This is a genomic window from Streptomyces sp. NPDC012510, assembly GCF_042955065.1.
In the GTDB taxonomy this organism is placed as follows: Bacteria; Actinomycetota; Actinomycetes; order Streptomycetales; family Streptomycetaceae; genus Streptomyces.
The window spans coordinates 590,781-648,451 of record NZ_JBIBEN010000001.1 but is presented as its reverse complement, the minus strand read 5'-3'; the positions used below and the strand labels follow the sequence as shown (position 1 = coordinate 648,451).

Annotated in this window: 47 protein-coding genes and 2 pseudogenes (2 of these 49 cut by a window edge); 28 read left to right on the top strand and 21 right to left on the bottom strand. The window is 72.2% G+C overall.

What is annotated here, in order from left to right:
* Positions 1–188: the 3' end of a universal stress protein gene (locus ACFY9I_RS02825; RefSeq protein WP_390995611.1), read on the top strand. Its footprint begins 697 nt before the window's first position; the window shows 188 of its 885 coding nt (coding positions 698–885); the start codon falls outside the window, past its left edge; its stop codon occupies positions 186–188.
* 169 nt (positions 189–357) lie between these two features.
* Here ACFY9I_RS02825 and ACFY9I_RS02820 read toward each other — a convergent pair whose 3' ends face one another.
* Together ACFY9I_RS02820 and ACFY9I_RS02815 are read right to left on the bottom strand one after the other, a co-directional pair.
* Positions 358–1,620 carry a cation:proton antiporter gene (locus ACFY9I_RS02820; RefSeq protein WP_390995608.1) on the bottom strand — a complete coding sequence of 421 codons (1,263 nt, stop codon included), beginning with the start codon at positions 1,618–1,620 and terminating at the stop codon, positions 358–360.
* Positions 1,621–1,626: 6 nt separating this feature from the next.
* Complete coding sequence (locus ACFY9I_RS02815) at positions 1,627–2,097, bottom strand: TrkA C-terminal domain-containing protein (RefSeq protein WP_390995765.1); 471 nt, start codon at positions 2,095–2,097, stop codon at positions 1,627–1,629.
* A gap of 158 nt (positions 2,098–2,255) precedes the next feature.
* Here ACFY9I_RS02815 and ACFY9I_RS02810 point away from each other — a divergent pair, with 158 nt between their 5' ends.
* The 4 genes from ACFY9I_RS02810 (at position 2,256) to ACFY9I_RS02795 (ending at position 5,871) form a co-directional block, all read left to right on the top strand.
* Positions 2,256–2,501: a 3-methyl-2-oxobutanoate hydroxymethyltransferase gene (locus ACFY9I_RS02810; RefSeq protein WP_390995605.1), complete on the top strand. Its 246-nt coding sequence runs from the start codon at positions 2,256–2,258 to the stop codon at positions 2,499–2,501.
* A 202-nt stretch (positions 2,502–2,703) separates the two neighbouring features.
* Complete coding sequence (locus ACFY9I_RS02805) at positions 2,704–3,915, top strand: MFS transporter (RefSeq protein ID WP_390995602.1); 1,212 nt, start codon at positions 2,704–2,706, stop codon at positions 3,913–3,915.
* A gap of 384 nt (positions 3,916–4,299) precedes the next feature.
* Positions 4,300–4,737, top strand: coding sequence for an NfeD family protein (locus ACFY9I_RS02800; RefSeq protein ID WP_390995600.1), 438 nt, complete (start codon positions 4,300–4,302; stop codon positions 4,735–4,737).
* Between the two features lie 30 nt (positions 4,738–4,767).
* Positions 4,768–5,871 carry an SPFH domain-containing protein gene (locus ACFY9I_RS02795; RefSeq protein ID WP_390995597.1) on the top strand — a complete coding sequence of 368 codons (1,104 nt, stop codon included), beginning with the start codon at positions 4,768–4,770 and terminating at the stop codon, positions 5,869–5,871.
* Positions 5,872–5,919: 48 nt separating this feature from the next.
* Here ACFY9I_RS02795 and ACFY9I_RS02790 read toward each other — a convergent pair.
* Positions 5,920–6,315: pseudogene (locus ACFY9I_RS02790) on the bottom strand (transporter); the annotation flags it as partial.
* 34 nt (positions 6,316–6,349) lie between these two features.
* On the opposite strand from ACFY9I_RS02790, the gene ACFY9I_RS02785 reads away from it, so the two are divergent.
* Both ACFY9I_RS02785 and ACFY9I_RS02780 read left to right on the top strand, forming a co-directional pair.
* On the top strand, positions 6,350–7,003 hold the full coding sequence (locus ACFY9I_RS02785; protein ID WP_390995594.1) for a hypothetical protein: 654 nt from the start codon (positions 6,350–6,352) through the stop codon (positions 7,001–7,003).
* Between the two features lie 258 nt (positions 7,004–7,261).
* Complete coding sequence (locus ACFY9I_RS02780; protein ID WP_390995591.1) at positions 7,262–8,368, top strand: DNA glycosylase AlkZ-like family protein; 1,107 nt, start codon at positions 7,262–7,264, stop codon at positions 8,366–8,368.
* 105 nt (positions 8,369–8,473) lie between these two features.
* On the opposite strand, the gene ACFY9I_RS02775 is transcribed toward ACFY9I_RS02780, so the two are convergent.
* The 3 genes from ACFY9I_RS02775 to ACFY9I_RS02765 form a co-directional block, all read right to left on the bottom strand.
* Positions 8,474–9,271: a trypsin-like serine protease gene (locus tag ACFY9I_RS02775; RefSeq protein ID WP_390995589.1), complete on the bottom strand. Its 798-nt coding sequence runs from the start codon at positions 9,269–9,271 to the stop codon at positions 8,474–8,476.
* A gap of 304 nt (positions 9,272–9,575) precedes the next feature.
* Positions 9,576–12,434, bottom strand: coding sequence for an AAA family ATPase (locus tag ACFY9I_RS02770; protein ID WP_390995586.1), 2,859 nt, complete (start codon positions 12,432–12,434; stop codon positions 9,576–9,578).
* A 184-nt stretch (positions 12,435–12,618) separates the two neighbouring features.
* Positions 12,619–13,500 carry a LuxR C-terminal-related transcriptional regulator gene (locus ACFY9I_RS02765; protein WP_390995583.1) on the bottom strand — a complete coding sequence of 294 codons (882 nt, stop codon included), beginning with the start codon at positions 13,498–13,500 and terminating at the stop codon, positions 12,619–12,621.
* Between the two features lie 101 nt (positions 13,501–13,601).
* Here ACFY9I_RS02765 and ACFY9I_RS02760 point away from each other — a divergent pair, with 101 nt between their 5' ends.
* Both ACFY9I_RS02760 and ACFY9I_RS02755 read left to right on the top strand, forming a co-directional pair.
* Complete coding sequence (locus ACFY9I_RS02760; RefSeq protein WP_390995580.1) at positions 13,602–15,281, top strand: AMP-binding protein; 1,680 nt, start codon at positions 13,602–13,604, stop codon at positions 15,279–15,281.
* Positions 15,278–16,861 (top strand): annotated as a pseudogene (locus ACFY9I_RS02755) (AMP-binding protein). Before ACFY9I_RS02760 ends, ACFY9I_RS02755 begins: the two are co-directional and overlap by 4 nt.
* Positions 16,862–16,956: 95 nt before the next feature.
* On the opposite strand, the gene ACFY9I_RS02750 reads toward ACFY9I_RS02755, so the two are convergent.
* On the bottom strand, positions 16,957–17,661 hold the full coding sequence (locus tag ACFY9I_RS02750) for a hypothetical protein (protein ID WP_390995577.1): 705 nt from the start codon (positions 17,659–17,661) through the stop codon (positions 16,957–16,959).
* 224 nt (positions 17,662–17,885) lie between these two features.
* Between ACFY9I_RS02750 and gcl the strand changes: the two genes are divergently transcribed.
* Positions 17,886–19,670 (top strand): glyoxylate carboligase, encoded by a 1,785-nt coding sequence (gene gcl / locus ACFY9I_RS02745; protein ID WP_390995575.1) that lies wholly within the window; start codon positions 17,886–17,888, stop codon positions 19,668–19,670.
* A 730-nt stretch (positions 19,671–20,400) separates the two neighbouring features.
* Here gcl and ACFY9I_RS02740 read toward each other — a convergent pair.
* Together ACFY9I_RS02740 and ACFY9I_RS02735 are read right to left on the bottom strand one after the other, a co-directional pair.
* Positions 20,401–21,291 (bottom strand): 2-hydroxy-3-oxopropionate reductase, encoded by an 891-nt coding sequence (locus ACFY9I_RS02740; protein WP_390995572.1) that lies wholly within the window; start codon positions 21,289–21,291, stop codon positions 20,401–20,403.
* Positions 21,292–21,338: 47 nt separating this feature from the next.
* Entirely contained in the window at positions 21,339–22,178 is an 840-nt protein-coding gene (locus tag ACFY9I_RS02735; RefSeq protein WP_390995569.1) for a TIM barrel protein, read from the bottom strand.
* A 174-nt stretch (positions 22,179–22,352) separates the two neighbouring features.
* Between ACFY9I_RS02735 and ACFY9I_RS02730 the strand changes: the two genes are divergently transcribed.
* From ACFY9I_RS02730 to ACFY9I_RS02695, 8 genes are all read left to right on the top strand, one after another.
* Positions 22,353–23,339, top strand: coding sequence for a hypothetical protein (locus tag ACFY9I_RS02730; RefSeq protein ID WP_390995567.1), 987 nt, complete (start codon positions 22,353–22,355; stop codon positions 23,337–23,339).
* Positions 23,340–23,565: 226 nt separating this feature from the next.
* Positions 23,566–25,422, top strand: coding sequence for an HSP90 family protein (locus ACFY9I_RS02725; RefSeq protein ID WP_390995564.1), 1,857 nt, complete (start codon positions 23,566–23,568; stop codon positions 25,420–25,422).
* A 2-nt stretch (positions 25,423–25,424) separates the two neighbouring features.
* Complete coding sequence (locus ACFY9I_RS02720) at positions 25,425–28,382, top strand: hypothetical protein (protein ID WP_390995562.1); 2,958 nt, start codon at positions 25,425–25,427, stop codon at positions 28,380–28,382.
* Positions 28,383–28,504: 122 nt separating this feature from the next.
* Positions 28,505–28,756 carry a hypothetical protein gene (locus ACFY9I_RS02715; protein ID WP_390995559.1) on the top strand — a complete coding sequence of 84 codons (252 nt, stop codon included), beginning with the start codon at positions 28,505–28,507 and terminating at the stop codon, positions 28,754–28,756.
* On the top strand, positions 28,753–29,121 hold the full coding sequence (locus ACFY9I_RS02710; RefSeq protein ID WP_390995557.1) for a helix-turn-helix domain-containing protein: 369 nt from the start codon (positions 28,753–28,755) through the stop codon (positions 29,119–29,121). Before ACFY9I_RS02715 ends, ACFY9I_RS02710 begins: the two co-directional genes overlap by 4 nt.
* 144 nt (positions 29,122–29,265) lie before the next feature.
* Positions 29,266–30,183, top strand: coding sequence for a 2-oxo-4-hydroxy-4-carboxy-5-ureidoimidazoline decarboxylase (uraD, locus tag ACFY9I_RS02705; RefSeq protein WP_390995554.1), 918 nt, complete (start codon positions 29,266–29,268; stop codon positions 30,181–30,183).
* A 2-nt stretch (positions 30,184–30,185) separates the two neighbouring features.
* A complete protein-coding gene (pucL, locus tag ACFY9I_RS02700; protein ID WP_390995551.1) occupies positions 30,186–31,079 on the top strand; it encodes a factor-independent urate hydroxylase in 894 nt (297 codons plus the stop codon).
* 37 nt (positions 31,080–31,116) lie between these two features.
* Positions 31,117–32,490: an 8-oxoguanine deaminase gene (locus ACFY9I_RS02695; protein WP_390995548.1), complete on the top strand. Its 1,374-nt coding sequence runs from the start codon at positions 31,117–31,119 to the stop codon at positions 32,488–32,490.
* Positions 32,491–32,522: 32 nt separating this feature from the next.
* Here ACFY9I_RS02695 and ACFY9I_RS02690 read toward each other — a convergent pair whose 3' ends face one another.
* The 5 genes from ACFY9I_RS02690 to ACFY9I_RS02670 form a co-directional block, all read right to left on the bottom strand.
* Positions 32,523–34,736, bottom strand: coding sequence for an alpha-N-acetylglucosaminidase TIM-barrel domain-containing protein (locus ACFY9I_RS02690; RefSeq protein ID WP_390995545.1), 2,214 nt, complete (start codon positions 34,734–34,736; stop codon positions 32,523–32,525).
* A 186-nt stretch (positions 34,737–34,922) separates the two neighbouring features.
* Positions 34,923–35,633, bottom strand: coding sequence for a hypothetical protein (locus ACFY9I_RS02685; protein WP_390995542.1), 711 nt, complete (start codon positions 35,631–35,633; stop codon positions 34,923–34,925).
* 92 nt (positions 35,634–35,725) lie between these two features.
* Positions 35,726–36,325 carry a histidine phosphatase family protein gene (locus tag ACFY9I_RS02680; RefSeq protein WP_390995540.1) on the bottom strand — a complete coding sequence of 200 codons (600 nt, stop codon included), beginning with the start codon at positions 36,323–36,325 and terminating at the stop codon, positions 35,726–35,728.
* Between the two features lie 3 nt (positions 36,326–36,328).
* Positions 36,329–36,862: a hypothetical protein gene (locus ACFY9I_RS02675; protein ID WP_390995537.1), complete on the bottom strand. Its 534-nt coding sequence runs from the start codon at positions 36,860–36,862 to the stop codon at positions 36,329–36,331.
* Between the two features lie 127 nt (positions 36,863–36,989).
* Positions 36,990–38,198, bottom strand: coding sequence for an aminotransferase class I/II-fold pyridoxal phosphate-dependent enzyme (locus ACFY9I_RS02670; RefSeq protein WP_390995534.1), 1,209 nt, complete (start codon positions 38,196–38,198; stop codon positions 36,990–36,992).
* Between the two features lie 86 nt (positions 38,199–38,284).
* On the opposite strand from ACFY9I_RS02670, the gene ACFY9I_RS02665 reads away from it, so the two are divergent.
* The gene (locus tag ACFY9I_RS02665; protein WP_390995531.1) at positions 38,285–38,923 is read left to right on the top strand and encodes a winged helix-turn-helix transcriptional regulator; all 639 of its coding nucleotides are present in this window, start codon (positions 38,285–38,287) and stop codon (positions 38,921–38,923) included.
* A gap of 450 nt (positions 38,924–39,373) precedes the next feature.
* Here the strand turns inward: ACFY9I_RS02665 and ACFY9I_RS02660 are convergent, their stop codons facing one another.
* From ACFY9I_RS02660 to ACFY9I_RS02650, 3 genes are all read right to left on the bottom strand, one after another.
* The gene (locus ACFY9I_RS02660) at positions 39,374–40,183 is read right to left on the bottom strand and encodes a hypothetical protein (RefSeq protein ID WP_390995528.1); all 810 of its coding nucleotides are present in this window, start codon (positions 40,181–40,183) and stop codon (positions 39,374–39,376) included.
* Positions 40,183–41,460 carry a VWA domain-containing protein gene (locus ACFY9I_RS02655; RefSeq protein ID WP_390995525.1) on the bottom strand — a complete coding sequence of 426 codons (1,278 nt, stop codon included), beginning with the start codon at positions 41,458–41,460 and terminating at the stop codon, positions 40,183–40,185. Before ACFY9I_RS02655 ends, ACFY9I_RS02660 begins: the two co-directional genes overlap by 1 nt.
* 117 nt (positions 41,461–41,577) lie before the next feature.
* On the bottom strand, positions 41,578–43,080 hold the full coding sequence (locus ACFY9I_RS02650; RefSeq protein WP_390995522.1) for an IucA/IucC family protein: 1,503 nt from the start codon (positions 43,078–43,080) through the stop codon (positions 41,578–41,580).
* A gap of 376 nt (positions 43,081–43,456) precedes the next feature.
* Here ACFY9I_RS02650 and ACFY9I_RS02645 point away from each other — a divergent pair, with 376 nt between their 5' ends.
* A complete protein-coding gene (locus ACFY9I_RS02645) occupies positions 43,457–44,986 on the top strand; it encodes an IucA/IucC family protein (RefSeq protein ID WP_390995762.1) in 1,530 nt (509 codons plus the stop codon).
* 124 nt (positions 44,987–45,110) lie between these two features.
* On the opposite strand, the gene ACFY9I_RS02640 is transcribed toward ACFY9I_RS02645, so the two are convergent.
* The 4 genes from ACFY9I_RS02640 to ACFY9I_RS02625 all read right to left on the bottom strand — a co-directional run bounded on the left by ACFY9I_RS02640 (position 45,111) and on the right by ACFY9I_RS02625 (position 48,578).
* Positions 45,111–46,121, bottom strand: coding sequence for a glycosyltransferase family 9 protein (locus ACFY9I_RS02640; RefSeq protein WP_390995519.1), 1,011 nt, complete (start codon positions 46,119–46,121; stop codon positions 45,111–45,113).
* Positions 46,118–46,258, bottom strand: coding sequence for a hypothetical protein (locus tag ACFY9I_RS02635; RefSeq protein WP_390995516.1), 141 nt, complete (start codon positions 46,256–46,258; stop codon positions 46,118–46,120). Before ACFY9I_RS02635 ends, ACFY9I_RS02640 begins: the two co-directional genes overlap by 4 nt.
* A gap of 80 nt (positions 46,259–46,338) precedes the next feature.
* On the bottom strand, positions 46,339–47,046 hold the full coding sequence (locus ACFY9I_RS02630; RefSeq protein ID WP_390995513.1) for an HAD-IIIA family hydrolase: 708 nt from the start codon (positions 47,044–47,046) through the stop codon (positions 46,339–46,341).
* Between the two features lie 188 nt (positions 47,047–47,234).
* Positions 47,235–48,578, bottom strand: coding sequence for an MFS transporter (locus ACFY9I_RS02625; protein ID WP_390995759.1), 1,344 nt, complete (start codon positions 48,576–48,578; stop codon positions 47,235–47,237).
* 664 nt (positions 48,579–49,242) lie between these two features.
* Here ACFY9I_RS02625 and ACFY9I_RS02620 point away from each other — a divergent pair.
* The 8 genes from ACFY9I_RS02620 to rfaE2 form a co-directional block, all read left to right on the top strand.
* Positions 49,243–50,235, top strand: a complete 993-nt coding sequence (locus tag ACFY9I_RS02620) for an NAD-dependent epimerase/dehydratase family protein (protein ID WP_390995510.1) — start codon at positions 49,243–49,245, stop codon at positions 50,233–50,235.
* A gap of 43 nt (positions 50,236–50,278) precedes the next feature.
* Entirely contained in the window at positions 50,279–51,913 is a 1,635-nt protein-coding gene (locus ACFY9I_RS02615) for a carbamoyltransferase C-terminal domain-containing protein (RefSeq protein ID WP_390995507.1), read from the top strand.
* Positions 51,910–53,025 (top strand): glycosyltransferase, encoded by a 1,116-nt coding sequence (locus ACFY9I_RS02610; protein WP_390995505.1) that lies wholly within the window; start codon positions 51,910–51,912, stop codon positions 53,023–53,025. Before ACFY9I_RS02615 ends, ACFY9I_RS02610 begins: the two co-directional genes overlap by 4 nt.
* Before the next feature lie 348 nt (positions 53,026–53,373).
* Positions 53,374–54,381, top strand: a complete 1,008-nt coding sequence (locus tag ACFY9I_RS02605) for a glycosyltransferase family 9 protein (RefSeq protein WP_390995502.1) — start codon at positions 53,374–53,376, stop codon at positions 54,379–54,381.
* Positions 54,378–55,340 carry a glycosyltransferase gene (locus ACFY9I_RS02600; RefSeq protein ID WP_390995499.1) on the top strand — a complete coding sequence of 321 codons (963 nt, stop codon included), beginning with the start codon at positions 54,378–54,380 and terminating at the stop codon, positions 55,338–55,340. The genes ACFY9I_RS02605 and ACFY9I_RS02600 overlap by 4 nt, the downstream gene beginning before the upstream one ends.
* Entirely contained in the window at positions 55,337–56,572 is a 1,236-nt protein-coding gene (locus ACFY9I_RS02595; RefSeq protein ID WP_390995496.1) for a glycosyltransferase, read from the top strand. Before ACFY9I_RS02600 ends, ACFY9I_RS02595 begins: the two co-directional genes overlap by 4 nt.
* Positions 56,569–57,204 carry an SIS domain-containing protein gene (locus ACFY9I_RS02590; RefSeq protein WP_390995493.1) on the top strand — a complete coding sequence of 212 codons (636 nt, stop codon included), beginning with the start codon at positions 56,569–56,571 and terminating at the stop codon, positions 57,202–57,204. Before ACFY9I_RS02595 ends, ACFY9I_RS02590 begins: the two co-directional genes overlap by 4 nt.
* 2 nt (positions 57,205–57,206) lie before the next feature.
* Positions 57,207–57,671 carry the 5' portion of a D-glycero-beta-D-manno-heptose 1-phosphate adenylyltransferase gene (rfaE2, locus tag ACFY9I_RS02585; RefSeq protein ID WP_390995756.1) on the top strand. Its footprint extends 1,044 nt past the window's final position, so only the first 465 of its 1,509 coding nucleotides appear in the window; its start codon is at positions 57,207–57,209; its stop codon lies beyond the right edge, outside the window.

Genomic DNA, 57,671 nt, shown 5'->3' with positions numbered 1-57,671 from the left:
GCGACGTCGTCCACGGCGGGACACGTGAGACGCTGATCGAGGCAAGCCGTAGGGCCCAGTTGCTGGTGGTCGGTGCCCGGGGACACGGCGGGTTCACCGGCCTGCTGCTCGGCTCAGTCAGCCAGGCCATGCTGCATCACGCGCACTGCCCCGTAGCAGTGGTCCGGAGCGCCGACGACAGCCGCTGACCCGGTGCGGCCTCCGGCCTCGCGATCCCGACGCCATGGAGGCGGACAGCACCACGTCGTGGCTGCTCGGTGGCGCCGCCAGGCTGAAGGACGAAGCACCCGACCCCGTTGCGGAGTCGCGGGTTGCGGGAGTGGGCCCGCTGGTACGGCGCAGCCCAGCCGTCCTCTCTCATGACCGGCCGACCACGTCCTGATCGTCCACCGCCTCCTTCGCCGCCGCGGGCGACGTCACGTCCTCGGTCAGTACGTGGTGGCTCGTCGGTTCAGGCTTGCCCCGTCGGCCCGCCAGCCACAGGGCAACGGGCTCGGTGTAGCGGGCGGTGAGCGGGCCGAGGATCACCAGGATCAGCACGTACGCCGTGGCCAGCGGGCCCAGGGAGGGTTCGATCCCGGCGGTGACGGCAAGGCCGGCGATCACGATGGAGAACTCACCCCGCGCCACCAGCGTGCCACCCGCCCGCCACCTGCCCTTGGCCGAGACACCGGCCCGCTTGGCCGCCCAGTACCCGGTGGCGATCTTCGTGCCGGCGGTGATGACGGCCAGCACGAGCGCGGGCACGAGCACCGGCGGAATGCTGGACGGGTCGGTGTGCAGGCCGAAGAAGACGAAGAACACGGCGGCGAACAGGTCCCGCAGCGGAGCCAGCAGATTGTGCGCGCCCTCCGCCACCTCGCCGGACAGGGCGATCCCTACCAGGAACGCGCCCACGGCCGCTGACACCTGGAGCTGCTGCGCCAAGCCGGCGACCAGCAAGGTCAGGCCAAGCACCACCAGCAGCAGCTTCTCCGGGTCGTCGCTGGAGACGAACCGGGAGATGTGCCTGCCGTAACGCACCGCCAGCAGCAGTACCAGACCGGCCACACCGAGCGCGACGGCGAGGGTCATGCTGCCCGCCGCCAGACTCGTCCCCGCCAGCAACGCGGTGATGATGGGCAGGTACACGGCCATGGACAGGTCTTCCAGGACCAGGATGCTCAGGATCACCGGGGTTTCACGGTTGCCGAGCCGCCCCAGGTCGCCAAGCACCTTGGCGATGACACCGGATGAGGAGATCCAGGTCACTCCGGCCAGCACCACTGCCGCCACCGGGCCCCAGCCCAGCAACAACGCCATCGCGGCCCCGGGCAGGGCGTTGAGGGCCGCGTCGACAAGTCCGGCAGGATACTGGGTCTTGAGGTTGGAGACGAGGTCGCTGGCGGTGTACTCCAGGCCCAGCATGAGCAGCAGCAGGATGACGCCGATCTCGGCGCCGATCGCCACGAACTCCTCACTGGCCCCCAGCGGCAGCAGCCCGCCTTCGCCGAAGGCGAGTCCGGCCAGCAGATACAAGGGGATGGGCGAGAACTGGAAGCGCCCGGCGAACCGGCCGAGCAGCCCCAGACCGAGGATGATCGCGCCGAACTCGATCAGGAAGACCGCGGTGGAGTGCACGCAGACTCACTCCCGCCCGAGTATCGCCGCGGCGGCCTCGGCACCCTCACGGGTGCCGATCACGATCAGGGTGTCCCCGCCTGCCAGCCGGAAGTCCGGCCCTGGGGATGGAATCGCCTCCGCCCGGCGCAGCACCGCCACGATCGACACACCCGTCTCGGTACGCATCCGGGTGTCTCCCAGCAGCCGCCCGTTCCAGTGCGAGGTGGCGGACAATTCGATCCGCTCCGCCACCAGCCCGAGTTCCGTCGTCGACAGCAGACTCGGACTGTGGTGGGCGGGCATCAGGGCGTCGATGAGCGCCTCCGCCTCCCCCGAGGTCAACCGCACGGACAGCGCGCAGGCGTCCGGATCGTCCTTGCGGTACGCGCTCAGGGTCCGCGACCCGTCCCGGTGCGCGACCACGGACAGGGGACGCTGCTCCCGTGTGGTGAGGTCGTATCGGACCCCGATCCCCGGCAACGGCGTACTGCTCATGCGCGCAGCGCCCACGGCTGTCTCCCTGTCTGATTCGGGTGTTTCTTTAGCCGATCTTTGCTGACACCCTAGCGAGTGCCCCGAACTCGGCCTTCACCAGTCCCGTCCGCAGCCGACCGGCCGGGGGACGAGCCGGGAAGGAAACGCCGCATGATCGAGTGGGTGCCACTTCGGCGGGTATTGGCGCCGCCAACGGCTGTCACGCGCAGGTGCTGGTCTGGCAGGACATGGTCGGGCTGCGGACCGGGCGTCTGCCGCGGTTCGTGAAGCGGTATGCGGACGTGCACGGTGAGCTGCGCGACGTGCGGTCCGGGAGTCCGCGGCGGAGATGGCGGCGGGTGCGTTCCCGGGGCCTGAACACTCCTTCCAGGGGGTGCGAGCCGGCCCGGGGCGCTCTCGGCTGAGGTGGCCCGGGGTGCTCGGCTGAGCCGGCGACAGGTGCCATGGGCTCTGCCGGTCCTCCGGAGCTCCGGCGTCCGCCTGTTGCGGTGGGAGTGTCGCCCGCCTGGATGTTGGGCACTGCTGCCGGTGCGGCTGCGGGCTGGCTCAGCACGATCGCTCACCCCCTGGTATCCCATACATACGCGGCAAAGGAGCACGTTCTTCATGGATCTGGCCACGCGTCGGCGTCGGGCGGCGCTGTTTCTGTTCTTCCTCATCCCCGGTCTGTCGATCTCCTCATGGGTGACCCGGACGCCCGACATCCGAGACCAGCTCGGCGTCTCGACCGCGCAGATGGGAATGGTCCTGTTCGGGCTGTCCGTCGGCTCCATGGCCGGCATCCTCAGTTCCGGCACGCTGGTGGCCAGGTTCGGCACCCGGCCCGTCATGGGCGCCGGAACCGTGCTGGTCATCCTCAGCATGGCGGTCATCGGCGGTGGAACGCTGCTCTCCTCCGCCCCCGCAGCCGCAGCCGGTCTCTTCCTCTTCGGCGCCGGCATGGGCGGCGGTGAGGTCGCGATCAACATCGATGGCGCCGATGTCGAGCAGATCACTGGAGGGACGGTACTGCCCACCCTGCATGGCTTCTTCAGCCTGGGCACTGTCGTGGGAGCCGCGCTCGGCATCCTGTGCACCGCTGCCTCCATCCCGGTGCAGTGGCACCTGGCCGCCATGGCCCTGGTCACAGCAGCCATGCTTGCCCATGCCTTCCGTGCCATCCCAAAGTCCGTGGGGATACGCCGGAACAATGAGGTGCAGTCCGAGGCCGGCGCCTCGACGGCGCAGGTGAAGGTCTGGAAAGACCGCAGGCTGCTGCTGATCGGAGGCGTCATCCTGGCGATGGCGCTGGCCGAGGGCTCCGCCAACGACTGGCTGCCCCTACTCATGGTTGACGGCCACGGCATGGATCCCGCCATGGGATCGGCCGTCTACACAGGGTTCGCTGCGGCCATGACCGTCGGCCGCTTCGCCGGCGGATCCCTCATCAACCGCCTCGGCCGCCCCGTCGTTGTCCGGGGCAGCGCCATCTGCGCCAGCCTCGGCATCGCCTTTGTCGTCTTCGCCGACTCCGCCGTCCTGGCCGGCGTCGCCGTTCTCCTGTGGGGCCTGGGGGCCTCGCTCGGCTTCCCGCTCACCCTCTCGGCGGCCGGCGATTCCGGACCCGACCCGGCCGCACGCGTCAGCCTCGTGGCGATGATCGGCTACGTCGCGTTCCTCGTCGGCCCGCCCAGTCTCGGCTTTCTCGGCGATCACTACGGCCTGCGCCTCGCCATGATCGTCGTCCTCGCCTTCACCACCGCGGCCATCCTGCTCGCTCCCGCAGTCGGCACGCGCTCCGCGCCAGCCTCACCCGCCCCCGACCCGGCAGTCCGCTGAACCGGCACGCCTTCCCGGCCGCGATCAGTGCAGCCGGACGGAGGTGGCCGTTTCTCACCGAGCAAATACGCCTCGATCTCGGCGGCCGGGATCTCCCGTCGCGGATCATCAGGGCGAAGGTGAAGATGCCCGCGTCGGCCGCGGGAACACCGGCGGACGGCGTGGCCTGGCCTTGGCGCTGGTGGCCCTCTCTGTGGCGATGCGTCCCGTGGTCATCGTCCCCGCTCCCGTCCTGGACAGCGTCGCCTCTTACAGACGCGCACCGTTGCGGACCTACGGCGACCGCGCCGTGTCCTGACGTCCCCGGCGCCCGTGTCTGTTCTGCCCGGCGTTATGGCAGGTAGCTTGGTGGAGAAGGCCCGCCCCTGTAAGGAGGGCGCTCTGATGCCGTGGTTCGTATGGCTGCTCGCCGCCGGGGTGCTCGGTGCCGCGGAGTTCTTCACTTTGACTCTGGTCTTCGGGTTGCTGGCGGGTGCCGCGTTGGTCGCCGCCGTGGTCGCGGGTGTGGGCATCGGCGTCCTCGGCCAGCTCGTCGCGTTCGGGACAGCAGCGGCAGCGGGTCTCGTCATCGTCCGTCCTGTCGCGCTGCGGCACATGGCACAGCAGCCCCTCACCCGCGAGGGCAGTGACGCGCTGATCGGCAAGCGGGCCGAGGTCATGCAGGAGGTCACCGCAAGCCGCGGCCTGATCAAACTCTCCGGCGAGGAGTGGTCCGCCCGCGCCCTCGACGAGAGCCTGGTGATACCCGTCGGAGCGCTGGTGGATGTCATGGAGATCGAAGGCGCCACGGCCATCGTCTACCCCCGCGAGCTCCTTCCGTGAACGGCTGAACACACAGCTACGGAGGCCACTGTGGAACCCGTTGTCATCCTGACTCTCGTGGCGGCCATCGTCGTCGTCTTCCTCGTGGCCTCCACGGTGCGGATCGTCCCGCAGGCGCGCCGCTACAACATCGAGCGGTTCGGTCGATATCGCCGGACGCTGCAACCCGGCCTGAACTTCGTCGTGCCGGTGGCGGACCGCATCAACACCAAACTAGACGTACGCGAACAGGTGTACTCCTCCGATCCCAGGCCGGTGATCACCGAGGACAACCTCGTGGTGAACATCGACACCGTGCTCTACTACCAGATCACGGACCCGAGGGCGGCGGCCTACGAGGTCGCCGACTACCTGCAGGCGATCGATCAGCTCACCGTGACCACTCTGCGCAACGTCATCGGCAGCATGGACCTGGAGGAGACGCTCACCTCGCGTGAGGAGATCAACTCCCGGCTCCGTGCAGTTCTCGACGACGCGACCGGCAAGTGGGGCATCCGGGTCAACCGGGTGGAGATCAAGGCCATCGATCCACCGCACACCATCAAGGAGGCGATGGAGAAGCAGATGCGGGCCGAGCGTGACAAGCGCGCGGCCATCCTGCACGCCGAAGGGGAACGGCAAGCCAAGATCCTGACCGCGGAAGGAACGAAACAGAAGGACATCCTGGAGGCCCAGGGCACGCAGCAAGCGATGATCCTTCGGGCGGACGGCGAGGCCAAGGCGGTGGAGCTCGTCTTCCAGGCCGTCCATCGCAACAACGCCGACCCGAAGGTCCTGGCCTACAAGTACCTGGAGACACTCCCGCACCTGGCGAGCAGCGACAACAACACGTTCTGGGTGATCCCGGGAGAGCTGACCGAGGCGGTGCGGACGGTCACCCGTGCGTTCGGTGACCAGCCGATGGCGGGTCCGCACACACCCGCGCGGCCCGAGGAAGCAGCCACCGCCGGCGACACGTCGCACGAGAGCCGGGTTCCGGAGCTGGATGCGGGCTCGGTGGTCTCGCTCGATGCCGCGGCGGCTGCTGACGAGGCCGAGAAGCAGGCCGCCGCCGCGGTCAGCGACGCCAAGGCGGAGGCGGCGGCCGCGATGGCACCCCAGGTGCCGCGCCGGGGGCAGACTTCCGGGGACTGAGCCCAGCTCCGGCATGTCCGTCACGCGGCCGCCCGGGTGCGGGAGGCAAGCTCGGGGAAGCTCCTCGACGCCAAGGGGGTGCAGGTCGAACTCGGCTGCCAGGGAGAGGAGTTCACCTTCGGTCGGGCGGGCCGGCCCGATTCACGCCATCCCGGACGGCGCCTCCCGCAACTCACGGTAGGTCTCCGCGAGCGTGTCGGGGGAGGAGACGCGTACGCCGTCCTGGTACAGGGCCGCCTCGACGACGCCGGCCGCCCGCTCGGCCGCTGCCGGGGCCGCCGGGCCCGGGTTGCGCGGTGCGGGATAGCCGGGCGGCGTCGACGGAGAGGTCGGGGCACGGCGCCAGACGGACTTCCGGCTGCCCTTCGGGACGGGGCCGGTACCCTTCGAAGCCGGGCGGGCGCGTCGATCGGCCGTCGCGGATGCCTCCCGAGTTGCCCGCACGACGTTGTCAGTGGCTGTTGGCAGGATGGCCACCATGAGCCGGATCATCTCGTACAACACCGCTGACAAAGCCGACGTCCTGGCCTTCCTCGGAGCGGGTGGGAACCTCACGCCCGACCAGCGACGCGTCCTCGGCTCGATACGTGGGATGGCGGAGCGGAGCCAAGCCTCCCTCGACCACCAGGGCATCGACTGGGGCCTGTCCGTCCCCGACGCGCTGGACCACCTCGTGGCCGGTCACGCGAGTTCGGACGCCGAGTACGCGGCGGGTGCCTACTACCGCGCCCTGCAGCACATCATCGACTGCAACGGCTCCGACCCTTCCGACCTGGGCGTGTACTCCAAGCCCTCCACCTTCTTCGGCGTGGTGGACGAGGAGCTGCGCCGCCTGGGTGTGAGCACCGAACTGCTCCTGCACGACCACCTGTTCTCCGGCCCACCGGACGAGATCCCCTTCTTCATCCCCTATCCCGTGGACGGCCCGCACATCGGCATGTTCCCGCTGGCCAAGGCCAAGCCCGCAGCCGACGCCTACCGCGCCGTGCTCGACCGGATGGATCCTGACCTGCGGTACGACATCGAGCAGATCATCGACAAGCTCGAGTTCGAGCACACCGAATGGGAGTACGCCACGAAGAACATCGACTGGTACGAGCAGGACACGATCTTCTTCGCCATCAACGGCTGACACGAAAGCGACGGCGGCGAAACCTGTCGCACGTCCGGACCCGGGTTCGGGCTGACGCCGCAGCCGGAAGCTCTCGCCGAACGCGGGCTCAGCCTCCGTCGGCGAGGCCGGTGAAGGTGCTGTCGCTGTCGGGTCGACCGGTGGCGACGGCGCTGCCGTCGTACCCGTCAACGGACCCCGCCGCCGGCGCCGCCTTCGGACGGGTACGACATGAGTTGAGGACAGGATCTGTCCTCTTTCCTCGCTAGCGTGCACCGTATGACGAACAAGGCGACCCAGACCGCACCCCGGCTCGGCACCGACGCCCTCAACCGCGCGACTTTGGCCCGCCAGCTCCTGCTGCGCCGGGCGTCCGTCTCCGCCCACGACGCCGTCGAGCACCTTCTGGGGTTGCAGGCGCAGAACGTCCAGCCGCCCTACTACGCGCTCGCGGCCCGGCTGGAGGGCTTCGCGCCCGAGCGGTTGTCGACGCTCATGGCCGACCGTGCCGTCGTACGCATCGTCACCATGCGGTCCACGATCCACACGCACACCGCCCAGGACTGCCTCACCCTGCGGCCGTTGGTGCAACCGGCCCGGGAGCGGGAGCTGAACCTTTTCCGCAAGGGACTGGCCGGGGTCGACCTCGACCGGCTCGCGGCCGTCTCCCGGGAACTCGTCGAGGCCGAGCCGCGCACCCTCAAGCAGCTTCGCGAGGCCCTGCTCGTCGAGTGGCCCGACGCCGACCCTTTCGCTCTCGGTCTCGCCGCGCGCTGCCGGCTGCCGCTCGTCCAGGTCACCCCGCGCGGCCTGTGGGGGAGGAGTGGGCAGGTCGCCCTGACCACCGCCGAGCACTGGCTCGGCCGCCCCGCCGAACCGGCCCCGGCCCCCGAGACCGTCGTCCGGCGCTATCTCGCCGCCTTCGGGCCCGCCTCCGTGAAGGACATGCAGACCTGGGCCGGGCTGACCCGGCTGCGCGAGGTGTTCGAGCGGCTGCGCCCGGAACTCCTGACCTTCCGCGACGACAACGGCACCGAGCTCTTCGACCTCCCCGACGCACCACGCCCCGACCCGAAGACCCCCGCCCCGCCTCGTCTGCTCCCCGAGTTCGACAATCTGCTCCTCTCCCACGCCGACCGTTCCCGGGTGGTGCCTCCCGACCTCAAGGGCCGTTCCTGGCAAGGGAACCAGGCGTATCGCACCTTCCTCGTCGACGGTTTCCTGGCCGGCATCTGGAAGCTCGACGCCGATGTCCTGACCCTCGAACCCTTCGACCGTCTCACCGAGCGACAGCGGGACGACCTGGTGGAAGAGGCCGGGCGCACGCTCAGGACCTTGCACGGCGAGGGCTCGTACGACATCCGGTTCGCCGCCGTGGCCGCCTGACCACATGGAGAGGGGGTACTGCGAACCGCTCGTGGCAGGTTCGCAGCACCCCCTGTCAGTCCCTGGGGGAGTGCCCCAGGAGCCCGTATGCGCGCGGCGCCTCGACTACGAGGCGATCTGCGCGGCCACCGTGTTGGAGAAGGTGGTCAACCGGGTGTAGATACCGGGGTACTGCGCGTCGGCGCAGCCGTAACCCCAGGAAACGATGCCTGCCAGGACGCCCCCGATCATCAGGGGACCGCCGCTGTCGCCCTGGCAGGTGTCCACGCCGCCGGACGCGTAGCCGGCGCACACCATGGAGCTCGCGATGAACTCGGAGCCGTAGGAGCTGGAGCTGCCGCAGACCGAGTTGGCCACGACCGGCACGGTCGCGGTGCGCAGCTGGTTGGAGGAGGCGCCGCCCGAGGAGGTGGTGCCCCAGCCGACGATGCGGGCGGTGGTGCCGGCCGCGTAGACGCCGGTCTGGGAGGCGCTGACGTACGGCACCGTGGAGTACGGCATCGCCGTCGACAGGGTCAGCACGGCCACGTCGCTGGCCATGGTGGAGCTGTTGTAGCTCGGGTGGATCCAGATCTTGCTGAGCTGGGCGACGGTGCCGTTGGTGCCGTTGCGGTAGGTGCGGCCGCCGACGACGCGGGTGTTGGAGGTCGTTCTGCCGACCATGCAGTGGGCGGCGGTGACCACCTTGGTGGGCGACACGAGGGTGCCACCGCAGAACTGGGTCTGCGAGGCGTTGGTGATCTGCATGACGTACGGGTACGCGCTCGCGGTGGTGGTGGTACCGCCGACGATGGGCTGGGGAGCGGCGACGGCGCCGGGGGCGGCCAGGAGCGCGGCGGCGGAGGCGGCGGCGGTCGCGGCGGCGGCGACGAGCGTCTTCTTGGCGCGGTTGAACCCGAACATGGTTCTCCTCATGGGGGGTTGCCGGTGGGGGACGCGCGGGTGGGGAGAGTGGTGCACAGATCCCGCGGTGCCGCCCCGCTCGGGGGAGCCGAGCGGGGCGGCGGGCCGGTCTGTGTGCCCTGGCGTGGGCACGTCACAAAAGCTAAGAGTCGGAGTGATCCGCTCCCAAGGGGGGATCCCCCTAGGGGAGTTGGGGAGGGAAAACCCTCGATGACCCGGACCCGTGTTTGAGCCTAGGCTGGAGCCGCAAGGTCGCTGCGCGCACCGGCCCCCGGGAGGGGCTCGTCAGCCGGTCCCGGGGAGGTCAGTTCGTACGGTGTCCCGCCGCCAGACGCACGATGTCCACACGCGATCGGATGCCCAGCTTCCGGTAGACGCGGGTGAGCGTCGCCTCCACCGTCTTCACGCTGATGTAGAGCCGACCGGCGATCTCCCGGTTGGTCGCACCCTCCATGACCAGCTCGGCCACCTGGCGTTCCGTGGCGGCGAGCACGGCGAGGGCATCCAGGGCCGACGGCGCGATCACCGGCTGAGGCGGAGGCGCCGGGGCGACGGTGGCCTGCTCCACCTGACGCAGCCAGGGCAGCGCACGGCAACGCCGGAAGAGCCGGGCCGCCTCGTCGTACGCGGCCGGCCCGGGCGCGGACGTCCCCCCTGGCCGGGCGACGCCGTGGGCCTGTGGGTGGGCGCGCAGCCCGGCCAGCGCGAACGCGGCCCGCGCCTCCTCCAGGCCGTAGCCCAGCCTGGCCAACCGGTCCTGAGCCGAGGTCAACTGCCGTACGGCGGCGTCTTGTTCGCCCCGTGCCGCGCGCACCAGCGCCTCGGCCCGGTCGAGGACGGCCAGCACGCTCTCACGGCCGAGCCGCAACGCCTGCCGTCGGGTCACATCGATGACGTCCTGCGCCTCGGCCGACTCACCCACCCGCACCAAGGCCTCGGCGAGATCGCCGTGCCAGCGGCCCCGCGCGGGGTCGGTCACCCCCAGACCGTCCTCCAACTCCCGTACGCGGCGCAGCGATCCGACCGCCCCTGCCGCGTCCCCCGCCACCAACTGGGCGTGCCCCAGGGCGCCCAGGGCACGGGAGAGGTACATCAGGTCGCCGTCCTGCTCCGCGTGCTCGGCGGCCTCCCGGGCGAGGGCCTGGGCTCGCTCCACATCCCCGCCGGCGGCTTCCGCGAACGAGGTGAGCATGGCGGAGGCACCCTCGCCGATGCCGGAGTCCCGTGCGAGACCGTAGCCCTCGCGGGCGAGGTCGAGGGCCCGGCCGCAGTGCCCGGTGCGCAGTTCGATCTCGGCGAGGAAGCGCACATAGTGCACCTCGCTCTCGACCATGCCGCGGCGCCGCACCTCCCGCAGCAGCGAGATGGCCGTGGCGCGGGCCTCGGCGAACTGGTCGCTCATCAGCAGCCAGCGGAAGCGGGTGGCACCCGCCCCGTTGTGGTGGCAGGCAAGCTGCGGATCCTGCGGCTCTTTCAGCGCACGTTTGATGGTCACGGGCGCGTCCGGGTGCCCCATCAAGGTCTCGACCTGTGCCTGGAACGCGAGGGCGAGCAGTTCGGTGCGCCGGTCGCCGGCCTTCGCCGCCAGCACCGCCGCGTGCGCGGCCTCCTCACGGCCCTCCGCGAAGTCGCCGTCGATGACCAGCGCGCGCCAGGCGAGCTGATAGCGGACCAGGGCGAGCAGCCGGGGGTCGTCGCCCGCGTCGGCGAGGGCCTGCGGGTAGGCGGCGTCGACCTCGGCGATGGACTGCCCGGCCGCCTCGATCACCACCATCCAGGCCCGCACCCGCTCGGCGGGCTCGGTGGCACGGTCGAGCACCTCACGGGCGATGTCGCGGGCGAGGTCGTTCTCCCCGGCGGTCAGCGCGTCCTCGGCCGCCTGCAGCCGCCGCTCGTCCGGGCCGGGCGTCGCGTCCCCCGGCGTGTGCCGGGCCGCGAGCAGGCCCAGCTCGGCGGCGACCGACGGCGCGCCCCGGTCCCGGGCCACGGCCGCGGCTTCCCCGAGCCGCCCGGCGACCTCGGGGTCGGTGCCCGTGGTGGCCAGCGCCAGGTGCCGGGCCCGCTCGATGGGGTCGACGGCGGAGGTGGACAGCGCGGCGTGGGCGGCCCGCCGCTCCTGGGCGGTCGCCTCGGCGTACAGCGCGGCGGACACCAGCGGGTGCGCGAACCGCACACCCGGCCCCTCCCGCTCCGGCGCGAGCAGCCCCAGCTCCACGGCCTGCGCGGTCTCCGCCTCCGCGTTCTCCCGCCCGGCGGCGCGCAGCAGGGCCAGTGTGGGCCGGGCGCCGGCGCTGGCGACGAGCAGGGTGTGCCGTGCCTCCGTGGGGAGCATGTCCAGCCGGTTCAGGACCAGGGTCCGCAACGAGGTCGGCACGGGCAGCGGCTCACCCGGACGCGGCGGCGTCGCACTGTCGGCGAGCGCGCGGCCCAGCTCCAGCGCGAACAGCGGGTTGCCACCGCTGGTGTGGTGGATGTCGCGCACCGTGGAGCGCGGCAGGCCGGTGTAGCCCCGGTTCTCCAGCAGCTCGGCGACATGCGCCCGGGACAGCGGGTCGACCCTGAGGGCGAGGGTGCCCGGCGGGGACGCGCGTAGATACCTGTCCTGCTCGTGATCATGGGGGTCCGTCGAGGTGCGGACGGCGCAGAGCATGCGCACCGGCATCTCGCCGAGCCGCCGCGCGGCGAACCCGAGCAGCTCGACACTGGCCGGATCCAGCCACTGGAGGTCGTCCGCGACGATCAGCACCGGGCCCTTGGCGGCCAGTGCGCGCAGGGTGGACAGGACGGCCAGCCGCAGGGCGAGCCCGTCACGCTGGAGCGTGGACTCGCCCCGGCCGGTGAGCGCGGACTCCAGGGCGGTGCGCTGCGGGGCGGGGAGCTGGTCGGACACCTCGTCCACGACCAGGCCGAGCAGGTCGGTCAGCGCGAGGAACGGCAGATGCGACTCGGACTCGGTCGCCGAGCAGCGCAGCACCGTCCGTGCCGATTCGTCGTATTCCGCGGCCAGTGCGCGCAGGACGGTCGATTTGCCGATGCCCGCGGAGCCGTGCACCAGCACACTGCCGCCCCGCACGAGCTGCTCGCGCGCTCGCGCGAACAGCTCCTCCCTGCCTATGACCAGGTCGGGGCGCGGTCTCCCAGGCTCCTTGAACTCCCGTCGCACGGGCCACCGCTCCCCTCGAGTGTCGTGTCCGAGCCAATATTAGGCGTCCGGTCCTCGAATTTCGGAACGTAACCCCGGTGAGGGAAATAACAGGAAGGGTACGGCACAGGAAAATTCACACGCCGGTTATGTGAATGGCGCCGCGGGCCCGGCGGCGAGCACGGCCTGCGGACCAGGAGACGGGCTACGGCAGCAGCCCGGCACGGCGGGCCGCCACCACCGCTTCCAGCCGCGTGCGAGCCCCCAGCTTCCGCATCGCCGAGCGCAGATACGCCTTCACCGTCTCAGGGCGGAGCCCTAGCCGCTCGGCGGCGACCGCGTTGGTCGCCCCCATCCCCACACAGGCCAGCACATCCACCTCACGTGGCGTGAGAGCGACCTTCTCGCCGGCGTCCCCGGCGGGCGTGGCCGACCGGGCGCCCGCGCCGGCCAGGCGCCCGCACACCCGCAGCAGCTCCGCCCGTAACTCCGGGTCGTCGATGCGGGGGGCCAGCGCGCGCAGTGCCCCGTGCGCCTCCCGGACCTCCTCCCACGCCCCGGGCGAGCCCTCGTGCTCCAAGGGCGCCCGCGTGGCGGCCAGCAGGGTCCGCGCCTCGTCCCGCACCACCAGCGACTGCTCCATGTCCCGCGCCGCCTCCAGCGCCGCCCCCACGACACGCTCGCCCAGCGGCTGGGCCGCGCGCAGGGCGCCGTAGAGCACACCGCGCACCTGCCGCCGTACGACGACGGGGACCGCCAGGACCGAGCGGATGCCCTCGGCCGCGACCGCCGCGTCGTACTCGTGGCTGATCTGGCGCGACACGGAGTAGTCGGTCACCCAGCACGGACGGGCCAGCGCCACCGTCTTGCCGCCGAGGCCGTTCCCGGAGCGCACGGCAAGGCCCTGGAGCGCGGTCGTCCGGTTGCCCTGCAGTTCACTGATGCGCAGTCGCCCGGGTTCCGGCTCGACCAGCCCCGCGAAGGCGAGCGGAAGACCGGTGGCCTGTCGGAGCCGGTGCAGCGCGCCGTGCAGATCGGTCCGGCCAGACAGAGCCGGACCGACGGAATCCGAGGGATCCAGTGCCACGAACTCGCCCCTTCCGCGCGGCGCACCCCCGTTCGGGGGTGGTGAGACGTGTATCACGCATTACACGATGTCAGGCAACGGTCCGGCAATGAGGAGGACACATGTCGGCGAGGACGAGCGCCACGGACGAGTTCCGGGCGGCCCGGGACTTCCTGCTGGCCCATCGCGAGGACTACGCAACAGCCTACGAGGGCTTCACCTGGCCGCGTCCCGAATACTTCAACTGGGCGCTCGACTGGTTCGACGTGATCGCACGCGGGAACGACCGCACGGCCCTGCACATCGTCGAGGAGGACGGCACCGAGGCCCGGATCTCCTTCGCCGAGATGTCCGAGCGCTCCTCCCGGGTCGCCAACTGGCTGCGGGACCGGGGCGTCCGTGCCGACGACCGCGTCCTCGTCATGCTCGGCAACCAGGCGGAGCTGTGGGAGACCGCGCTCGCCGCGATGAAGCTGCGTGCCGTCGTCATCCCCGCCACTCCGTTGCTCGGCCCCGCCGACCTGCGCGACCGCGTCAGCCGGGGGCGGGTCAGGCATGTGATCGTCCGGGCCGAGGACGCCTCCAAGTTCGACGACGTACCCGGCCGCTACACCCGGACCACGGTCGGCGGCACGGTGGAGGGCTGGCGGTCGTACGCGGACGCCTACGCGACCCCCGCCCGCTTCGAGCCCAACGGCGCCACCAACGCCACCGACCCGCTGATGCTGTACTTCACCTCGGGCACCACAGCCCAGCCCAAGCTGGTCGAGCAGACCCATGTGTCGTACCCCGTCGGCCACTTGGCGACGATGTACTGGATCGGCCTGAAACCCGGCGACGTCCACCTCAACATCTCCTCGCCCGGCTGGGCCAAGCACGCCTGGTCCAACCTCTTCGCCCCGTGGAACGCGGAGGCGACCGTCTTCCTCCACAACTACACCCGCTTCGACGCCCGCCGGCTGCTCGCGGAGATGGAACGGGCGGGCGTCACCACCTTCTGCGCGCCACCGACCGTGTGGCGCATGCTCATCCAGGCCGACCTCGGTCAGCTTCGCACCCCGCCCCGTGAGGTCGTCGCCGCCGGGGAGCCCCTCAACCCCGAGGTCATCGAGCAGGTGCGGCGAGCCTGGGGCGTCACCGTCCGCGACGGCTTCGGCCAGACCGAGACCGCCGTCCAGGTCTCCAACAGCCCCGGTCAGCTGCTGAAGACGGGCTCGATGGGCCGACCCAGCCCCGGCTACAAGGTCGTCCTCCTCGACCCCGTCTCGGGCGCGCCCCACGCCGACGAGGGCGAGATCGCGCTCGACCTGACCAACCGCCCCGTGGGGGTGATGACCGGCTACCACGGCGACCCCGACCGTACGGCGGAGGTCATGGCCGGCGGCTACTACCGCACCGGTGACATCGGTGCGCGGGACGCCGACGGCTACATCACCTACGTGGGCCGCGCGGACGACGTGTTCAAGGCGAGCGATTACAAGATCAGCCCGTTCGAGCTGGAGAGCGCGCTGCTGGAGCACGAGGCGGTCGCCGAGGCGGCCGTCGTGCCCGCGCCGGACGAGACACGGCTCGCCGTGCCGAAGGCGTACATCGTGCCGGCGGCCGGCTGGGAGCCGGGACCGGACACCGCGAAGGTGCTCTTCGAGCACTCGTGGACCGTGCTCGCGCCCTACAAGCGCGTCCGCCGCCTGGAGTTCGCCGAGCTGCCCAAGACGGTGTCGGGCAAAATCCGGCGTATCGAGCTGCGCGAGGCCACGGCCAAGGGATCGGACGCGGAGTACCGCGAGGAGGACTTCCGGTGAGTGCCCTCTCCTATGCGCACGGCACCGGCGACACACCGCTGCTCGGCGACACCGTCGGCGCCGGCCTCGACCGGGCGGTCGCCGCCTGGCCGGACCGCGAGGTCCTCGTCGACGTGCCGTCCGGGCGGCGCTGGACGTACGCCGAGTTCGCCGTCGACGTCGACCGGCTGGCGTACGCGCTGGTCGCGAGCGGTGTCGCCAAGGGGGACCGGGTCGGTATCTGGGCGATCAACTGCCCCTGGGGGCACCTCCCACGCCCTTAAGGCAGTGGGGGAGGGCGCTCGTTCAGTACGCCACCGCCCGCATAGGCGCGATCATGGTCGACATCAACCCGGCCTACCGCGCCCACGGGTCGAGTACGTCCTCCACCAGTCCGGGGTCCGCCTGCTGTTCGCCTTGCTCCGCCACAAGGGGAGCGACTACCGGGCGATGGTCGAGGAAGTTCGGGGCGGATGACCGGAGTTACATGAAGCATGATGATAAAGTTCCCTTTGCTCCTCAAGGGGCGTCGCGGCAGGGTATGCCGGAGGGGTGACACCGCGTCAGCGGTCGAGCGTCCGTGAACCTCGACCCCTCAGGGTCGGAATCCCTTTCGTTCGCGGGAGGGAGGATGCCAAAACATCCTCAACAACGGTCGTTTGTTGCTGTTGGGTGAGCCGTACGGACGGCTCACCAAGCAGGACCGGGCTTCCATCCCCGCGCCTGACCATTACTGCTTCGGCATGATCGTCCCGGCCCCGTCCTTCGAGCCCAAGGCCACCCTGGAGGCGGTCCAGCAGGAGCGCTGCACCTCGCTGTACGGCGTACCGACCATGTTCATCGCGGAGTTGAACCTCCCCGACTTCGCCGCCTACGACCTCTCCTCCCTGCGCACCGGCATCATGGCGGGCTCGCCCTGCCCGGTGGAGGTGATGAAACGGGTGGTCGCCGAGATGCACATGGGCGAGGTCTCCATCTGTTACGGCATGACGGAGACCTCGCCCGTCTCCACGCAGACCCGGCGCGACGGCGACCTGGAGCACCGCACCGGCACCGTGGGCCGTGTCCTCCCGCACATCGAGGTGAAGATCGTCGACCCGGCCACCGGGGTCACCCGGCCCCGTGGCACGGCGGGCGAGTTGTGCACCCGCGGCTACAGCGTGATGCTCGGCTACTGGGAGGAGCCCGAGAAGACCGCCGAGGCCGTCGACGCCGGCCGGTGGATGCACACCGGCGACCTGGCGATGATGCGCGAGGACGGATACGTCGAGATCGTCGGGCGGATCAAGGACATGATCATCCGGGGCGGCGAGAACATCTACCCGCGGGAGATCGAGGAGTTCCTGTACGGACACCCGAAGATCGCCGACGTCCAGGTGGTGGGCGTACCGCACGAGCGCTACGGCGAGGAGGTCCTCGCCTGCGTCATCCCGCTCGATGCCGCCGACCCGCTCACTCTCGAGGAGCTACGGGCCTTCTGCGACGGACAGTTGGCGCACTACAAGATCCCGAGCGCACTGCGGATCCTGGACGCCTTCCCGATGACGGTGTCGGGAAAGGTACGGAAGATCGAGCTGCGGGAGCGCTACGCGACCGGGTAGTGGGGTCGACGACGGCCACGGCGACGACGGCGACCGTGACGGCGAGGCGACCGTTACGACGGCGACCGCGTCGGCACACGCCGGCCGGGGAAGCCTCAGGCCCGTGCGCCGGTGGCGACCAGTGCCGTCGCCGCGCCGTTCACCGGCTGCGGGGTGCCGGTGAGGTCCAGGACGAACAGGGAGACGCCCAGGCCGTCGGCGCGGTCGCGGGCGTCTTCCGCGTACCCGGCGAGCGAGAAGTAGACGCAGTCGGTGGCCTCCGTCATGGCGGTCAGCCACAGGCACTCGACATCGCGCGACGAGGCCGGGCGCACCGAGGGGTCCACCTGGGCGAGGACTCCCCGCGCGGCCAGACCGGTCCCGGAGGGCTGGCGCTGGTCGGCGTGGCGGATGTCCCGGTAGCCGAGCCAGCGCAGATACGACGCGACGGCGGTGACCGCGTCGCGGGCCGTGCGGATGGTGACCGGCCGGAAGCCGGCGCGGGCGTCGGCGGGCGGCTCGGCCGTGCCGGTGCCGCCGCCAGGGCCCAGCGGCCGTGACACACCGGCCACGGGTACGCGCAGCACGGTCCCGCAGGAGCAGCCCAGCTCCGGGTGGGGCCACTGCTCGGCGCGTCCACAGCTCCCGCAGCGGACGGTGACCCAGTCCTCGTCCCAGGTGCGGTGGGTGACGGGAGTGGGGGCGGCTCCGCTGTTCAGAGGCGGGGCGACCGGGGCGCCGCATGCGCAGGGGTAGGCCGGGGCGGCGTACCGATGTTCGTGCCCGCAGTCCGGGCACCGCACCGCCATGCTCTCGCTCATGCTCCACCCCACCCGTCGAGTCACCTGGGAAACGCCCCTCATCGTCTCAGCGGCCCGCACCCTTGACGCCCCTTTTCCCGATGCCTACATTGCTTCCAGATAGTAGAAAATACTTTCCGCAATATGGAAGTAAGGCTGCGGAAATCCACTGTCGAAATCACGGATGTGCTCACCGCGGGGCGCGACGGGAGGGCGAGTCCGGCAGACCGAAGCAGGAGTACGCGATGGCTCGTATGACCGCTGCCCGCGCGGCAGTCGAGATCCTCAAGCGTGAGGGTGTCCGGGACGCGTTCGGTGTCCCCGGCGCGGCGATCAACCCCTTCTACGCGGCCCTGAAGGCCTCCGGCGGCATCCAGCACACCCTCGCCCGCCATGTCGAGGGCGCCTCGCACATGGCCGAGGGCTACACCCGTGCCCACCCCGGCAACATCGGTGTCTGCGTCGGCACCTCGGGGCCCGCCGGGACCGACATGATCACTGGGCTCTACTCGGCCATCGGTGACTCCGTTCCGATCCTGTGCGTCACGGGCCAGGCGCCCACCGCCGTGATCCACAAGGAGGACTTCCAGGCGGTCGACATCGCCTCCATCGCGGGGCCGGTCACCAAGATGGCCGTCACCGTCCTGCAGGCCGCCCAGGTCCCCGGCGTCTTCCAGCAGGCCTTCCACCTGATGCGCTCGGGCCGTCCCGGACCGGTCCTCATCGACCTGCCGATCGACGTCCAGCTCACCGAGATCGAGTTCGACCCGGACACCTACGAGCCGCTCCCGGTCTACAGACCGGCCGCCAGCCGCGCCCAGATCGAGAAGGCGATCGGTCTGCTGAACGAGTCGCGGCGGCCGCTGATCGTCGCGGGCGGCGGGATCATCAACGCCGACGCCGCCGAACTCCTCGTGGAGTTCGCCGAGTTGACCGGAGTCCCGGTCGTACCCACGCTCATGGGCTGGGGCGTCCTGCCCGACGACCACGAACTGAACGCCGGCATGGTCGGACTGCAGACCTCGCACCGCTACGGCAACGCGACCTTCCTGGAGTCCGACTTCGTCCTCGGCATCGGCAATCGCTGGGCCAACCGCCACACCGGGAAACTGGACGTCTACACGGCCGGGCGGAAGTTCGTCCACGTCGACGTCGAGCCCACCCAGATCGGCCGGATCTTCGCCCCCGACTACGGCATCGCCTCGGATGCCGGGGCCGCGTTGGAGCTGTTCGTGGCGGTGGCGAGGGAGTCGAAGGCGGCGGGCGGGCTGCCGGACCGCTCCGCATGGGCGGCCGCCGCCCAGGACCGCAAGGCCCGTCTCCAGCGCCGTACGCACTTCGACGACGTACCCATCAAGCCGCAGCGCGTCTACGAGGAGATGAACAAGGCCTTCGGCCCCGAGACCCGGTACGTCTCCACCATCGGCCTCTCCCAGATCGCCGGCGCCCAGATGCTGCACGTCTACCGCCCGCGCCACTGGATCAACTGCGGCCAGGCGGGCCCGCTGGGTTGGACCGTCCCGGCCGCGCTCGGCGTCGCGAAGGCCGACCCGGAGGCGTGCGTCGTCGCCCTCTCCGGCGACTACGACTTCCAGTTCATGATCGAGGAACTGGCGGTCGGCGCCCAGCACCGCATTCCCTACGTCCATGTCTTGGTCAACAACTCCTACCTCGGCCTGATCCGCCAGGCGCAACGCGCCTTCGACATCGACTTCCAGGTCAACCTGGAGTTCGAGAACGTCAACTCGCCCGAGCTGGGCGTCTACGGAGTCGACCACGTCAAGGTCGCCGAAGGGCTGGGGTGCAAGGCGATCCGGGTGACCGACCCGGCCGAGCTGGGCGCCGCGTTCGAACAGGCGAAGAAGCTGACGGCGGAGTACCGGGTGCCGGTGGTCGTCGAGGCGATCCTGGAGCGGATCACCAACATCTCGATGTCCACGACCAACGACATCAGCGATGTGGTGGAGTTCGAGGAGGTGGCCACGGAGCAGTGGCAGGCGCCGACATCGATCAGGGCGTTGCCTGAGTGACGCCGACGCGGCCGGGGCGTCTCGGCCGGCGGCCGCCGCGGCGTCCCGCATGGACGAGAAGCCCAGCGCCCACGGACGACCCCCGACGTCCACGGGCGCTGGGCCCACCCCGCGGCAGTGCGACCCCGTACGGGACGGGCCGCTTCGTCGCACTGCCGCTCAGGCCCCCGTTCTCCCCCGTTCCCCCGTTCCCCCCGTGCCCCCCGTGCCCCCGATACGGCGTTCCCCCGCATGCTCGGTGGCGTCCCCCGTGGAGGCCCGCCGCCCCCGTGCCGGCGGGCCTCCTGTGATGAGAATGTGCCCGACCATGGGGGGAGTTGAAGCCCCAGGGCATGGGTTCAGAGGTTGATTTGAGGGTTCCGTAGACGGCCTACGCCCCCTTGCGTAGGCATGCCCCGCCCGCGCAACGGGGGTTGTTTCGTCGGGAGGGCCGCGCACCGCAGGCTCGTGCCCGGTGAGGAGGTCGTCCTGCCCTGCACCCGGAGATGCCGGAGGAGGCGGCGCCGACGCACCCGCCGCGGTCCGGCCGGGGTGGGTCGTCGACCGTCGCGGGCGTTGCGTCCGGTGGCTGACGGGTGTCATCAGGGACCGGACGCGGTCCGGGGTCAGAGGGTGAAGGCACAGGGTTCCGGCCCGCGGCGGCGCCTGGGCGCGACAGGACGGATGTCGGCGCCGCCACGGACCGGAGGTTCGAAGGGCCGCCGGACCGGAGTTCCAAGGGCCGCCGGCCTCAGACCCGGGCGCCGGAGAGGCGCTCCACGGCCCGCAGCAGGGCGGAGTGGTCCAGGCCGCCGTCGCCCTGGGCGCGCAGCGAGGCCACCAGCTGGGCCACCACGGCGCCCACGGGCAGCGCGGCGCCCACGGCGCGGGCCGCGTCGGTGACGATGCCCATGTCCTTGTGGTGCAGATCGATGCGGAAGCCCGGCTTGAAGTCCCGGTCGAGGAAGTTGTCCCTCTTGCGGGTCAGCACGGTGGAGCCCGCGAGACCTCCGGCCAGGACGTCGAGCGCCGCCCCCAGCTCCACGCCGGACTTCTCCAGGAAGACCACGGCCTCGGCGCACGCCTGGATGTTCACGGCGACGATCAGTTGGTTCGCGGCCTTCACCGTCTGCCCCGAGCCGTGCGGACCGCACAGCACGACGGTCCTGCCGAGCGCCTCGAAGACGGGCCGGGCCTCGTCGAAGTCGGACTGCTCGCCGCCGACCATGATGGACAGCGCGGCCTCGACGGCGCCCGCCTCACCACCGGAGACCGGGGCGTCGAGCACCCGGATGCCCTTCTGCTTCGCTGCCTTCGCCAGGTCGACGGAGGTCTGCGGGGTGATGGACGACATGTCGATCAGCAGGGCGCCGGGCCGGGCGTGGGCGAGGATGCCGTCGGGGCCGTACGCGACGGCCTCGACCTGAGGGGAGGCGGGCACCATCGTGATGACGACGTCGGCGTCGCGCACGGCCTCGGCGACGGAGGTCGCCGCGGTCCCGCCGGCGGCGGTCAGCCGGTCCAGCTTGTCCCGCTCCAGAGTGTGGCCCGTGACCTCGTAACCCGCCTTGATCAGGTTCTCGGACATGGGGGAGCCCATGATGCCGAGGCCTATCCACGCGACCTTGGGGAGACTGCTCATGGTGAGGGTGCCTCTCTGACGGCTCTGCTACGACTGGGGGTGTGCGCTCAGCGCGCGGCGCGGGCCTCCCGGGGAAGCCACTCGAAGGCCTCGGCGCTCGGCCGGTCGCCGGGCTTGTACTCCAGTCCGACCCTGCCCTCGTAGCCGGCCTTGCCCAACTGGCCGAGGAGGTCCTCCAGGGGCAGGGTGCCGGTGCCGGGGGCGCCGCGGCCGGGGCTGTCGGCGATCTGCACATGACCGGTCCGGTCGGTGTACTCGGCGATCACCCGCGGCAGGTCCTCGCCGTTCATGGACAGGTGGTAGAGGTCCATCAGGAAGCGTGCGTTGCCAAGGCCCGACGCCTGGTTGACCTTGTCGACGACGTCGACGGCGGCCCGGGCGGACACCAGCGGATAGAGCGGTGACTCGACCCTGTTCAGGGCCTCGATCAGCAAAATCGCGCCGATCCGGTCGGCCGCCCGTGCCGCCAGGACCAGGCTGTGCAGGGCCAGCGCGTCCTGTTCGGCCGGGGCCACGCCGGCGACGCGGTTGCCGTAGAGGGCGTTGAGCGCCTCGCAGCCCACGGACTCGGCGAAGTCGGCGACCACGTCGATGTTGGCGCGGAACCTCTCCGCCTCCTCACCCGGGATCGACAGCGCGCCCCGGTCGGGGCCCGGCAGTTGCCCGGAGTAGAAGTTCAGCCCGGTCAGCCGGACGCCCGCCTCCTCCAACGCGCGCCGCAGGGCGTCGAGTTCCGAGGGGGCGGGGGTGGGGGAGTCGAGCCAGGGCCACCACAGCTCGACCGCCGTGAAGCCGGCTGCGGCGGCGGCCGCGGGGCGCTCCAGGAGCGGGAGTTCCGTGAAGAGGATCGACAGGTTGACGTTGTAGCGCTGCTCTGCGAGTCCCATGAGGCTTCAGGCGCTCCCCTCTGCGATTGTTGTCCATATCTATACTTCCGCAATGTGGAAGTTATTTTCTGCTCAATGGAAGATTGCCGTCGACTGTCGAAACTGTCAAGAGGTCGTCGGAGGGGCCGCTTATGCTGCACCGGACGATCACGCGGGACCAGGGGAGGGCGCGGCATGTTCGGCAAGCTGTTCGGCAGGGGTGCGGAGAGACCGGTGGCGGATCCGCACGCCCTTCCCGTTCCGCGTAGACAGAAGAACGGGATGTACACGCTCCGGGCGCTCGGGGACGCGCGGGTGCTCGCGCTGGTGGAAGCGGCCGACGCGGGTGACTGGGAGGCGGTGAAGGCGGCGCTGGCCCCCTTCGACCTCGGCCGTGACCACCAGGTCCTGGGTGAACTCGCCGAACTTGACGGTGTGCAGGACTGGATCGGCCGGGCCGTCGAGGAGGACAAGGAGCACCGGGCGACGGCCCTGCTGATATCCGGAGCGCGCCACATCGACTGGGGCTGGGAGGCGCGCACCGCCGAGCGTGCCGTGAACGTCACGCAGGAGCAGTGGCGGATCTTCCACGAGCGGCTCCGGATCGCCGAGGAACAGCTTCTGGAGGCCGCCGAGCTGCGGCCGGAGTGGATCACGCCGTGGCGCCACCTCCTCACCTCCGGTCGCGGTATGTCGCTGGGCCCCGCCGTCAATGAGACCCGTCGCGACGCGGCCCTGCGCCGCGACCCGCTGGACCTGGAGACCCACCTCGCGTGGCTGTCCCAGATGCAGCCCCGCTGGGGCGGCGAGCCGAAGCAAGCCCTGGCGTTCGCCCAGGAAGCCGCCGCCCGCGCCCCGCACGGGCACCGCCTCGGCTGCGTGATCGCCATGGCGTACATCGAGGAGTGGGTCGAGTCGGACCGGGGGGACTGTCTCCACACCGAGGAGATCCAGGCGCAGTTGCGGGAGGCGGCCGACCACAGCATCCTCCACCCGGCCTACGCCTGGCCCCTCGGCTGGCAGCACGACTTCAACATGTTCGCCATGGCCCTGTCGCTGGCCGGCGAGCGCCATACGGTCCGGCGGGTCTTCCAGGCGCTGGACGGCGCGTACACCCCGTGGCCGTGGACCTACTTCGGTGAGCCGGAGAAGCAGTTCGCCCGCCACCACCGCCGTGCCTGAGCGCCTGCCGGCCTCCGGACCCGATGACCGCCGTGCCTGAGCGCCCGCCGGACTCCGGGTCCCACCGTCAGCGCCGTGCCTGAGCGCCCGCCGGACCCCGGGTCCCACCGTCAGCGCCGTGCCTGAGCGCTCGCCGGCCTCCGGACCCGATCACCGCCGTACCTGAGCGCCCGCCGGCCTCCGGTCCCGCACGCCTCCCGTCGCCCCTCCCACCCCGGACTGCCCGATGACTCTGCCCGACACCGCCGCGAACCCGGCCGGCGCCGACCGCACCTTCCAGGTGGATCTGCGCGGCCTCGTCGACCTCCTCTCCCACCACCTCTACTCCAGCCCCCGCGTCTATCTGCGCGAACTCATGCAGAACGCCGTGGACGCCCTGACCGCCCGGCACGCCCTCGAACCGGCCGCCCCCGCGGACGCCTTCGGTGTCCGTCTGTACGCCGACGGTTCCGTCGTCCGCGTCGAGGACGACGGCGTCGGTCTCACCGAGGCCGATGTGCACACCTTCCTCGCCACCATCGGCCGCAGCAGCAAGCGCGCGGAACAGATCGCCGACCAACGCGCCGACTTCATCGGCCAGTTCGGCATCGGCCTGCTCTCCTGCTTCCTGGTCGCCGACGAGATCCACGTCCTCAGCCGCTCCGCCCGCACCCCCGACACACCCACCGTCGAGTGGCGCGGACGTGGCGACGGCAGCTACACCGTCCGTACCCTGCCGGCCGCGGCCCGCCCCCGGCCGGGCACCACCATCACGCTGACGCCGCGCGCCGACGCGGGGGAGTGGACCCGCCCGGCACAGGTGCACGCGCTGGCCCGCCACTTCGGCTCGCTGCTGCGTCACCCGGTGACCTTCGACGACGGCGAGGGCGGCGCTCACGGCACGGCCGTGTCCGTCAATCCCGAGCCCGCCCCCTGGACGCGTACGTATCCGACGCCGGGAGCCCGTTCCCGCGCCCTGGCCGCGTACGGCGAGGAGGTCTTCGGGTTCACACCGCTGGACACCATCGAACTGGACCTGCCGGCCGTCGGCCTCAAGGGCATCGCCTGCGTACTGCCCGAGACGGTGCCGGCCGGGCGCCGCCACGGCCACCGCGTGCACGTCAAGGGCATGCTGCTGTCCGAGCAGGCCGAGGAGATCCTGCCCGAGTGGGCGTTCTTCGTCCGCTGTGTCGTCGACGCCGAGAGCCTGCGCCCCACGGCGTCCCGGGAGTCCCTGTACGAGGACGACACCCTCGCCGCCGTCCGTGACGCCCTCGCCGAGCGGTTGCGCGCCTGGATCGCCCGGGCCGCCGCCAGCGACCCGGACCTGCTCCACCGCTTCCTCCAGGCCCACCACCTGGCGGTGAAGTCGCTCGCGGTGCACGACGACGAGATCCTGCGGATGCTCTTGCCCTGGCTGCCGTTCGAGACCACCGACGGGCACACCACCCTCGACGAGTTCGCGCGCACCCACCGCACCGTGCTGGTGACGTCGAGCGTGGAGGAGTTCCGCCAGGTCGCCGCGATCGCCTCGGCCGCCGGACTCGGCGTCGTCAACGGCGGCTACACCTACGACCGCGAACTGGTTCACCGGCTCCCCGAGATCAGGCCCGAGGCCACCGTCGCCGACCTCGATCCGGAGACGCTCACCGCCCACCTCGACCCCGTCGACCGGGAGACGGAACTCGCCGCCGCGGCCTACCTCGCACAGGCCCGCGACGCCCTCGCCGTCTTCGACTGCGACGTCGCGCTGCGCACCTTCCAGCCCGCCTCCGCCCCCGCCCTCCTCGTCGACAGCCGCGAGGCCCGGCACGAGCGCACCCGCTCCCAGCTCGCCCGCGAGCAGGAGGGCGGCCTGTGGGGCGACATCCTCGGTGCCCTGCGCCAGGAAGCCCCGAAGGCCCAGCTCATCCTCAACCAGCTCAACCCGCTGGTCCGCACCGCCGTCACCATCGAGGAGCCCGAGCTGGCCCGCACCAGCGCCGAAGCCCTCTACGGGCAGGCCGCGATGCTGTCCCGACGCCCGCTCAGGCCCGCCGAGTCGAGCCTCATCAACCGCTCCTTCCTCGACCTTCTCGCCCACGCCCTCCGCAAGGACAGCTGACGATGCCCACCGCACCCCATCCCCAGAACACGGACGAGCTGTACCAGGCGCTCCAGGAGAACGACCGGCGCCCCTACGGCCGTACCCGCACCGTCACGGCCGAGGAACTCGTCGACGCCGCCGAGCAGTTCGCGGAGCCCGTCCCGCTCGTCCACGCCCTCCTCGAACTCCAGGAGGCGTACACCTACGGCTCCGAACCCCGGAAGTCGCCCGTCGTCTTCGCCCGCCTGCTCACCCTCTTCGACGAGCAGCCCGACGTCTTCGACGACCGGCTGCGGCACATGCTGTTCTGGCGGTTCAAGTGGGTGGCCCACGCCCTGATCCAGCTTCCCGAGGTACCGCTGGCGAGCCTGCGCCAGTGGCTGACGGAGATGCGCGACCGGTACGAGAAGGCCGGCCTCGGCCTCCAGCCCTACTACGGCGAGGCCTACCAGCTCGCCGCCCACGTAGGCGAGGACACCACCCTCGCCTACGAGCTGTGGGCGGGCCGCACCCGCACCCGCCTCAGCGACTGCGAGGCCTGTGAGATCTGCGAGCGCGCCCTGTACCACCTCGTCGCGGGCGACGACGAGCGGGCGCTGCGCGCCTGGGAGCCCGTCCTGACCGGGAAGGCGTCCTGCCAGGAGGAGCCGGCCCGCTCCCTGTCGTACGCGCTGCTGCCCCTGCTGCGCACCGGTCACCCCGACCGGGCCCGCGAGCTGCACCTCGCCGGCTACCGGGGCTGCCGCCGCAACCCGTCGATGTCCGGGGAGGTGGGCCGCCACCTGGAGTTCTGCGCGCTGACCGGCAACGAGGCGCGCGGCCTGGAACTGCTCGCGGAGAACCGGAACCTGTTCGACGAGGTCGACTCGCCGCTGGACCAACTCGACTTCCTCACCGGCGTCGAGGTCCTCCTCCAGCGGGTCGAGCTGCTCGGCCACGGCGAACTGCCCGCCGCCGGATACGCGGGCCGCACCTGGACGGCGGCCGGGCTGCGCGCCGAGGTGCGGGACCGCGCCGACGACCTCGCCGCCCGCTTCGACGCCCGCAACGGCACCACGGCCCACGCCGACCGCCGCCGGGCCCGCCTCGACCGCGCCCCGCTCCTGGACGCGCTGGAGCTGACCCTGCGCACCCGCGTCCTCGACGACGTGGCCCCGGCCGGCCCCGTCGCCACGACCGCCGCCCGAACGGCCGCCGACGTTCCCGACGGGCTTGCCGAACTCATCCTCCGGGCAAGGGAGTCGGAGGAGCAGGGGCATCCGGACGCACACGCCTGCTGGGCGCGGCTGCGCACCCTCGTCGCCGCCCGCGACTACACCCACCCCGACGACCCGGCCGTGGGCACGCTCCTGCTGCTGCGCGCGGACCTGCTGGCCGAGGAGGCGGGCCGGGCGGGCGAGCGGGACGAGTTCGCCGACTGCGCCGCCCTCCACGAGGAGGCCGCGGCCCTCTACGACGACGCCGGAGCGCCGGCGCACGCGGCGCTCGCCCGTGCCTGTGCCCTGCTCGCCACCGCCGAACTCCCCGCGCAGAACGCGGCCGAGGACACGGCCGAGGACACGGCCGAGGCCAGGGCGGCCGCGCTGACCGCCGCCCACGCGTCCCTCGTCCGTCTGCACGAGGAGACCTCCGGCCTCGCCCCGTACCAGGAGGCCCGCCTGCTGCGGATGAGGGCGACCGCGCTCGCCCTGCGCCTGCAGACCTCGGGCAGCGAGGAGCATGTCGCCCCGGTCTTCGACGAGGTGGAGCGGCTGCTCGCGTTCGCCACCCGGCACGACCTCGCCGGGGCGGTCTCCGGCGCCCTGCTGCTGCGGGCCGGCACCCACGCCATCTCCGGCGACCTGCCCGCCGCCCTCACCGAGATCGACGCCCTCCTCGACCGGCTGAGGACGCTGGGGCCCGCCTGGCACCTGCCCCGCACACTCGGCCTGCGCGGCCGGTTCCAGCTCGGCCTGGGGGACGCGCCGGCCGCCCACGCGGACCTCACCGAGGGCCTGCGCCTGGCCGCCGACTGGCCGGCCGACGGAGTCGACACCACCCGCCTCCACGGTGATCTGGCCCAGGCCTGCCTGCGTCTGGGCCGCCACGACGAGGCGCTGCGGCACCTGACGCGCTCGGCGGAGCTGGACCTGCGCCGCGGCAGCCGTACGGACGCGTTCTGCACCTACAGCAACGCGGCGCAGCTCAGCCTCGACCTGGGCCGCGTCGAGGACTGCATCGCGCTGCTCGACTCCCTGCTGACCGAACCGGACATCGCCGCCGGCGAGCAGGACGACCGGCTCGTCGCCCAACTGCGCCTGACCCGCGCCCGCGCGCTGCACGCGGGGGAGGACCTCAAGGCCGCCACAACCGAGTTCGTCGCCCTCGCGGCCGAGTCGGCAGGCTGGGACGACGATCCGGGCAGCCACGCCATGATCGCGGCGGAGACGGCCGTACTCCTCGGCGAGTCCGGGGACTTCGGTCGGGCCCGCGAGGCCGCCGACCAGGCACTCGCCGCCCACGCCCGGGCCCCGCGCCACGAGCAGCTCAGCAACTGCCTGCGCGAACTCGCCCGCCTCCAGGCCAGGCAGCAGGGCCCCGACGGACTGGCCGACGCCCGCGCCTTCCTGGACGACGCCGGCCGGATCGCCGACGAGGCCCGCGCCGCCGGGTACGAGGCCCACGGACGCTCCCTGGACACGGCCCTGGCCTACGAACACGGGCGGGTCAACGCCTATGTGGGCGAGAACGAGGACGCCCTGGCCGCCCTGGACAAGGCACTCGCCCTGCTCGGCGAGCCGGGGCCGGACGCGGACCGCGCCGGTGAGTGGGCCGAGTGCGTCCGTCTCGCGAGTGCCGTCGAGGGCCTCTCCCTGGAACGCCCCGGCCCCGCCCTCACCCGTCTCGACGCGGCGATCTCCCGCCTGACCGCCCTCGGCCACACCGAGGAGGCCGAGCCACTGACCTCCCTGGCGGCCCAACTGCGCGACGAGGGGTGACGGCGGTACGGCCGGGGTGCCCAGGTGCGGGGCGGAGGGACGCCCCGGTCGGCTAGGGTCACGTCGTGGCGGACGAACCGCTCCGTCGTGGCGAGATCGATGGCCCGTGTCCGGGGAGCACAGTGCGACTGAGAGTGGAGTTCACGACCGAGCCCTTCGACCTCGACGAGGCCCCGCCGCACGCGCTCGCCGCCCGCGAGGTCGTCGAGGAGGCCGAGCTGGACGCGGTGGACGTCGGCCCCTTCGGCAACACGGTGGAGGGGGCCGCCGGCACCGTGCTCACCGCCGTGGACACCTTGCTGCGCAGGTCCCTGGAGTCCGGCGCCACCCGGATCTCGCTCCAGGTCAATGTGATCGCGGAGGACGGCGAGTGACCGGCACCGGCGGCGAGCCCTTCGTCGCGGCGGTCAAGCCGCTGGTCGACGCGATGGGCGGCGTCATGCTGCCGCCCGCCGAGGCCGGTCCCGACGACGTCGTCCTCTCCTGGGAGGGGATCGACGTCGTCGCCGTACGTCTGCCCCAGCTCGCCGAGTCGCTGGACCACATCCTGGCCGCGATGGAGCGCCAGAAGGGCAAGCCGCTGGCCGACCTCGACCGCAAGGCCAAGCAGGAAGTCGTACGGGCGCTGGAGGCGCGTGGCGCCTTCTCGGTGCGCCACGGTGTGGAGACCGTCGCGAGCGCCCTCGGAGTCAGCCGCTTCACTGTTTACAACTACCTCAACCGCGAGAAAGAGGCCTGAGGGCGGCTGCCCGCGCCCCTCCCGCTCGCGCCCCTCCCGCCGGGTCCCTCTCCCGGATTTTTCAACAAACTGTTGACGTGATGTCGTCGCAGGGCGTTAGCTTGCGGTAGCCAGTCCAGCACCACGGCCACGGAGGAGGCTCCCGTGACTTCGCGTCCTTCGACACCCGGCCTCGCCCGGTTCAACGCCCTGGAGGAGCACGCGGCCACCGCCGCGCTCCACGAGGTGTGCGCCTCGGCCGCATGGGGGCGCAGACTCCTCGCCGGCCGCCCCTACGCCACCGACGAGGACCTGTTCGCCGCCGGTGACGCCGCCACGGCCGGGCTGACCGACGCGGACCTCGCGGAGGCGATGGCCGGACACCCGCCGATCGGCCGCCCCAGGCCCGGCGACGCGACCTCGGCCCGTGAACAGCGCGGGATGGCCGGCGCCTCCGAGGAACTCAGGGCGGAGATGCTCGAACTGAACCTTGCCTACCAGGAGAAGTTCGGCCATGTCTTCCTGATCTGCGCCACCGGCCTCACCGGCGAGCGGATGCGCGACGCGGTCAAGGAGCGGATCGACAACGCGCCGGAGCGGGAACGCGAGATCGTCCGCACCGAACTGGGCAAGATCAACCGCATCCGCCTGGCCCGGCTCGTCCAAGAGGGAAGCCCGCTCATGAGCACCAGCACGACCGCCTCGGTGTCCACCCACATCCTGGACACCTCCGTCGGCCGCCCCGCCGAGGGTGTCGCCGTCCACCTCGCCGCCCGCTCGGGGCGCTCGGCCGACTGGCGGGCGCTCGGCGGCTCGGCGACCGACACCGACGGGCGCTGCAAGAACCTTCCGGCGCTGCCGGAGGGGACGACCCACGTACGGCTCGACTTCGAGGTCGAGCCCTACCTCGAAAAAGCCGTGAAGAAGCAAGCCGATGCGCAGCAGGACGCCCCCGCGAACCGGGACAGCGGTGCCGTGTTCTTCCCGGAGGTGGTGATCACCTTCGCGGTGAACCCCGGCGAGCACTACCACGTACCGCTGCTGCTCAACCCGTTCGGCTACTCCGTTTACCGAGGGAGCTAGCTGTGCCCATCCTTGGACAGAACCAGTACGGCAAGGCCGAGAACCGGGTCGTACGCATCACACGGGACGGCGCCACCCACCACATCAAGGACCTCAACGTCTCAGTGTCGCTGAGCGGCGACATGGACGAGGTCCACCTCTCCGGCTCGAACGCGCACGTCCTGCCCACGGACACCACCAAGAACACGGTGTACGCCTTCGCCAAGGAGCACGGCATCGAGTCCGCCGAGCGGTTCGGCATCCACCTCGCCCGCCACTTCGTGACCTCCCAGCCGGCCATCCACCGGGCCCGCGTCCGTATCGAGGAGTACGCCTGGGAGCGCATCGAGCACTCCGGCGAGCACGACCACTCCTTCGTCCGCAAGGGTCAGGAGACCCGGCTGGCCCAGATCACGTACGACGGCTCGTCGTGGGAGGTGATCTCCGGCCTCAAGGACCTCACGGTCATGAACTCCACCGACTCGGAGTTCTGGGGTTACGTCAAGGACAGGTACACGACCCTCCCCGAGGCGTACGACCGCATCCTCGCCACCGAGGTCTCCGGCCGCTGGCGCTTCAACTGGACCGACGACGAGCAGGAGACGCCCGACTGGGAGGCGTCCTACGCGCAGGTGAAGCGGCACATGCTCGGCGCGTTCGCGGAGACGTACTCGCTTTCGCTCCAGCAGACCCTCTACGCCATGGGCGCGCGGATCATCGACCACCGCGACGAGATCGACGAGGTCCGCTTCTCCCTGCCGAACAAGCACCACTTCCTGGTGGATCTGACCCCGTTCGACCTCGAGAACGACCATGAGGTGTACGTCGCCGCCGACCGCCCCTACGGCCTGATCGAGGCCACGATCCTGCGGGACGGCGTCGAGGCGAGGATCCCCGTCGACCTCACCAACCTCTGACGCGCCCCCGGAAGACCACGACAGCAAAGGACGAACGATGGCTCAGCGCATCGTCATCGAGAACGCGGCGATCGCGACCGTGGACGCGAAGGACACCGAGTACACCTCGGGCCACGTGGTCGTGGCGGACGACATCGTCGAGTCGGTCGGCGAGGGCAGGGCCCCCGAGGACCTGACGGACGTCGTACGCCGGATCGACGCGACCGGCCACCTGGTCACCCCCGGACTGGTCAACACCCACCACCACTTCTACCAGTGGATCACCCGGGGCCTCGCCACCGACCACAACCTCTTCGACTGGCTCGTGGCGCTCTACCCGACCTGGGCGCGCATCGACGAGCGCATGACGTACGTGGCGGCCCAGGGCTCGCTGGCCATGATGGCCCGTGGCGGTGTGACGACCGCGATGGACCACCACTACGTCTTCCCCGAGGGCTCCGGCGATCTGTCGGGCTCCATCATCCGGGCGGCGCGCGAGACGGGCGTGCGCTTCACGCTCGCCCGTGGCTCCATGGACCGCGGCGAGAAGGACGGCGGTCTGCCACCGGACTTCGCCGTCGAGACCCTCGAAGGCGCCCTCGCCGCCACCGAGGCGACCGTCGCCGAGCACCACGACGCCTCCTTCGGGGCGATGACGCAGGTGGCCGTGGCCCCCTGCTCCCCGTTCTCCGTCTCCACCGAACTCATGCGGGAAGGCGCTGAGTTGGCGCGCCGGCTCGGTGTGCGGCTGCACACCCACGGCTCGGAGACGGTCGAGGAGGAGAAGTTCTGCCATGAGCTGTTCGGCATGGGCCCGACCGACTACTTCGAGTCGACGGGCTGGCTCGGCGAGGACGTGTGGATGGCCCACTGCGTCCATATGAACGACTCCGACATCGAGGCCTTCGCCCGTACGAGGACGGGCGTCGCCCACTGCCCCTCCTCCAACGCCCGGCTGGCGGCGGGTATCGCCCGGGTCCCGGACATGCTGGCGGCCGGCGTCCCGGTCGGCCTCGGTGTCGACGGCACCGCGTCGAACGAGTCCGGCGAGCTCCACACCGAACTGCGCAACGCGCTCCTCGTCAACCGTCTCGGCCCCCACCGCGAGGCCGCCCTCGACGCCCGCCGGGCACTCCGCCTCGGCACCTTCGGCGGCGCCCAGGTCCTGGGCCGGGCGAGCGAGACCGGCTCACTGGAACCGGGCAAGCTCGCCGACCTGGTCCTCTGGAAACTCGACACCCTCGCCCACGCCTCCATCGCCGACCCGGTGGCCGCCCTGGTCCTCGGCGCGGCAGCTCCGGTGACGGCGTCCTTCGTGGGCGGCCGGCAGATCGTGGAGAACGGCCGGCTGCTGCATGTCGACGAGGACGCGATCGCACGCTCGACGAGGGACGAGGCCCGGCGGCTGGCACGGATCGCCGCCGGGAGCTGATCCGCGCGACTCTCCGATCGCGCAGGGCACTCTCAGGAGAGCGCTGCGAGCCGGTCCCGGACCTGCGCGGCGATCGTGTACGTGTCCCCGGTCGGCTCGGTCGCGAGCTGCCCGGGGGCACGCGTCCAGCGGTCCTCCAGGGCGAACCAGTCGATCGCCTTCGGCGCCCGGCCCTCCCTCAGCGCGGTCCTCAGCTCCTCGAAGTACGTCGACCAGCGCAGCCGGTACAGCCCGCCGACCAGACCCGCCCACTCCCGGTTGGCGTAGTCCCGCAGCCCCGCGTCCGCGCCCTCGCGCGTCCCCCAGACGGTGAGCAGCGACAGATTGTCGTACGCGAGCTGGTCCCGCTCGGCGGCGTCCGCGCCCCACGAGCGGGCGTCCGCGACCCAACGGCCCAGCAGATGACGGGAGTCGGTGGCCACCAGTTTGTCCAGCAGGTCCATGAGCGACAGCCAGACGCCGGTCGCCGTGTCGAAACGGGCGGTGTCACCGGCGTCGTAGGCCGCCTTGATCCCTGGCAGCATGATCCGGCTGCGGTTGGAGAGGGCCTGACGGGCCACATCGAGAAGGTCGCGACGGTAGGCCGACGACACGCGCAACTCGGCCCGCACGGAAAGCAGTTCACCGAGAGCCGGTTCGAAGTCGGCCGCCGGGTAACGGAGCTGCTTCGGCGACCAGCGGCCCGCACGTACGGCGTTCAGCGCGGGCCGGGCGCCGAAGAGGCCGTCGGCACCCTCGCTCCACTGGTCGGCGCGGGTGGTGCCGTACGCGGTGCGGCGCAGGATGTCCCAGGCGGCCTCGGCGTGCGGATCACGGGCGCCGTACCGGGCGTGCGCCCACTCGGCGAACCATGACTTGAGGTCCAACGCGCCCTCACGCCAGGCCAGTTCGGAGAACAGGGCGAACGCGGCCGGATTGTTGTCCGCAGCCTCCGGCATGAGGGCGATCCCGCGCAGTCCGCTGCCGGCCTTCGTGCGCCACTTCTCGTACAGCTCGGCCCAGTCGGGGGTGTTCGCGCCGAGCACGGTGTGGCCGCCGAAGTTCCAGATCGAGCCGAAGGCGTACGGTGTGTCGCCCCAGTCGGCCTCGCGGTCGGTGACCGTGGTGAAGCGGTCGGAGAGGCCGTCGACGACGAGCATGTGCTGCTTGTCGACGGCGTCCACGATCGCGCGCGGAGGGTTGTGCTGCCAGCCGAGGATCACCCAGGTGGCCTCCGGGTGGGCCCGCCGCAGCGCCCGCTCCACCCCCTTCGCCGCGTCGGCCACCGGCACGTCGCCCGGGTCGCCGCCCTCATGGAGCAGGTCCATCTTGTACAGCGTCGAGGCGCCGCCGAACATCTCGTCCTGCACCCGGTAGAAGGCCGCCGCCACCCGCGCGAACTCGTCCGTGCGCGGATCCAGCCAGTCGGGGCGCGCGAAGCCCATCCACTTACCCTGCGGAACGGTCCGCGCCCCCGGGACACGCACCGCGAAACCGGCCGGTACCGTCCCGAAGTAGCCGGGGAACACCGGCGTCATCCCCAGCTCACGGGCGCGGTCGGCGATCCGGCGGCCGAGGACGGCCCGGGCGTCCAGGAGCTGACGGGAGACGGGTGAGGGGAAGGCGGACAGGTTCTGCAGCAGCCACCACGGCTGGTGGGCCGGACCCGGGATCCACTTCCGCAGCTCCTCCTCCCCGTACCCGAACTCCTGGAACACCCGGTGGTACAGCGCGTCGGCCCCCACGTAGACGAGGACCTCGTTGTAGCCGTGCAGCGCCAGCACGTCCAGCTCGCGCTCCCAGTACCGCCAGTCCAGGTACGCACCCGTGTAGCCGTCGTTGGTGTCGTTGAGGGCGAAGCGGTGGGGGACGTTCGCCCGGCGGGTGACCGTGCCGTCGAGGCCCGGCAACTCGCCCGGCAGGAGGTTCGTCTGCTCGCCCGCCCAGTTGATCTCGGCGTAGGCGATGTGCCGCAAGTACCAGTTGAGACCGGTGAGTTGGGTGCCCGGGGTGTCGCCGGTGACGGTGATGTGCCCGGTGCTCCCCGAGACACGGAAGGTGTCCCGTTCCATGCCTTCCGTGAACGTGATCTGCCGCCAGTGGTCCGGCAGCAACCGCCGGGCCGCCACCGAGGCCGTGCGCAGCGCCTTGTCGGTGCGGGGCGCGTCGTCCGAGGGGGTCGCGCGGGCCGAGCTGCAGGCGGTGGCGGAACCGGCCGCGGTACCTGCGAAGAATGCGGTGAGGAGGGCACGGCGGGCGAGCGGCATGGTGTCTCCGAAGTGGGGTGGGGGGTACGCCGTGGGAGGAATACCCGCCGAAACCTCACTTGTGCGCGGACACAGGGCCACACGGGGGAGAACCCGGCATGAACGGCTCCTTCCGCCGCGTCAGCCTACCCGCGACCGGGTGGGATCCCGCCTCGGCCGCGAACGGCGTAGATCTCAAAAGGGCGCCTATGCCCGCCTCGGTGAGGCCAGCAGATACCGCTCCCGCGTACGGGGATCCGTGTGCTCGCCGACCTGCCAGCCGGCCTGCTCCAGCGTCACCGCACAGGCCCGCAGGGCTTCGGCATCCGACTCCCGCACGGCGACGGCCTCGGGCTGCGGGGTGGCCCGTACGCGATAACCGCCGCCGTTTGTCGGCGCCCCCGCCCCCGCCCCCGCCCCCGCACTCGCTGCCGCTGCCGCTGCCGTGGCCGCGGTCGCCGGTCGATGGCCCGCCGCCTCCAGAGCCAGTGCGGCGGCCTGCACCAGATGGGTCCGCTCCCAGGTGCACGGGCGGTCCGTGGCGCCGCCCGGATCGGTCATCCGGCGCAGCTCCAGGAGCCCCTGCCAGGCACTGCGCACCTCACGTATCCGAGCGGGCCCGGCCTCGGCGGCTTCCTCACCGCCGACCCGCGCGGCGAAGACACCGGTCTCGGCGGGGGCGGCGGGTACCGGAGAGGCTGCCTCCGCGACCTCGACCGTCTCCACGACCTCGGCTGTCTCCCGTACGCGATGGCCGACCGGTGTCAGGAAGTGGTCGTGCGGCGGCCGGGGATGCCGGAAGGCCAGCCCACGCTTGACCAGCGCCGCGAGCTGCGCCTGCGTACCCGTCAGCCGGCCGGTCACGGGCTCGGCGGCTTCGATGGTCCGCCGCTGGGCAGCGGTCGGCGGTCGTGTCACGGCACCCTCCCTCACCCGAGCAGGCCATGGACCCACCCGCTCCCGGCACTCCCCCAGAGGGTACTGACAACGGACTTCGATCCCTCCGAAGACTACGAGGAGGGTCTGACATTCCACCCGGCGACGACCGGACGCCCATGCTCCGTGCCGAGCCGGCAGACCGTGCCCGTGGCCAGTTGGAACAGCGCTCCACCCGAGGCGGGCAGCCCGAGATAGCGGGCGGTGAGGACGCGCAGGAAGTGCCCGTGGGCGACCAGCAGCACGGGTCCCTCGGTGCCCTCCATCGCCGTGCGCGTCTTCGTCAGCATCCGGTCGGCGCGCGCCCCCACCTCCTCCGGGGTCTCCCCGGGATGTTCCGGAGGCCCGGGAGCGACCCCGTCCGTGAACAGGAACCAGTCCGGCCGGGTGCGATGGATCTCGGCGGTCGTGATTCCCTCGTACCCGCCGTAGTCCCACTCGACCAGGTCCGCGTCGACGCGCGTCCCGGTGAGCCCGGCCAGATCGGCCGTCTCCTGGGCGCGCTTCAGCGGGCTGACGAACACGGCGCCGACGCGGAGCGGTTCGAGCAGCGGCGCGAGGCCACGCGCCTGCTCGCGGCCCCTGTCCGTCAGCGGGAGGTCGGTCCAGCTGGTGTGCTGCCCGGACGCCGACCACTCGGTCTCACCGTGCCGCACGAGAAGGAGATCACCCATGACTCACAGGGTACGAGCCCACCGCTCCAACTCCCTGAACTCCTCCTCCCGCAGACCCCTGCGCGGATCGATTCGCATGAGTAGCGCCGCCGAGTCGTGGTGCTCGGCCACGTGCCGTACGTCGAGGTCGGTGATCATGTCGTCGACCCAGACGAACGGCCGTCCCGCCGCCCACTCCAGGACCCGCCGGGTCTTCCAGTACAGCCCGTCCGGATCCCTGGCGAAGAGGTTGTCGAACTCGATGACCGGCAGCTCGCGCGGCAGCCCGATCACCGGCCCGATCATCTCGTTGGCGTCGTGCATCCACGTGGTCGCCCACGCCAACTCGTAGGGCAGCGCGAGGAGTCGCTCCCCGTGTGCCGGGTTCAGCCGGATCCGCAGGCCCCGCCGCAGCCGCCGGGACCCCGGTTTCTGCCGGGCCGACCAGTTCGCGGGGTGCACCCTGTGCGTCACATAACCGCGCGGACGCCACAACCGGGCACCGAACGGGTTGAGGGGGCCGTCGACGTCGAGGAGGAGCAGTGGGCGGTCAGTCATGGAGAAGGGCTACCCATGTCCGGGGAGCGCCGACGCGTGGACTCCCGTGCCCGTCGACGTGTGAGATCGCGTGCCCGCGCGCCGACGTGTGGAATCGCGTACGCGCCGATGGCCGGACCGCCGTCGGCTACTGCCGGTACCCGCTCAGGAACCGTCCGATCCGGCTGATCGCCGCGTCCAGGTCGTCCGCGTGGGGGAGGGTGAGGATGCGGAAGTGGTCGGGGGTGGGCCAGTTGAAGCCGGTGCCCTGGACGACCTGGATCTTCTCCCTCAGGAGCAGGTCGAGGACGAACTTCTCGTCGTCGTGGATCTTGTGGACCTTGGGGTCGAGCCGGGGGAAGGCGTAGAGGGCGCCCTTGGGCTTCACACAGGAGACGCCGGGGATCTCGTTGAGCTTCTCCCAGGCCACGTTCCGCTGCTCGTGGAGGCGGCCGCCCGGGATGGTGAGGTCGGTGATGGACTGGCGACCGCCGAGCGCGGCCTGGATGGCGTACTGGGCGGGCGCGTTGGCGCACAGCCGCATGGAGGCGAGCATCGTCAGGCCCTCCAGGTAGTTGCGGGCGTGCTGCCTGGGGCCGGTGACGACGAGCCACCCGGAGCGGAAGCCGGCCACCCGGTAGGTCTTGGACAGGCCGCAGAAGGTCAGGACCACCAGGTCGGGGGCGAGCGCGGCGGCCGAGTGGTGGACGGCGTCGTCGTACAGGATCTGGTCGTAGATCTCGTCCGCGAAGACCATCAGGCCATGGCGGCGGGCGAGGTCGAGGATGCCCTCGATGATCTCCTTGGGGTAGACCGCGCCGGTGGGGTTGTTCGGGTTGATGATCAGGACGGCTCTGGTGCGGTCGGTGATCTTCGACGCCATGTCGTCGAGGTCCGGGTACCAGTCCGCCTGCTCGTCGCAGAGGTAGTGGACCGCCTTGCCGCCGGCGAGGGTGGTCACCGCCGTCCACAGGGGGAAGTCGGGGGCGGGGATGAGGATCTCGTCGCCGTCCTCGATCAGTGCCTGTACGGCCATGGAGACCAACTCGGAGACGCCGTTGCCGAGGAAGACGTCGTCGACGTCGACGTCGAGGCCGCGGTCCTGGTAGCGCTGGGCGACCGCGCGGCGGGCCGAGAGGACGCCGCGAGAGTCCGTGTAGCCGTGGGCCTTCGGCAGCATCCGGATCATGTCCTGGATGATCTCCTCCGGCGCCTCGAAGCCGAAGAGCGCGGGGTTGCCGGTGTTGAGGCGCAGGACGCTGTGGCCCGCCTCCTCCAGTGCGTTGGCGTGCTCTATCACGGGGCCGCGGATCTCGTAACAGACCTCGCTGAGCTTGCTCGACTGCCGGAACTCCATGCGCTCTCGCCCTCCGGTTCGTTGTGTTGCTTGGTTTTACCAAGTAGACGCTTGGAAAGTCCAACGACATGTCTAGACTGCGTTCCATGTCACCTCGCCGAAGCTACGACCAGTACTGCTCCGCCGCCCGGGCGCTCGACCTCGTCGGTGACCGCTGGACCCTGCTGATCGTGCGTGAACTGCTGGCCGGGCCGCGCCGTTACACGGACCTGCACGCGGACCTGCCGGGCGTCAGCACGGACGTGCTCGCGTCACGGCTGAGGGACATGGAGCGGGACGGTCTGTCGACGCGGCGCCGACTGCCGCCGCCGGGGGCGGCCTACGTGTACGAACTGACTGCGCGGGGGCGGGAGTTGCTGCCGGTGCTGCAGGCGTTGGGGGCGTGGGGGGAGGGGGTGCTCGGGGAGCGGCGGCCGACGGACGCGGTACGGGCGCACTGGTTCGCGTTGCCGTTGTTGCGGGGGCTGGAGGGCTTTGGCGCCGGGCTTGTAGAAGTGCGGTTGGAGGAGGGGGAATTCCATGTGTGGGTGGGTGCCGAGGAGGGGGCGGCGCTGTACGGGGACGGTCCCGCGCCGGGGGAGCCGGACGCGCGGCTGTCGTTCGACGGTGCGGATACGTGGGGGGCGTTGGGGCGGGGGGAGTTGAGTTTGGCCGAGGCCGTGCGGGCCGGGCGGGTCGAGGTGGTGGGGGAGGGGGGCCTGGCGAAGGAGTTGCGGGAGGTGTGAGGGCGGGAGGGGCGGGAGGGGGTGGGGTCTGCGGTCGGTTCTCGGGCCGCGGGTGCGCTGTGGTTGCTCGCGCAGTTCCCCGCGCCCCCTGAAAGCAGGGGCTACGCCCCATGCTTTACGCCCCGGCAGCACCTGGCCTCTGCCGGCCTGGCTGCATCTTGGCTCCTCGGGCCCGGCAGCATCTGGCTCCTCGGCCCGCAGTTCCATGGCGTCAGGCTCGCAGTGCCGTTGCCCCTTCAGACCGCTGCGTCGCCTTGGCTCCTCGGGCCCGCAGTGCCATGGGTCTCCAGGCCCGCAGGGACTGGTCTTTCAGGGGCGCAGGGGCTGGTCTTTCAGGGACGCGGGGAACTGCGCGACCAGCTCTCACCGACCCGCGGATGAAGGGCGGAGGGGCGGGCCCCAGTGCAACGGCCCGTCGAACCGGCGGTTCGACGGGCCGTTGGCTGGAGTTCAGGCGCCGGGCGGCGGCACCCTCGTCGGTCTGCCCGCACCCCGGGTCAGTGAGTAGCCGCCGATGCCCGCCAGCGCGGCGAGCGCCGCCCCCAGGGCCGTCCACACCCAGCGGTCGCTCCACCAGCCCGAGGCCCAGCCGTCGTCGGGTTCGAGGGAGGAGAGGACGGCCTCGGTGGAGGAGTCCTCACCGTCCTGCGGGGAGGTGACGGCGATCCCCGGTACCAGGGGCCGGGACAGGGAGCCGTCGACGGCGGCGGAACCGCCGATGTCCTCGGACTCGGCCTCGACCTCGGTGCTGACGGGCAGTCCCAGGTCGGCCGTGGCCAGCCGGGTCGTGGTCAGACGGATGTAGTACGTACCCGGCAGCGGATCGTCGGCCCACTGCTCCGACCAGGCGCGGACCGTGCGCAGGGTGCAGGACAGCTCGACCGAGGCCGCCCCCGCCCCCGCGGTCCGGGTCTGCGCGCCGTACTGGCAGGCCTGACGGCGCCGCAGTCCGTCGTACACGTCGATCTGCCAGGTCGAGGAGGACTCGGCCCCCTCGGGCAGCTTGACGCTCGCCCGTACGGTGGGCCGCTGCCCCGCGTCGGCAGGGAACGACCAGTACAGATAGTCACCGGTCGAGGCGCTCGCCGTGGCGGTCTGCCCCTGCTCGAACTCCGTGGCCGTACGGAAGGAGGTGCCCGCCTCGGTCGGCGCGTCACCGTTCTCCGACGGGCTCGCGGAGGGGGTGGAGTCGGCGGCTGCCGGGGTGACGGCCAGGCCCAACATCAGCAGGGCGGCGCCCCACACTCGTGTGATCCGCATCAGTTGGTCCTCCAGACCGCGACCCGCCAGCGTGACAGCCAGCCCCACAACACACCCGCCAGGAAACCGACGAGCACCAGCGCACCGAGCAGCCACCAGCCACGGCCGAGGCCGAAGGAGGCCACGTCGGTGGCCTGGGCGGGCCCGTCCACGACGTCGACGGTGATCTCCAGCGGCAGTCCGGGCGTGGTCTTCACGCCGCTCGCCGGCGAGTAGGAGTGGGTCACCTGGAGGCACACAATCTCGGCAACGTCCTCGTCCGCCGAGTCCTCCGCGTCCTCGGCCTCCGCCTTCGGGTGGCGCAGACCGGTCGAGATGACGTCGGTACGGCCGTTGCCCGCGGCCTCACCACGGACGATCTCGCGGTTCTTCGTGGTGACCGCGCGCAGCAGCACCCCGTAGTCCGGATTGACGTCACGGTCCGCCGCGACACTCACCGAGGCGCGCAGCTCCTGGCCCGGCTTCACGTCCACGCGGTACCAGCGCTGCTCGCCGAACTCCTCGCGGTCGGTGTACAGACCGGATGTGAGCTTGGGCGCCTGAGCGCACGCCTCGGCGCCCTCGACGGCCTTGGGCACGACCACGGGGTCGGCGGCCCGGTCGACCAACTGGTTGACCCGGTCGGTCAGTTCGTCACGGTGCTCGATCGAGGTGTACGTGCCGCCGGTGGCCTCGGCGATACAGCTCAGCTGCAGGCGCATCTTGGCGTTCGGCACCAGGCCGAGCGTGTCGATGGTCAGGCCGATGCCCTTCGCGGCGATCTCGCGAGCCACCTCGCACGGGTCGAGCGGGGCGCAGGTGTCCTCGCCGTCGCTGATCAGCACGATCCGCTTGGTGCCCTCCCCGCCGTCCAGGTCGTCCGCCGCCTTCAGCAGCGCGGGACCGATCGGGGTCCAGCCGGTCGGCGACAGTGTCGCCACCGCCGTCTTCGCCTCGGTGCGGTCCAGCGGCCCCACCGGGTAGAGCTGCGCGGTGTCCTTGCAGCCCGTCTTCCGGTCGTCGCCCGGGTAGTTGGCGCCCAGGGTGCGGATGCCGAGCTGTACCTCCTCGGGCGTGGCGTCCAGCACCTCGTTGAACGCCTGCTTCGCCGCGGCCATACGGGACTGGCCGTCGATGTCCTTGGCCCGCATCGAACCGCTGACGTCCAGCAGGAGGTTGACCTTGGGCGCGGTGGCCGTGGTCTCGTCGGCGACGGCCGTGGACGGGACGGCGATCCCGGCCGTCAGGGCGGCGAGCAGGGCGAACACCCCTGCTGCCGACCGTTGTCTTGTGATCATCGGCGGATCCTATTGATCCAAGGGGTCGTGCTTCAAAACGAGACCGCCGGTTCACCACGCGGACAACGGGACCACCCCCCCCGCGTACCTGGGTCGCTGCGCGCGTACGTCGGCCGCTCACCGCAGCGGACTCGCCACCTCTGCCCAGATGTCACCCGGCAGCTCCGGGGAAAGACGCATCAGCGTCAACGCCTTCGTCGGTACCGGCCCCTCCAGCAAGGTGCCCAGATCGGGGGTGCGCGGCAGATCCCGTACGGCCGTGGAGAGCGCCTCGCGCAGAACGGGCGTCGAACCGGCCGTCGCGCCGAGCGTGCCCGTGATCAGGGCGCCGAACAGCTTGCGGCGCAGCGTCGTCTCGTCGTCCGTGATGATGCGCCCGCTCATCGCCGGGGCCGGAACGCCGTGGCGGGCCAGGCGCGCCGGGCTGACCCGGATGTCCGCGAGGTCGCGGTAGACGAGGCGGCGGGGGGCACCCGACGGGGACAGGACCACCAGCAGGTTCTGACCGTGCGCCTCCAGGGCCACACCCAGGTCGAGCAGCCGGAGACAGACCGTGAGCGCGAGTCGGGTGAAGTCCGCCAGCCAGGACGCCGACCGGGGCAGCTCCGTCGACGCCAGAGCCGCCACCGGGACGACCCGCTCCCCGGCCGCCGTGTCCGCGTACGTCTCCGGCGACTCCCGCAGCACCGCCGCCAGATCGGGCGAACCGGCCGTGACCGCGCCGAGCGTGCGGGTCACGTGCAGCAGCCCGTCCGTGCGGGCGGCGGCCTCCGCCATGAAGTCCGAGACGATCGCCGACGTCTCGATCGAGTAGACCGAGATGTCCCGCACGGAGGAGGTCAGCCGGGCGCTCAGCGCGGTCTTGACATGCGGCCCGCCGTCCGCGAGGGCCAGGGTGCGCAGGGACATCAGCGGATGAGCCTCGATCACGTCCCCCAAGGGGCACTTGAGCACATGGGCCGCCTGCCACGGATGCACCGGAACCAGCACCCGCTCACCGTCCCGCCACCTCTCCGGCCACTCGCCGACGACCAGCGCCTCCCGCACCGGTGCCAGCCCCAGTTGTACGACCCGCCGGTGCTCGGGACCGTAGGCGAGTTGATCGGCCGCAGAGAAGCCCGGCCGCGAACGGCAGTTGGGGTGGAAGGGATGCCCGTCGACGATCAGCTGCTCCCATTCCCAGCTGCTGACCGGTGACCCCGCGAATGGGGGCCGCCCGGCGCGGGACAGCGCCAACGACGCGACACTGTGGTCCAGTTCGGCCGCGAAGGCCGCGCTGTGCGGAACGGCCAGGGCGCTCATCAGCCGCGCCGGACGGTCGTAGGACCGCTCGTCGAACCACACCTCCTCGACATGCGCGGCGGTGCCGTACGGGTCCACGGCCGGACCGTGCAGTCGGCGGCCGTCGGCGAGGTGCAGCGTGACCTCGGCGCCCGAAGAGGTCTTCCGGCGCGCCACCCAGGGCAGCGGCTCATGGACGAGGCCCCGCCACAGCCGGGACAGCACGGCCGTCCGGGCCCCGGGCAACGCGGTCGTGTACGGCAGCGTCAGATCGGGGCGCAGGGCGCCCAGCTCGGCGCCGAGCGCCGCCTCGGCGTCGGACATCGGGTGACGGTCCACGGACGGGCTCCTCGGGTACGGGACTGCGCCGGATGGTGCGGGACGGTTGGGGTCAACGGGTCGGTCGTGCGGGACGGAGCGGCCGGGGGTCGGGTCCGGAGACCGCGTCGGCACCGGCGTCGGGGGTACGGAGACCGCGTCGGCACCGGCGTCGGGGGTACGGAGACCGCGTCGGCGCCGGCGTACGACCACTGCCCGCCCCCTTCCGCCGCGACGCATGACGGTGGAGCGACGGACGCCACAGGGCAACGTCGCGGCGCACGCCTGCCTTCCCGCCGGCGGCGCACGGCGGATTCCTGCCGGAACGGCACACGACCGCTTCGCTGCGCGGCGTGACGGGCAGACATACTGATCACGAGTGCACCGTATGGAACGAATGGACCCCGTGGACGCCACCCCACCCCGTGACAGCGTCGGCCTCGCCGCCGACGCCCACTCCGTCGCACCGCTGCTCAACTGCCTTCTGCGCGAGGTGGCGGAGCCGGTCGGGCCGGGTACGTCCGGAGTGCACCGGCTCAGGGCCAGCGGTCGTCTCCTGCGCGTACGCGGTACCCGCCGCCCCACGGACCCCGAAGTGCGCACGGCGGGTACCTGGCACCCGCTCACCCATACCGAACTCGTCAAACTCGCCGCCGAGGAACTCCGCGCCTTCACCGGACTGTCCAACTCCGAACTGCCCGCCGAGATGCTCGACAGCCGGGAGGCCGTGGCCGCCTTTCTCGCCGCGCGGGCCGACGCGCCGGTGCCCCGGGACCCGTACCGACGCTCGGAGCAGTCCCTGATCACCGGGCACCCCCACCACCCCGCTCCCAAGGCGCGCGGCGGCGGCCCGGCCGCGGGCTGGCTGCCGTACGCGCCCGAGGCGTACGCCCGGTTCCCGCTGGCACTCCTCGGCGTCCGTGAGGACACGGTGGTCGAGGAGGGCGACACCACCGCCCTGGACACCCTGGCCGCGGCACCGCCCGGCTACCGGCTCCTCCCCGCCCACCCGTGGCAACTCGACCTCCTGGGTGGTGAGTTGTCGGCTGCCTTCGCCGACGGACGGCTCCTGCGGCTGGGCCGGACGGCCGGGGAGGCGTGGCCGACGGCGGCGATCCGCACGGTGCACGTGCCGGAGGTCCTGTCCGGCAGTGCGCTCGCTCGTGACCTCTTCCTCAAGTTCAGCCTGGACGTGCGCATCACCAATGACGTCCGTCGACTGTGGCGGCACGACCTGCTCGGTCTGCGCCGCACCGACCGGGCGGTCACGGAGGCCTTCGCCGGGCTGCCGGGCGCCTGGCTGAGCGATCGCGGCTACCGCACCGCCGACTTCGCCTTCGAGGAGCTGGCGGTCGTGGTGCGGGACGGCCTGGGCGGCCACCTGGCCCCCGGTACGACTCCCTTGCTCTCTGCCGCGCTGACCGAGGACACCGCCGCGTTCCCGGACAACCCGCTGGCCCGCACGACCGACCCCGAGGCCTGGTGGGAGGGGTACCTGCGTGCGGTGGTGCCGCCGGCGCTCGGCGCCTTCCACGATCACGGTGTCGTCCTGGAGGCCCATCTGCAGAACACCCTCATCGCCTGTGACGCCTCCGGCCTGCCCGTCCAGGCCGTCTACCGGGACGCCGAGGGCGTGAAACTCCTGCCGGACGTGAGCCGCGAGGCGGGGTGGGAACGGCTGGTCTACTGCCTGCTCGTCAACAACCTCCTGGAGATCGCGGCGGCCGTCGCCGAACACCACCCGGGCGTGGACCTATGGGCGGCCGTACGCCGCGAGCTGGCGCGCCACGACGACGTGCCCGAGGCCGCCGCCCTGCTCGGCTCACTCACCCTCCCCGGCAAGACGAACCTGCTGCTCCGCTGGACGGGCGCGGACGGCGCGGACGCGCGGTACCTGCCGCTGCCGAACCCCCTGACCGCCGGTTGACGCGGACCGGCGGTGGCGACAGGTGATCGGGCCGCAGTCGTGGCCGCCCGGCTCCCCCTCCTCCGCGCCGTCACCGTCCTCCGTTCCGGCCCCGCCGTCACCGTCCTCCGTTCCGGCCCCGCTGTCACCGGCCGCCGTTCCGGCCCCGCCGTCGCCGTGCGCCGTCGCGTCGAGGGCGGGGCGGCGGCAGTGCTTCAGCCGCCGCCAGGACCTCCTGCGCGGTGATCCGCAGCAGCGCCGGGTCCGGCTGTCGGCCATGGGGGTCGCCGTCCGGTGCCGGGTGCCACAGGGCGCGGTGGCGCGGGCTTCGCGGGGGACCCCAGCGGCTCGGCGGGACCGGACCGAAGAGGGTGACCGAGGGAGTGGCGTGGGCGACAGCCAGGTGTGCGATGCCGGTGTCGCCGCTGATCACGGCACGGGCCTCGGCGACGAGGGCGGACAGCGGCCCGAAAGGCAGGCCGCCCGTGTACAGGTCGCTCTCCGGTAGCTCCGCACGCTCGGCGAGGGAGGCCACCAGGTCGTCCTCCCCCGCTCCTCCGGTGACCACCACCCGGTGGCCGTGTGCCCGCAGGGCTGTCGCCACGGCCCCGAAGCGGTCCACCGGCCAGCGGCGCGCAGGGGCCGCGGCTCCCGGGTGCAGTACTACGGCGCCGGGAGCCGGGGACGGTACGGACGGACGGGGCAGCAGCAGGTCGGCAGGGTCCGCGGGGATGCCGTAGTGGATCAGCAGCCGGCACCAGCGGTCCCGTTCGTGTTCCTCGGCGCGCCACTCGGGGCCCTCGATCTCCGGTGTCCCCGGGTGGGCGAAGGCGAGCAGCCGCCGGGGGCGCAAGGCGTGCAGCAGCAGGTGACTGGGCGGGCCGTTGCCGTGCAGGTCCACGGCGATGTCCGGTGGCGGACCGTCCCAGCCCAGGGTGCGCGGTACGGCACGGCCCGGGGCCGAGGCGGGCAGCAGCCGGTCCACGACTTCCGTCGCCGAGGCGGCCGGGGCCAGTTCGGCGGGAGCCGCCAGCACCAGCTCGTGGTGCGGGTGGGCACGGCGCAGCGCGCGCAGCGCGGGTACGCCGGCCAGCAGGTCCCCGAGCCCCAGCGCCCGCAGCACCAGCAGCCGGGGCGGCCCGTCCGACCCCCTCACGTGGTGCCTCCCGCACCCGCCGTCGGCCGAGCCGCCGACGCCATCGGACCACGCACGTCGAGGTCGTCGGCACCTGCCGGCACGAGCGCGGCGGCCGCGCCCCGCGCACCCCGCAGCAGAGCCATGAGCGGAGCCACGGCGTCGGCGCCTCCCGCATGGATCCCGGGCCCGACCAGACGCACATCGCCACCACCGCCGGAATCGGTGCGACACCCCCTCACCGCGCCCTCCGCCCCATGCCGGGGTCGGTTCCACCGGGCCACTGTGGCCGGCGGGCCGCTGTCCGGGACTGTTCCTGGTGGCCCGGCGGCTCGGGTGCCGCTCCCCGTCGCACGGCTGTGGCCGGGCGGTCGCCGTCCGCGCCGCCCCGGTGGCCGGTACGGGCGACGTCCGGCCGCTCCCGCAGCAGCGCCCGCACCGCGCTGAGGAGGTCCGCGGCGACATGGGCGGCGGCGGCCCGTTCCTGCGGGCGTGTGGCGGCGTTCGGTACGAGGATGCCGTGGGCGCCGGCGCGGTGGGCGGCCTCGACGTCGGCGCCGATGTCCCCGATGACGACGAGGTCGGCCGGGCGGGTGCGCAGCCGTCCGGCCGCCCACAGCACGAGGCCGGGGGCGGGCTTGCGGCAGTGGCAGGCGTCGTCGGGGCCGTGCGGGCAGACGGCCCACACGTCGAAGGCGCCCAGGAGCTGGTCGACGCGCTCGTTGACGCGGCGCACCTCCGCTTCGGTGATCAGGCCGCGGGCCACCCCCGACTGGTTGGTGACGACCCCGGTGCGGATGCCCCTCGCGCGCAACAGGCCGAGCGCTTCGCGGGCGCCCTCGACCGGGCGGACCAGCCCCGGGTCGCCGTTGTAGGGGACGTCGTGGACGAGGGTGCCGTCGCGGTCGAACAGCACGGCGTCGAGGCGTGTACCGGGGATACGCATGAGGGCCGCTCCATGCTGTCGGCGGACGGGACCACGGTCTCCTGGCTGCCACCCTCAGCCGTCTCACCCTCCGAGGGCAGCGAAGACAGCTCGAACACCCATCGTATCGTTTTGTGGCACTTTGTGAGGATCGAGGGCGGTCCCGGCGCCCTCCGTTACCGGACTTCCGTTACCGGGCCGCCCCCGCGTCACGCGGCCGTGCCCAGCGCCACCCTGCCCACGTCGCCCTCCTTCGTCGGCAGGGTCAACGGCGTCGGCGTCCGGCGGGTCCGCAGGACGAAGCCCGCCCCGATCGCACCGGCAATGATCAGTCCGCCTGCCAGCAGGGCGCCCCGTACCCCGACGACCTCCATGAGGAGACCGAGCGCCGGCGGCCCGCCGAGGCCCCAGAGCGTGCCGATGCCGCTCCACACACCGAGTACGCGTCCGCGCAGATGAGCGGGCGGATCGGTCTGCAGCACGGCGGTCCCGGCCGTGTCGGAGACGGACTCCACCACGGCCATCGGCAGGACCAGGACCAGCAGCACCGCCAGCGAGGGGGACAGGCCCGCCGCCACTTGCAGCAAGGCGCCCGCGGCCGCCAGCGTGCCCACCAGCCGGACGGAGGGCCGACGCAGCCGGGCGCCGAGGACCGCGCCCAGGATGCCGCCGACGGCGAGGACGGTGGAGACCGTGCCGAAGGAGCCCGCGCCGCCCGCGAGCGGCCCGGTGACGAGTACGGCCAGGGTGAGGCCGTAGTTGCGGCCGAAGACCGAGCTGATCCCGGTGACGGCGGCGAGCGCGACCAGGCGGGGGCGGCGCGCGAAGAACAGCAGGCCTTGGCGCACGGTCATGTCCGGTGCCGACTCGTCGCCCTCGCGCCGTGGGGCGGCACGGACCTGAGCGGCATGGCGTACCGCGCCGGGTGCCGGGCGCAGGAACGGCACGACCGAGGCGACGAAGACGAACGAGAGACCGTTGGCGGCGTAGGCGGCGGCCGTGCCGAGGAAGCCGACCGTCACACCGGCCAGACCGGTGCCCACGAGCCGGCCCGCGTTGTGCACCAGCGCGCCGACCCCGATGGCGGACGGGACGTCCTCCACCGGCACGAGGTCGTTGCCCAGGAGGGCGCAGGCCGGCCCGTCGACGGTGGCGATCATGCCCGTCACGGCGGCCAGCACCATGAGGGAGGTCATGTCGAGCCGGTCCAGCGCCACCAGTGCGGCCGTGGTGAAGGCGACCGCGCCGAGCAGCGCCTGGCTGACGGCGGCCGTCAGTTTCAGGGGCCAACGGTCCACGAGCGTGCCGCCCAGCAGACTCATGAACAGGGCGGGGGCGGCCTGGACGGACATCGACAGACCCGTGGCGGCGGCGGAGCCGGTGATCTCGAGGACCAGCAGGTTCTGCACGGTGAGCTGCATCCACGTGCCGGCGTTCGACAGGAAGTTGGCGACGGACCACCAGCGCATGCCGCGGTACCTCAGGGACCGCCACGGCGAGCGGGACGCACGCGTGGACGGCACCGACGCGGCTTTCTGCGCGGGGGAGGGCAGGGAGGGAAGGGAAGACACAGTGCGGTACCCGACAACCAGGTTGAGTCGGAAGGGCCCGGGGAACGGATCGTCGGCTGCGTTGCGCGGCGGTTCCACCGAGTCGGTCACGGCGCGGACCATCGTGGCAGAGAGACCGGGAAGGCGACGGCACATGCCCTCGGCATGCCACCGTCTCGACGGCCAACTTCCCCGGGCCCTCCCGTCCTTGCCGGATCGCGTGTGGTTGCTCACACCGCAGACCGCCGCACCGCCGCGGGCGGCGGGTTCACCCGAGAGTCGCGAACGACTACGAACCGGGGCATAGTGGACGAGGAACTCGGGATCAACATCTGAAGGCAACTGACGCCACTGGCAAGGCGCGACCGACCAGCACGACCGACCAGCACCACTGGCAAGGCGCGACCGACCAGCACGACCGACCAGCACCACTGGCAAGGCACGACCGACCAGCACGACCGACCAGCACCACTGGCAAGGCACGGCTGGCAGGGACCCCCGACAGCCTCGTCGCCGAAGTACGGGCGACCCGCCGCGGCGATGCCCGCCGCCTGGCGCGATCCGGGAACCGGTCCCTCACCTTCGCCACCCCCTCCTGTAACGGCGCCGGCAGGAACCCGTGCGCCCCGCGTGCTCCGGTGCTTCGTGCGCGGACGAAGGGAGTCCCATGATCGATCTGTCGACATGCGCATGGCGACACGCCCTGGTGACGGGCGGTGCCGGCTTCCTCGGCAGTCATCTGTGCGAGCGGCTGCTGGATGCGAAGGTCGAAGTCGACTGCGCCGACAACCTCTCCTCCGGTTCACACGGCAACATCGCCCACCTCGAAGGGCGCCGGGGGTTCCGGTTCGTCGAGTGCGACGTCTGCGCACCCGACGCCGCGCGGCGGCTGCCGGGGCCCTACGACCTGATCCTGCACTTCGCGTGCCCCGCCTCGCCCGCCGACTACCTCCGGCTCCCACTGGAGACGCTCGACGTAGGCAGCCTGGGCACCCGCACCATGCTGGCGCTGGCGGAGCGGGACGGAGCGCGCTTCCTGCTCGCCTCGACGTCCGAGGTGTACGGCGATCCGCTGAGCCATCCACAGCGCGAGGACTACTGGGGCAACGTCAACCCGGTGGGGCCGCGCAGCGTGTACGACGAATCCAAGCGGTTCTCCGAGGCGCTGGTCACCGCCCATGTGCGGACGAGGGACGCGGACGCGGGCATCGTCCGCCTGTTCAACACCTACGGGCCGCGTATGCGGGCGTACGACGGCCGTGCCGTCCCCACGTTCGTCCGCCAGGCACTTACCGGTGAACCGTTGACCGTGGCCGGGGACGGCCGGCAGACGCGGTCCCTGTGCTACGTCGACGACACGGTCGACGGTGTCCTGCTCGTCGCGGCGAGTCACTCGGTGCGTCCCGTCAACATCGGCGGCACCGACGAGATCACGGTCGACGAGATCGCCCACCGCGTGGTCGAACTGACCGGATCGTCCTCGGCGATCGTGCACGTCGACCGCCCCATCGACGATCCGCAGCGACGCCGCCCCGACACCGGCCTGGCCCGTGAACTGCTCGGCTGGGCGCCCCGCGTGCCTTGGGAGGAAGGCATCAAGCAGACCATCGCCTACTTCACCGCGACACCTTCGGTGGCCGAGCCCACGCCGGAGGAGTGAACCCCCGTAGCCCTCACTCCCGTACGCCGCACGGAGGCCTCGCATGCGTGTTCTGGGAATCAACGCCCTCTTCCACGACCCCGCCGCCGCCCTGGTCATGGACGGAAGGATCGTGGCGGCGGCGGAGGAGGAGCGCTTCAGCCGGCGCAAGCACGGCAAGCGGCCCCTCCCCTTCTCCGCCTGGGAACTGCCCGAACTCTCCGCCAGGTGGTGCCTGGACGAGGCCGGCCTGACGCCGTCCGACCTGGACGCGGTCGCCTACTCGTACGACCCCGAACTCGCCCTCCCCGCAGAGCGGTTGGGCCTGAACGACCCCTGGGACCACCTGCGCCAGGAATACGCCCGCCGCGCCCCCGAGTTCCTCGCCGAGGCGCTGCCCGGACTCGACCCGGACAAGGTCCGCTTCGTCGCCCACCACGTCGCGCACGCCGCCTCGGCCGGACAGGCGGCCCCGTCTCCGGACAGCGCGGTGCTGGTGCTGGACGGCCGCGGGGAGTGCGCCTCCCACCTCGCCGGCCGCTACGCGAACCGCGAACTCACCGTCCTGGCCTCACAGGCGCTGCCCGACTCCATGGGCCTGTTCTACGAGGACCTCACCCAGCACCTCGGATTCCTGCGCAGCAGCGACGAGTTCAAGGTGATGGCACTGGCGTCCTACGGTGAACCCCGCTTCTTCGACCAGTTGCGCGCGTACGTCCACCCGGACGGCCACGGCGGCTTCCGCGCCCGCCCCGTGCCATGGGGGGCACTGGTCCCCCCGCGCCCCGCAGGGGACCCCTGGACACGGGACCACGCCGACATCGCCGCCAGCGCCCAGGCCTGTCTGGAAGAGGTGCTGCTCGGACTGGCGCGGTGGCTGCACGACCGTACCGGCGAGGACGTGCTGACCCTCGCGGGCGGCGTGGCGCTCAACTGCGTGGCCAACACCCGCCTCCACCGGGAGACGCCCTTCCGCCGGGTGTGGGTGCAGCCCGCCGCCGGAGACGCGGGCACCGCACTCGGCGCGGCCCTCCACGTCGCCCACCAGAAGGAGGCCGTAGAGGCCATCCCGACCGTCGCGCTCGGCCGGGGCTGGAGCGACGCGGAACTCCGCGCCTGGCTGGAACGCGCGGCGGTGCCCTACGAGGAACCCGGCGACATCGCCGAGACCGTCGCCGCCGCACTCGCCGAGGACGGCATCGTGGCCTGGTTCCAGGGACGCAGCGAGTACGGGCCCCGGGCCCTCGGCCATCGCTCGCTGCTCGCCCACCCCGGCCGCGCGCGGAACCTGGAGCGCCTCAACGCCGTGAAGGGACGCGAGGAGTTCCGTCCCGTCGCCCCCATGGTCCTGGCCGAACGGGCCGCGCAACTCTTCGACGGGCCGCTGCCCAGCCCCTACATGCTGTTCGTGCACGACGTCGCCGACGAGTGGCGGGACCGCATACCGGCCGTCGTCCACGTGGACGGCACGGCCCGCGTCCAGACCGTGGACCGTCGGGACGAACCGCTGGTCGCCCGCATGATCGACGGATTCGAGCGCCGGACCGGGCTGCCCGTGGTCGTCAACACGAGCCTCAACACCGCCGGGCGGCCCATGGTCGACGATCCGCGGGACGCCCTCGAGTGCTTCGGCTCCGCGCCCGTGGACCTGCTCGCCCTCGGACCGTTCGCGATCCGCAGGAAGAAGGTGTGCGCATGACGGGCGCTCCCACCTACTCCGTCGTCGTCCCGACGATCGGCCGTCCCTGCCTCGCCGAGTGCCTGAACACGCTCGCCGCCGCCCTCGGTCATCCGCCCGAGGAGGTCGTGGTGGTCGACGACCGTCCCGATGCCACCGGCCCCCTGCCGCTGGACGCGGCCGGCGTGCTGAGCGGACGGCTGCGCACCCTGCGCACGGGAGGCCGCGGCCCGGCGGCCGCCCGCAACGCCGGCTGGCGCACGGTCGGTACGCCCTGGACGGTCTTCCTCGACGATGACGTCCAGGTGCAGCCCGACTGGTCCCGCCGTCTCGCGGCCGACCTCGGCGCGGCCGGCCCGGACACGGGCGGCGTCCAGGGGAGACTGTCGGTCCCGCTGCCCGAGGACCGCCGGCCCACCGACTGGGAGCGGGGCACGGCCGGGCTGGAGCGGGCGGCCTGGGCGACGGCGGACATGGCCTACCGGACGGCCGCGCTGAGCGCCGTCGGCGGCTTCGACGAGCGGTTCACCCGCGCGTTCCGGGAAGACGCCGACCTGGCGCTGCGCGTGCTGGAGGCAGGCTGGACGCTACGGCGCGGCCGGCGCGTCACCCGTCACCCCGTGCGGTCCGTCGACCGCTGGGTGTCGATACGGGCGCAGCGCGGCAACGCCGACGACGTACTGATGACCCGGCTGCACGGCCGTGACTGGTGGGCCCGCGCCGAGGCGCCCCGAGGGCGGCTACCCCGGCACGCGGTGGTGACCGCCGCCGCGCTGGTCGTCTGCGTCTGCGCGCCGACCGCCGGCCGGCCGGGAAACCGCCACGCACCGTTCTGCCGACGTGCCGCGTTCTGCCGACGTGCCGCCGCCGTCGCCGGGGCCCTCTGGGCACTGGGCACGGCCGAGTTCGCCCTGGCCCGCATCCGTCCCGGCCCGCGCACCCCGGACGAGATCGTCACCATGGCGGCCACGAGCGTGGTCATCCCACCGCTCGCGGTCCGGCACTGGCTGGCCGGCCTGGTACGCCACCACGGGCGGCGCCCCGCCGGACGTCCCCCGGCGGCGCACCGCATCACCGACGGGCCACGGCGAACCGCCGCCCCACGCAGCGAACCGTCGGGGAGCGCACCGTGAACCGCACCGAACCGTCAGGGAGCGCACCGTGAACCGACACTCCCCACGCCACACGCCCCAGGGCCCTGCGGGCCAGGGCACTCCCCACCGCGCCCCGACCCCGGTCGACGCCGCCCCCACCGACCGGGACGGCACCCTCGTGGAGAGCGCCCCGTGCCCCGGGGGCCGTGTGGTGCCTGGCGTTATCGCCGGTTTCCGTTCTGGCCGGGATGGCACCCTCGTGGAGAGCGCCCCCTGCCCCGGGGGCGGTGTGGCCCCCGGCGTCATCGCCGACGGCGTTCGTGCTCTCCGCGCGGTGGTGCGACGGCGCCTCGCGCGGAGGCCCGGCACCGTGGAAAGCGGCCTGTCGTGAAGGCGCTGGTCGTGCGGCTCGACAGCTTCGGCGACGTGCTGCTCGCCGGTCCCGCGATCCGCGCGGTGGCGGCGCACTGCTCCCGGGTGACGCTCCTGTGCGGCCCCCGCGGCGAACCCGCGGCCCGACTGCTGCCCCGCGTGGACGACATCATGGTGTGGCAGGCGCCGTGGGAGGGCGCCGATCCCCCCACCGTCGAGGACGCGGACGTCGACGCGCTGCTGCGCCGGCTGCGGGTGGAGGCGTTCGACACCGCCCTCGTGCTCACCTCGTTCCACCAGAGCCCCCTGCCCACCGCCCTGTTGCTGCGCCTCGCCGGTGTCGGGCGGATCGGCGCCGACAGCGTCGACCACCCCGGCCGCCTCCTCGATGTGCGCCACCATCGCGGCCCCGGCCGCCACGAGGTGGAGGCCGCCCTCGACACCGCCGCCGCCATGGGGTTCCGCCCACCCCCGGGGGACGACGGGCGACCCCGGGTCCTGCCGCCGCCGGACACCGTCGCGCTGACCGGCAACGGCCCGTACGTCGTCGTCCACCCCGGTGCCAGCGCTCCGGCCCGGGCCTGGAGCCCCGAACGCTGTGCGGAGGCGGTGAGCCTGCTGGCCGAGGCCGGTCACCGCGTCGTCGTCACCGGAGGACCCGACGAGACCGGCCTCACCCGTCGGGTCAGCGCCGGCACGGCGGTGGACCTCGGCGGCCGGACCACCCCGCCCACCCTGGCCGGGGTCCTGAGCCTGGCCGACGTCGTGGTCAGCGGAAACACCGGACCCGCCCACCTGGCGGCGGCCGTCGGCACCCCCGTGGTCTCCCTGTTCGCACCGGTGGTCCCGGCCGAGCGGTGGGCGCCGTACGGCGTACCGACCGTCATCCTCGGCGACCAGCGCGCACCGTGCGCCGACAGCAGGGCCCGCGAATGCCCCGTCCCCGGCCATCCGTGCCTCGAAGAGGTGACCGGTCACGACGTCGTACGCGCGGTGCAGAAACTGCTCAAGGAGGGCGCATGAACGTCCTGGTCTGGCATGTGCACGGGTCGTGGCTCACCACGTTCGTGCAGGGCCCCCACACCTTCCTCCTCCCCGTCACCCCCGACCGGGGCCCCTACGGTCTGGGCCGGGCCCGTACCTGGCAATGGCCGCGCACGGTACAGGAGGTGAAGCCGGACGACCTCCGTGACGCCGACATCGACCTCATGGTGCTGCAGCGGCCGCACGAACTCGACCTGGCCCGGCGGTGGACCGGCCGCCGGCCCGGCACCGACGTACCCGCCGTGTACGTCGAGCACAACAGCCCGCACGGGACGGCGGTCGACACCCGCCACCCGCTGGCCGACCGCTCCGACATCCCCGTCGTGCACGTCACCCACTTCAACCGTCTGATGTGGGACAACGGACGGGCCCCCAGCACCGTGATCGAGCACGGCATCCTCGACCCCGGACACCTGTGGACCGGAGAGGAACGACGCGCCGCGGTCGTCGTGAACGAGCCCGTACGACGCGGCCGCACCACAGGCACCGACCTGCTGCCGTACTTCGCCGAGACGGTGCCGCTGGACGTCTTCGGCATGCGCACCGAAGGACTCGCCGACCACCTCGGGCTGTCCCCCGAACGCTGCCGCTGCCGGGACCTCCCGCAGAGCGAGCTCCATCCGGAGATGGCCCGCTGCCGCCTCTACGCGCACCCCGTCCGGTGGACGTCCCTCGGCCTGTCCCTGCTGGAGGCCATGTACCTGGGCATGCCCGTCGTGGCACTGGACACCACCGAGGTCCGCGAAGCCGTACCCGAGGGAGCCGGAGTGGTCTCCAACCGGCTCGACGTGCTCAGGGACGCTGTGCGCCACCTCCTCGCGGAACCCGCGCACGCCCGGCGCACAGGGGAGATCGCCAGGACCGCCGTACAGGCCCGCTACGGAGAGCGGCGCTTCCGGGACGACTGGGAGCGCCTGATCAAGGAGGTCACCCGATGAGCCCCACCCACCCTCCGTCCGGACGCGTCGCCATGGTCTCCGAGCACGCCAGTCCACTGGCCGCGCTCGGCGGACCCGACGCGGGCGGCCAGAACGTCTACGTCGCCCAACTCGCACGGCAACTGGCCCGCCGCGGCCGTGAGGTCGTCGTGTACACGCGTCGTGACAGCCACCGGCTGCCCGACCGGGTCACCACCCCCGACGGATTCACGGTCGTCCATGTGCCCGCCGGACCTCCGGTGCCGATACCCAAGGACGAACTCCTCCCCTACATACCGGAGTTCGGCCGATGGCTGGCCAGGGAGTGGGCCGAGCGCACCCCCGACGTCGTGCACGCCCACTTCTGGATGTCCGGCCTCGCCGCCCTGGACGGCGCCCGAGCCCTGGGCGTGCCCGTCGTCCAGACCTTCCACGCGCTCGGCACCGTGAAGAAACGGCACCAGGGCGCCGCCGACACCAGCCCGCCCGAGCGCATCGCGATCGAGCGAGCCGTGGGCCAGGAGTGCGGCCGGATCATCGCCACCTGCCGGGACGAGGTCAGCGAACTCCACGCCATGGGCCTGCCACACAGCGCCATCTCCGTCGTCCCCTGCGGAGTGGACCCCGACCGGTTCAGCCCCATCCCCGGCGCCCGACCGCGCCCGCACGCCCCCCGGCGGCTGCTCACCGTCGGCCGGCTCGTGCCCCGTAAGGGCTTCGACCGCGCGATCCGCGCCCTGGCAGGCGTCCCCGACGCCGAACTCCTCATCGCCGGCGGACCCGAGCCCGCCCTCCTCTTCGCCGAACCCGAGGCCGAGCGGCTCTGCGCCGTCGCGGCCGAATGCGGTGTCGCCGACCGGGTGAGCCTGCTGGGCGGGGTGAGCCGCGAGCTGATGCCCCGGCTGCTGTCCAGCGCGGACCTCGTGCTGTCACTGCCCCGCTACGAGCCGTTCGGCATCGTGCCCGTCGAGGCCATGGCCTGCCGCACCCCGGTGGTGGCCACCGCCGTAGGGGGCCAGCTCGACACCGTCATGGACGGCGTCACCGGTGTCCTGGTCCCACCCGAGGAGGACCACGACCTCAGCGGAACCATCCGCGACCTGCTCGACCACCCGGCCCTGCTCACCCGCTACGGCGCCCTCGGACGCCGGCGCGTGCTCGCCCACTACACCTGGGACAGCGTGGCCGACGGCGTGTCCAAGGTCTACGGCGCCGTCTCCTCCGTCCCCGCGCTCTCGGGAGCCGCCCGATGAAAGTCGTCACCGACGTCACGCACTGCGACCGGTTGATGAAGGCACTGGAAGGTTTCCGCGCCGACGCTCCCCTCGTCGAACGCTGGGGCGGCACCCTCGCCGCACGGCTGGGCGACGGGGCCAGACTGCTCGCCGCGGGCAACGGAGGGAGCGCCGCCCAGGCCCAGCACCTGACGGCCGAACTGGTCGGCCGCTACCGGGACGACCGCCCCGCCTTCTCCGCGCTCGCGCTGCACACCGACACGTCCTCCACCACGGCCATCGCCAACGACTACGGGGTCCAGGAGATCTTCGCCCGGCAGGTCGCCGCGCACGGCCGGGCCGACGACGTCCTGCTGCTGCTGTCCACCAGCGGCGCCAGCGCCAACCTGCGCGTCGCGGCCATCGAGGCCCGCCACCTCGGTATGACGGTGTGGGCGCTGACGGGTCCGGCGCCCAACCCGCTCGCGACCGTCGCCGACGAGGCCCTCTGCGTGGACGCGGCCGTGGCCGCCACGGTCCAGGAACTGCATCTGGTGGCCGTCCACATGCTCTGCGAGTCCTTCGACCGTGCCGTGGGACGGCGCGACGGCCCGGCGGGCCGGAAGGGCCCCGCCCGGCGGTGGCCGGTCACCCGGGAGGACCGCCCATGAGCATGAGCCACCCCACCGGGCTGCTCGTAGTCGGGGACGCGTTGCTCGACCACGACCTGTGTGGCCGGGCCGAACGGCTGGCCCCCGACGCGCCCGTACCGGTCGTGAACGGCACCCGTCGCACCACCCGGCCGGGCGGCGCCGCGCTCGCGGCCTGCCTCGCCGCCGCCGACGGCCGGCCGGTCACCCTCGTCACCGCCCTGGGCGACGACCCGGCCAGCGAAACCCTGCGCCGGCTGCTGGCCGGACGGGTCCGTCTGGTGCCCCTGCCCCTGACCGGCGCACTGTCCAGCAAGACCCGGATCCTGGCCGGCGGACGGCCGCTGCTCCGTCTGGACGACGGTGACGGGCGGGCCGACCGTCTCACCGACGAGGCGTGCCGGGCGATCGACGCGGCCGACGCCGTGCTCGTCGCGGACTACGGGCGCGGCACCGCCGACGTGCTGCGCGACGCGCTGGCCGGCGCG

Coding starts and splice junctions, on each gene's coding strand:
- ACFY9I_RS02815 (WP_390995765.1), bottom strand. CDS start 2,097: ATGAGCAGTACGCCGTTGCCGGGGATCGGGGTCCGATACGACCTCACC.
- ACFY9I_RS02805 (WP_390995602.1), top strand. CDS start 2,704: ATGGATCTGGCCACGCGTCGGCGTCGGGCGGCGCTGTTTCTGTTCTTC.
- ACFY9I_RS02800 (WP_390995600.1), top strand. CDS start 4,300: ATGCCGTGGTTCGTATGGCTGCTCGCCGCCGGGGTGCTCGGTGCCGCG.
- ACFY9I_RS02785 (WP_390995594.1), top strand. CDS start 6,350: ATGAGCCGGATCATCTCGTACAACACCGCTGACAAAGCCGACGTCCTG.
- ACFY9I_RS02780 (WP_390995591.1), top strand. CDS start 7,262: ATGACGAACAAGGCGACCCAGACCGCACCCCGGCTCGGCACCGACGCC.
- ACFY9I_RS02775 (WP_390995589.1), bottom strand. CDS start 9,271: ATGTTCGGGTTCAACCGCGCCAAGAAGACGCTCGTCGCCGCCGCCGCG.
- ACFY9I_RS02760 (WP_390995580.1), top strand. CDS start 13,602: ATGTCGGCGAGGACGAGCGCCACGGACGAGTTCCGGGCGGCCCGGGAC.
- ACFY9I_RS02750 (WP_390995577.1), bottom strand. CDS start 17,661: ATGAGCGAGAGCATGGCGGTGCGGTGCCCGGACTGCGGGCACGAACAT.
- gcl (WP_390995575.1), top strand. CDS start 17,886: ATGGCTCGTATGACCGCTGCCCGCGCGGCAGTCGAGATCCTCAAGCGT.
- ACFY9I_RS02740 (WP_390995572.1), bottom strand. CDS start 21,291: ATGAGCAGTCTCCCCAAGGTCGCGTGGATAGGCCTCGGCATCATGGGC.
- ACFY9I_RS02735 (WP_390995569.1), bottom strand. CDS start 22,178: ATGGGACTCGCAGAGCAGCGCTACAACGTCAACCTGTCGATCCTCTTC.
- ACFY9I_RS02730 (WP_390995567.1), top strand. CDS start 22,353: ATGTTCGGCAAGCTGTTCGGCAGGGGTGCGGAGAGACCGGTGGCGGAT.
- ACFY9I_RS02725 (WP_390995564.1), top strand. CDS start 23,566: ATGACTCTGCCCGACACCGCCGCGAACCCGGCCGGCGCCGACCGCACC.
- ACFY9I_RS02720 (WP_390995562.1), top strand. CDS start 25,425: ATGCCCACCGCACCCCATCCCCAGAACACGGACGAGCTGTACCAGGCG.
- ACFY9I_RS02695 (WP_390995548.1), top strand. CDS start 31,117: ATGGCTCAGCGCATCGTCATCGAGAACGCGGCGATCGCGACCGTGGAC.
- ACFY9I_RS02690 (WP_390995545.1), bottom strand. CDS start 34,736: ATGCCGCTCGCCCGCCGTGCCCTCCTCACCGCATTCTTCGCAGGTACC.
- ACFY9I_RS02680 (WP_390995540.1), bottom strand. CDS start 36,325: ATGGGTGATCTCCTTCTCGTGCGGCACGGTGAGACCGAGTGGTCGGCG.
- ACFY9I_RS02675 (WP_390995537.1), bottom strand. CDS start 36,862: ATGACTGACCGCCCACTGCTCCTCCTCGACGTCGACGGCCCCCTCAAC.
- ACFY9I_RS02670 (WP_390995534.1), bottom strand. CDS start 38,198: ATGGAGTTCCGGCAGTCGAGCAAGCTCAGCGAGGTCTGTTACGAGATC.
- ACFY9I_RS02665 (WP_390995531.1), top strand. CDS start 38,285: ATGTCACCTCGCCGAAGCTACGACCAGTACTGCTCCGCCGCCCGGGCG.
- ACFY9I_RS02660 (WP_390995528.1), bottom strand. CDS start 40,183: ATGCGGATCACACGAGTGTGGGGCGCCGCCCTGCTGATGTTGGGCCTG.
- ACFY9I_RS02655 (WP_390995525.1), bottom strand. CDS start 41,460: ATGATCACAAGACAACGGTCGGCAGCAGGGGTGTTCGCCCTGCTCGCC.
- ACFY9I_RS02645 (WP_390995762.1), top strand. CDS start 43,457: ATGGACCCCGTGGACGCCACCCCACCCCGTGACAGCGTCGGCCTCGCC.
- ACFY9I_RS02630 (WP_390995513.1), bottom strand. CDS start 47,046: ATGCGTATCCCCGGTACACGCCTCGACGCCGTGCTGTTCGACCGCGAC.
- ACFY9I_RS02620 (WP_390995510.1), top strand. CDS start 49,243: ATGATCGATCTGTCGACATGCGCATGGCGACACGCCCTGGTGACGGGC.
- ACFY9I_RS02615 (WP_390995507.1), top strand. CDS start 50,279: ATGCGTGTTCTGGGAATCAACGCCCTCTTCCACGACCCCGCCGCCGCC.
- ACFY9I_RS02610 (WP_390995505.1), top strand. CDS start 51,910: ATGACGGGCGCTCCCACCTACTCCGTCGTCGTCCCGACGATCGGCCGT.
- ACFY9I_RS02600 (WP_390995499.1), top strand. CDS start 54,378: ATGAACGTCCTGGTCTGGCATGTGCACGGGTCGTGGCTCACCACGTTC.
- ACFY9I_RS02595 (WP_390995496.1), top strand. CDS start 55,337: ATGAGCCCCACCCACCCTCCGTCCGGACGCGTCGCCATGGTCTCCGAG.
- ACFY9I_RS02590 (WP_390995493.1), top strand. CDS start 56,569: ATGAAAGTCGTCACCGACGTCACGCACTGCGACCGGTTGATGAAGGCA.